Below are 57,671 nucleotides of genomic sequence, written 5' to 3'. Positions count from 1 at the left end.
CCTCGTCGTTATCAGCGACGCGCTCTAACCAACTGAGCTATGGGCCCCTGCGGCGGAGACGAGGCTACCCCAGCGCCTCCGACCGCTTCCAACCGGATCCCCCCTCGCGTCAGTCCCGCTCGGAGAGGGTGACCTCGATGCCGCCGACGAGGTCGGCGGACACGTTGTAGACGAACGCGCCGACCGTGACCGCCACGGCGAACAGCAGGCTGTTGATCGCGCCGATCACCGCCGCGAAGCCGAACACGCGGCCCGCGCTGATCAGCGGGCTCCCGGTCGGGGTGTCACCGGAGACCAGGTCGGCGTAGGTGCCGTTGAGCCGATCCCAGACGCCCATGCCGTCGAGCGCGCCGTAGAGCACCCCGACGGCCACCAGCCAGATGAAGAACAGCACGACGGCGAGCACGAGCCCCAGCTTCAGCGCCGACCACGGGTCGAACCGCTTGAGCTGCAACGTGGCCTGCCGCGGCGGCCGGTTGCGCACCGACCGTACGGACGACCAGCTCCCGCTCTCCGCCGCCGAGCCGCCGTCCGTGCGGGTGGTGTCCTCCTGACGCGACGGCGGCTCGAGGAATGCGGTGGGGCCCTCGTCGAGCAGCCCGCCGCCGCTCGCCGGCGCCTCCGGGGCCACCTGCTGCGTCGGTTGCTCCGCGGTGTCCCGTCCCGGCATCCGGTGCCACGGCGGCGGGGCCGCCGCCTCCGGACCCGGTCCGGGAACCGGCCCCGGAGCCGGTTCGGGCTCGGGCGCGCGCGGTGCGGGTGAGGGACGGGCGGAGGCGGCCTCCGGTGCGGGGGCGGCGTCCGCCGCCGCCGCGCCCGCGGAGCCCATCGAGGGCAGCCGGAGCTGCGCCGTCGGCGCCTCCGACCCGGTGGGGTCGGAGGCGGTCGCCGCCGCCGGATCGACCGCGGCGCTCCCCCCGGCCGGACCGGCACCCCGGTCCGGCGCCGGGTCGGCCGCCTGCGCGGCCGCCGCCGGTTCGGCGTTGCCGTCGGCGCGCGCCGGTGCCGACCCGTTCGTCGCCGGGGCGACGTCCGCTGCCGCGCCCTGCGCGCCTGCGGCCTGCTGTTGCGGGATCGCAGCCTGCTCACCGGTGGCCACGCGCCCGCGGCCGTCCGGCTCGTCGGGTGTGCTCGTCGTGTCGTTCACGAGGTGAATGTCTCCTCGGGGGCCTCGTGGGGTGGGGCGGCTCGCGCGGTCAGCTCGATTCCTGGTCGTCCGCGTCGTCGTCCTCGGCGTTGCGGGCCACCGCGAGGAGCGTGGCGCTGTCGCCGAGGTTCATCAGGCGGACCCCCTTCGTCTGCCGGCCGGCCTTGCGGACCTCGCGGGCCGATGTGCGGATCACCCCGCCGGTCGAGGTGATCGCGTACAGCTCGTCGTCGATCCCGACGATGAGCGCGCCGACCAGAGTGCCACGACGACGGTCGTACTGGAGGGTCAGAACACCCTTTCCGCCACGACCCTGTACCGGATAGTCCTCGATCGGGGTGCGCTTGGCGTACCCACCGGCCGTAGCGACGAGGACGAAAGTGTCGTCCTGCACGACGGCGAGGGACAGCAGCCGGTCGCCGGCGTTGAACCGCATCCCCAGTACGCCCGAGGTGGCGCGCCCCATCGGCCGCAGCGCGGCGTCGCTCGCGGCGAACCGGATCGACTGCCCCTCTGCGGAGACGAGCAGCAGGTCGTCGTCGGCCGAGCAGAGCACGGCACCGACGAGCTCGTCGTCCTCGCGCAGGTTGATGCCGATCAGGCCGCCGGAGCGGTTGGAGTCGAAGTCGGTGAGCCGGGACTTCTTCACCAGACCGGTTCTCGTCGCGAGGACGAGATACGGCGCGGCCTGGTAGTCCTTGATCTGCATGACCTGGGCGATGTGCTCGTCGGGCTGGAAGGCGAGCAGGTTCGCCACGTGCTGGCCGCGGGCGCTGCGGTTGGCCTCCGGGAGCTCGTAGGCCTTGAGCCGGTAGACGCGCCCCTTGTTGGTGAAGAACAGCATCCAGTCGTGCGTGGAGCACACGAAGAAGTGGGCGACGATGTCGTCCTGCTTCAGCTGCGCGCCCTGCACGCCCTTGCCGCCGCGCTTCTGCGCCCGGTACAGGTCGGTCTTGGTGCGCTTGGCGTAGCCGGTCTGGGTGATCGTCACGACGACGTCTTCGACCGCGATGAGGTCCTCGTTGGTGACGTCGCCCTCGTCGGCCACGATCCTCGTGCGGCGCTCGTCACCGTGCTTCTCGACGATCTCGGTGAGCTCCTCGCGCACGATCGCGCGCTGGCGCTCCGGCCGGGCCAGGATGTCCTCGAGGTCGGCGATCGTCCGCTCGATCTCGGCCAGCTCGTCGATGATCTTCTGGCGCTCCAGCGCGGCGAGGCGCCGCAGCTGCATGTCGAGGATGGCCTGCGCCTGGATCTCGTCGACGTCGAGCAGGTCGATCAGGCCCTGGCGGGCGATGTCGACGGTCTCCGACGCGCGGATCAGCGCGATGACCTCGTCGAGCGCGTCGAGCGCCTTGACGTAGCCGCGCAGGATGTGGGCCCGCTCCTCGGCCTTGCGCAACCGGTACCGCGTGCGCCGGACGATGACCTCGATCTGGTGGCGCACGTAGTTGCGGACCATCTGGTCGAGCCGCAGCGTGCGTGGCACGCCGTCGACGATGGTCAGCATGTTGACGCCGAAGCCCTGCTGGAGCTGGGTGTGCTTGTACAGGTTGTTGAGCACGACCTTGGCCACGGCGTCGCGCTTGAGCGTGATCACGATGCGCATGCCGACGCGGTCCGACGACTCGTCGTTGATCTCGGCGATGCCGGTGAGCTTGCCGTCGCGGTGCTGCTGCGCGATCGACTCGATGAGGTTGTCCGGGTTGACCTGGTAGGGCAGCTCGGTGACGACGAGGGTGGTGCGCCCCTTGGCGTCCTCCTCGACCTCCACGACCGCACGCATCCGGACCGAGCCGCGGCCCGTGCGGTAGGCCTGCTCGATGCCGTCGCGGCCGACGATGAGGCCCGCGGTCGGGAAGTCGGGACCCTTGATGCGCTGGATCAGCGCCTCGAGGAGCTCCTCGTCGGTGGCCTCCCAGTTGTCCAACGCCCAGACGACGCCCTCGCCGACCTCGCGCAGGTTGTGCGGCGGGATGTTGGTGGCCATGCCGACGGCGATGCCGACGCTGCCGTTGATCAGCAGGTTCGGCACCCGCGACGGCAGGACGAGTGGCTCCTGCGTCTTGCCGTCGTAGTTGGCGGCGAAGTCGACGGTGTCCTCGTCGATGTCCTGCAGCATCGCCATGGCGAGCGGCGTCAGCCGGCACTCCGTGTACCGCATGGCGGCCGCCGGGTCGTTGCCCCGGGACCCGAAGTTGCCCTGGCCGTCGATCAGCGGGTATCGCATCGCCCACGGCTGGGCCAGCCGCACGAGGGCGTCGTAGATCGCGGAGTCGCCGTGGGGGTGGTAGTTACCCATCACCTCGCCGACGACGCGCGCGCACTTGACGTAGCTGCGGTCGGGGCGGAAGCCGTTCTCCCCCATCGAGTAGAGGACGCGCCGGTGCACCGGCTTGAGCCCGTCCTCGACCAGCGGCAGCGCGCGGCCGACGATCACGCTCATGGCGTACTCGATGTAGGAGCGCTGCATCTCCTGCTGGATGTCGACCGGTTCCATCCGGTCGCCCTCTCCAGGCGGCGGCAGCGTGGGGTCCAGGGTGTCGGTCATGGTCCTTCTCTGCTCGTGCGGTTCTGACGCGGCCGGGGACTACACGTCCAGGAACCGCACGTCCTTGGCGTTGCGCGTGATGAACGACCGGCGCGACTCGACGTCCTCGCCCATGAGGACCGAGAACAGCTCGTCGGCTGTGGCGGCGTCGTCCAGCGTGACCTGCAGCAGGATCCGGTGCGCCGGGTCCATCGTGGTCTCCCACAGCTCCTTGGCGTTCATCTCGCCGAGGCCCTTGTAGCGCTGCACGCCCTCGTCCTTGGGCAGCTTCTTGCCCGCCTGACGGCCGGCCTCGATGAGGCCGTCGCGCTCCCGGTCGGAGTAGGCGAACTCCGGAACCGCGCCGCGGCCGCCCCACTTGATCTTGTAGAGCGGCGGCTGCGCGAGGAACACGTGCCCCGCCTCGACCAGTGGCCGCATGAAGCGGAACAGCAGGGTGAGCAGCAGGGTGCGGATGTGCTGGCCGTCGACGTCGGCGTCGGCCATCAGCACGATCTTGTGGTAGCGCAGCTTCGACAGGTCGAACTCGTCGTGGATGCCGGTGCCCAGCGCCGTGATGATCGACTGGACCTCGGTGTTCTTCAGCACCCGGTCGAGGCGGGCCTTCTCGACGTTGATGATCTTGCCGCGGATCGGCAGGATCGCCTGGAACATCGAGTCGCGGCCGGACTTCGCCGAGCCGCCCGCGGAGTCGCCCTCCACGATGTAGACCTCGGACTTCGACGGGTCGGTGGACCGGCAGTCGGCGAGCTTGCCCGGCAGGCCGCCGATGTCGCCCGCGCTCTTGCGGCGCACCAGCTCGCGCGCCTTGCGCGCCGCCATGCGGGCCTGCGCGGACTGCACCGCCTTGTTGACGATGGTGCGCGCCTCGGTGGGGTTGCGCTCGAACCAGTCGGCGAGCCACTCGTTGCTGACCCGCTGCACGAACGACTTGACCTCGGTGTTGCCGAGCTTGGTCTTGGTCTGCCCCTCGAACTGGGGCTCCTTCACCTTGACCGAGACGATCGCGGCGAGACCCTCGCGGATGTCGTCGCCCGAGAGGGCCGGGTCCTTGTCCTTGAGCAGCTTCTTCTCGCGCGCGTACCGGTTGACGGTGGTGGTGAGCGCCGAGCGGAAGCCCTCCTCGTGCGTGCCGCCCTCATGGGTGTTGATCGTGTTGGCGAACGTGTAGACCGACTCGGTGTAGCCGTTGTTCCACTGCATCGCCACCTCGACCGCGTGCCCGGCGGCCTCCGCGGTGTAGGAGACGAGCTTCTTGTGGATGGGGTCCTTGCTCTTGTTCAGGTGCGCGACGAAGTCCTCGAGCCCGTTCGGGTAGTGGAAGACGTACTCCTTGACCTTCGCCACGTAGCCCTCGGCGTCGGGCTCCTCGGCGTCCACGCTGTCGCCGTTGCGCTCGTCACGCAGGCAGATGGTGAGGCCCTTGTTGAGGAAGGCCATCTCCTGCAGGCGGCGGCGGATCGTCTCGATGTTGAACGTGAGCGTCTCGAAGATGTCGCCGTCGGGCCAGAACGTGACCGTGGAGCCGGTGTGCGTCGTGGGCTCCCCCTTGCGCAGGGGGCCGGGCACCGAGCGGGCGTAGTGCTGGCGCCACACGAAACCGTCGGTGTGGATCTCGACGTCGAGTGCGACCGACAGCGCGTTGACCACCGAGACGCCGACGCCGTGCAGGCCGCCCGACACCGCGTAGGAGTCGCTGTCGAACTTGCCGCCCGCGTGCAGCATGGTGAGCACCATCTCGACGGCGGGCTTCTTCTCCACCGGGTGCATGCCGACCGGGATGCCGCGGCCGTCGTCGACGACCCTGACGCCGCCGTCCTCCTGCAGCGTGACGTCGACGCGCGTGGCGTGGCCCGCCATCGCCTCGTCGACGGCGTTGTCGACCACCTCCCAGATCAGGTGGTGCAGACCCCGCTCACCGGTGGACCCGATGTACATGCCGGGCCGCTTGCGGACCGCCTCCAGTCCCTCGAGAACGGTGATGGACGACGCGCTGTAAGCGTTCTTCTTCTCCGGCACGGGCAGCCTGTCTCCTCGCCACACGACGGCCCATGGCGGGCGCACGAGCGCGCCCCCGCGTCAGAGCCTCTCGACCGGGCGATCGGGGAGCGCCCGGGAACACAGCTCCATCATACCGGGGCGCCCTCGCAGAAACGCGGCTAGGACACCCCCAGGATCGCCGCAGGCAGCCGATCGGGAACCAGGACGGGTCCGCGAGGCCGCCACGGGGGGACGAACGGGCTGCGGCCGCATCACGTCGCCCTGATTCGGCGCAGGGCGCGCGCGCATCAGCCGTACGTGTCCCGGGGCCCGCGGCCACGCACGTGCCGCGGACCGTGCCGCCAGCTGGGCCCGGAGGGGCCGACCACGCGGATCCGGCGCACCACGTCACGCCCGACGGCGCCGGCGAGCCGGCCCAGCAGCTGGCGCTGCAACGTGCGCAGCTGCGTGGCCCACGCCGTCGACTCGGCCTGCAGCACGAGCTCGCCGTCGCGCAGCGACAGCGGGGTGCAGTGGTCGGCGATGTCGGCACCCACGAGCTGGTGCCAGCGGCCCAGGACGGTGGCGTCGGTGAGGCGGGGCGACCACCCGCGGTCGAGCGCGACCCGGGACACCAGGCGGCCGAACGGCTGCGGGTCCCGGTCGTCCGGGCCGGGACCCGACCAGCGCCTGCGCCGGCCGCGCGCCTTCACCGGCTTGCGCCCCTGCATCTCCGCGGTCCGTTTCGCCGCCCGTTCCGCCGACGCCTCGCGGGCCGCCCGCAGCGCCTCGCGGGCGAGATCCGAACCCCGTCCGCGATCAGCGGTCATCCCCGATCCATCCCCAGGGTTGGGGACAGGCGGGCCCGAATCGGGTGCGCCGGACGGCTTTCCGGGCGCGGCGGACGGTCGTTTTTGCTCGTCATCACCAGGACGACCGGAGTTATCCACAGTATCCACACCTTTGTCCCCAGGTGGCCGAGATCACAGCCGGCCTCCTGACGTGGCCTCTTGCGCCAGCCGCTCGACATTCCCCCCACTCACCGCGAACCGGACCCCGGCGAGACCCTCGGGAACGTCCTCCGGAACCGCCGCGGTGATCAACACCTGCTCGGCACGGCGCGCCACCTCGGCGAGCGCGCTGCGCCGGCGCGCGTCCAGCTCGGCGAAGACGTCGTCGAGCACCAGGACCGGTTCGACATCGTCCGCGCACAGCAGCCGGTAGGACGCCAGCCGCAGGGCGAGCGCGATCGCCCAGGACTCCCCGTGGCTCGCGTACCCCTTCGCGGGCCCCTCCCCCAGCTGAAGCTCGAGGTCGTCGCGGTGCGGGCCGACGAGGCACACCCCGCGCTCCACCTCCTGGCGGCGCACCCGCGCGAGCGCCTCCAGCAGGAGGGGCTCCAGCTCTGCGGCCGGTGATGGCAACTCGCCCTCGAGGCTCGAGCGGTAGCCGAGCGCGATCGCGTCGGAGGTCGGGGCGACCTCGGTGAACGCCTCCACCGCGAGCGGCGCGATGCCGGCGACGAGCTCGAGCCGCCCCGCGAGGAGCGCGGCGCCGTGGCGGGCGAGGTGGCCGTCCCAGACGTCGAGGGTGCGCAGGTCGCCGCCGCCGCGTGCGGTCTTGAGCAGGGCCGAGCGCTGCCGCAGCACCCGGTCGTAGTCGGAGCGGACGGCGGCGAAGCGCGGGAAGCGCGTCACCAGCAGGTCGTCGAGGAACCGGCGGCGCTCGCCCGGATCCCCGCGGACGAGCGCGAGGTCCTCCGGTGCGAACAGGACCGTGCGCAGGATCCCCAGCACGTCGCGCGGCTTTGCCGGCGCGCGGTTCACCCGCGCGCGGTTGGCGCGGCCGGCCGCGATCTCGAGCTCGACGGCGAGCTCGCGACCGTGGTGCACCACGACGCCGCGGACGACGGCCCGCTCCGCACCGCGCCGGACCAGCGGCGCATCCGTGGCGACGCGGTGCGAGCCGAGCGTGGCCAGGTACCCGGCCGCCTCCACCAGGTTGGTCTTGCCCACGCCGTTCGGGCCGACGAGGACGGTGACACCGGGCTCCAGGTCGAGCTCGGCGTCCTCCCAGGAGCGGAAGTCGGTGACGGCGAGGCGGCGCAGGTGCACGGACTAATTCTGGGTGGTGCCGGTGCCCGAGGTCGGGCCGGCATGCTCACCGGGCGTGCCGGCCGGGCCGGCGGCGGAGCGCACCGCGTGGCCGCCGAACTGCTGGCGCAGCGCCGCCACGGCCCGCATCGCGGGCGAGCTGTCCTGGCGCGAGGCGAACCGGGCGAACAGCGCGGCCGAGATCACCGGCAGCGGCACGGCGTGCTGGATGGCCTCCTCGATCGTCCAGCGGCCCTCGCCGGAGTCCTCGACGTAGTCGTCGAGCGCCGCGAGCCCCGCATCCTCCTTCAATGCCACGACCAGCAGGTCCAGCAGCCACGACCGCACCACCGTGCCCCGCGACCACGCCTGCAGCACACCCGGCACGTCGGTGATCAGCTCGGCGGCGGACAGCAGCTCGAAGCCCTCCGCGTAGGCCTGCATCAGGCCGTACTCGATGCCGTTGTGGACCATCTTCGAGAAGTGCCCGGCGCCCACCGGACCGGCGTGCACGAAACCCTCCTCGCGCGGCCCCTCCGGTCGCAGTGCGTCGAAGACCGGCATGGCGCGCTCGATGTGCTCGGCGGCGCCGCCCGCCATGAGGCCGTAGCCGTTGGCCTTGCCCCAGACGCCACCCGAGACCCCGACGTCCAGGTAGCCGATCCCCTTCTCGTCGAGCAGCGCGGCGTTCGGACCGTCGTCGGTGTAGCGCGAGTTGCCCCCGTCGATGACGAGGTCGCCCGCCTCGAGCACGTCGGCGAGCTCGCGCACGGTGCTGCGGGTCGGCTCCCCGGACGGGACCATCACCCACACCACGCGCGGCGCGGTGAGCGCCTTCGCGAGGGCGGCCAGCGACTCGACGTCGCTCACGTCGGGGCGCGGGTCGTACCCGACGACCTCGTGGCCCGCGGACCGCAACCGGTCCCGCATGTTGCCGCCCATCCGGCCCAGCCCGATGAGTCCCAGTTGCACGGTTGTCTCTCCTGGAGTCGTGTCGGTCGACGGGGAGCTGGCACTGGGCCCGTGCGCGGCCGCCTAGCCGGGCAGTCGGACGGGCATCAGCAGGTGCAGGTAACCCGGCACCGGTTCCGCAGTCTCCTCCGTGGCGTCGTCCTCCGCAGGCGGGGCCGGCACTGGTCGCACCAACGCGGGACGGTTCGGGGTGGTGAACGTCAGCTGGGCGCGGTCGGTGTGCAACGCGCCGAGGCCGTCGAGCAGGTAGCCGGGGTTGAACGCGATCATCAGCGGTGCGCCGTCGAGCTCGCAGGGCAGCTCCTCCTCGGCGCTGCCGACGTCGTCGCCGCCCGCGGCGAGGCGCAGCCCGTCCGCCGCGAACTCCAGCCGCACCTGGGCGACCCGGTCGGTGACGAGCGCGACGCGCTTGATGGCCTCCACGAGCGGGGCGACCTCGACGACGGCCGCGCTCGTGTGCTCGGCCGGGATCAGCTGGCGGAAGCGCGGGAACTCCGCGTCGAGCAACCGGGTGGTGGCGCGGCGGCCGCCCCCGGTGATGCCGAGCATCCCGTCGCCCGCGGACAGCGCGATCTCGACGGTGCCCGCGCCGGCGAGCGTCTTGGCCACCTCGGCGAGCGTGCGCGCCGGGATCAGCACGGCGCTGGACTGCGCGGTGTCCTCGGGGGTCCAGTCCAGCTCGCGCACCGCGAGCCGGAAGCGGTCGGTGGCCGCGAGCGTGAGGCGCTCACCCTCGATCTCGAGCCGGATGCCGGTGAGCATCGGCAGGGTGTCGTCCCGGCCGGCGGCGACGGCGACCTGCGCGACGGCCGCGGCGAGCTCCCCGGCCGCCACCGTGCCGGCGAGCTGCGGCATCGACGGCAGCTGCGGGTAGTCCTCGACCGGCATCGTCGGCAGGCTGAACCGGCTGTTGCCGCAGTTGATCGTGGCGCGGGCGCCGTCCACGACGAGGTCGACCGGCTTCGACGGGAGCGCGCGCGTGATGTCGGCGAGCAACCGCCCCGACACCAGGACGCGGCCCGGGTCGCCGATCGTGGCGTCGAGCTCGACGCGGGCCGAGGTCTCGTAGTCGAAACCGGAGACCGTGAGCCGGTCGCCGTCCGGACCGCTGGTGGCCTCGATGAGGACACCGCCCAGGACCGGGACCGGCGGCCGGGCCGGGAGGCTGCGGGCCACCCAGGCGGCCGCGTCGGCCAGGACGTCGCGTTCGACCCGGAACTTCATGGCGGGGACCTCTCGCGCTGACGGTGGGGACGGCTGGACCGCCGGCTCCGTGGCCGGCGGTGTCGTGATGGTGCGTGCTCCCGGCCGCCGTGCTGGCTGCGCCGGGACGACCCGGGCCGGGGGCACCACCGTAGAGCCTCGCGACCGCGGGTGTCATCCCGGCCAGGGGGTACCCGATCCGGGAGCCACGGTCGAGAACCATCCACCCCCCTTCTTTCTTCTTTGAGATCTCTAGAGAGAACTCCAGCAGTAGAAACAGGGCCTGTGCGCAGTGTGGATGGATGCTGTCGCGGCAGGTCAGCCGCCGTGTCGGGGTGTGGACCGGCCGGTGGGCGCCGCGGTGGGGGGATCGTCGTCCCCGTGGATGGAGCGCGATCACGCCGACCTGTCCCCGCGTTGAACACCGGTTGTCCACGGATTGCACACGATCCGTCCACCGGCCGCGTGGCGCCCATCCACAGAGTTGTCCCCAGATGTGGGTGAAGAGTGGTCGGGTGGGGACGGAGGGCGACCGGAATCCGGGCTCCGAAGCGCCCTCCGGCAACCCACAGAGCTCTCTACCCGCACACGGGTGACAGCGGGCGGTGACCGGTTGTGGTGACGGCACGACGCCGACCGTGCACGCGGAGCGATCGGCGTGCGGCCGGTAAGCGCGGGCGGGAGTCCGTGGCGCTTCACCCGACGAACGGCACTCTCGTCGGTACCTAGCCGACGAGAGTGCCGTTCGTCATGCGGATCACGAGGGTCAGTGGCGCGCGCGCTGCTTGATCCGCGCCGTCAGCTCCTGGACCTGCTCGAAGGTCTTGCGGCGCTGGGCGATCTCGTTGCGGATCTTCTTGTCCGCGTGCATGACGGTGGTGTGGTCGCGGCCGCCGAAGGTCTGCCCGATGCGCGGCAGCGAGAGGTCGGTGAGCTCGCGGCACAGGTACATGGCGATCTGCCGGGGCTGGGCGTGCGCCTTGGACTTCCCCGGCCCGCACAGCTCGTCCATGGTGACGCCGAAGAACTCGGCCGTGACGGCCATGATCGTCGGCGCTGTGATCTCGGACGCCGCGGAGTCGGGGATGAGGTCGCGCAGCACGATCTCGGCGAGCTGCGTGTCGACCGGCTGCCGGTTCAGCGACGCGAACGCCGTGACGCGGATGAGCGCGCCCTCGAGCTCGCGGATGTTGCGCTCGATGCGCTCGGCGATGAACTCCAGCACGTCGCCGGGGACGGCGAGCCGGTCCTGCGCCGCCTTCTTCCGCAGGATCGCGATGCGGGTCTCCAGCTCGGGCGGCTGGATGTCGGTGATGAGGCCCCACTCGAACCGCGTGCGCATCCGGTCCTCGAGGGTCTCGAGGCGCTTCGGGGGCCGGTCGGAGGAGACGACGATCTGCTTGTTGGCGTTGTGGAGGGTGTTGAAGGTGTGGAAGAACTCCTCCTGGGTGCCTTCCTTGCCCTCCAGGAACTGGATGTCGTCCACCAGCAGCACGTCGACGTCGCGGTAGCGGCGCTGGAACGCCACCTTGCGGTCGTCGCGCAGCGAGTTGATGAAGTCGTTCGTGAACTCCTCGGTGGAGACGTACCGCACGCGCATGCCGGGGAACAGCCGCTGCGCGTAGTGCCCGACGGCGTGCAGCAGGTGGGTCTTGCCCAGCCCGGAGTCGCCCCAGATGAAGAGCGGGTTGTACGCGCGCGCCGGCGCCTCGGCCACCGCGACGGCCGCGGCGTGGCTGAAGCGGTTGGACGCGCCGATGACGAAGGTGTCGAAGAGGTACTTCTCGTTCAGCCTCGTCTGCGAGCGCGGCGTGACCTGCTCGCCGGCCGGTGGCCCGGAGTAGGTGGGCCACACCTCGGGCCCGCGGCCGGAGCCGCCGCCGTTCGTGTGCGGCCCCGCGGTGTCGGTGACGGTCGTGAGCGGCCCCGTGCTCGGCAGCGCCGCGCCGTCCGCGGTGGGGTGGCCGTCGGCGCCCGCCTCGGCCTGCAGGGGCGCGGGCTCCTCGTCGGCGACCGCGCGAGGACCGGGACCCGCACCGGCCCGCGGCGTCGCGCCCGGGGGGTCGGGCACCTCGGTGCCACCGGACGCCGCGGAGGCGTCGACGACGACGGCGAGGTTGACGGTGACACCCAGGTGCCGGCCGAGGGCGTCGCTGATCGGGCGCCGGAGGATCCGCTCGATGGCGTCCTTGGCGAACTCGCTGGGCGCCGCCAGCAGTGCGGTGCCGTCGATCAGACCGAGGGGCCGGGTGAGCCGCAGGAAGGCGCGCTGCTGCGGGGAGAGCGACTGGGCGCCCGTGGCGGCCGACGCGCCCGAGAGGTCGGCGATGACGCGGTTCCAGACCTGACCCAGGTCTCCTGGCTGGTCGGCCACCGGTCTGCGCTCCCCTCCGGTCGTCGTCCTGCACGGACCGGACCCGGACGGGCCGATCATCCCCAGACTTGTCCACACCTGTGCGCAAGACGGTACGCGGACACGCAGCGTCGACGCGCGCGGGCCCGGTGCAGCCGGCTGGTCCGTCGATCCCCCCGGATCGAACTGTGGAGGAGGCACGCTAACAACGACGGGGTCCTGCCACAACCCGGCGTCGCCCCGCAATCGGGCATCGGGATGATCGGCGGCCGCGTCGCGCGCGGACCTGGTTTGACCCCCTCTCGGCGGCTTGCGTACCCTGGAAACCAACCGTGCCCGTGCTTGACGTGGGCCGAGTGCTGCCCCGAGGGCGGCGCGCGGTCGGCGTACGGGCGCCGAAGCACCACCAGCACCACCGTCCGAACCAGCGAATCATGATCAGCGACGGCCTGCCCCGCATCGCCGTCGACCAGGAGAGCCGACCGTGAGCAAGGGCAAGCGCACCTTCCAGCCCAACAACCGCCGCCGGGCCCGTACGCACGGCTTCCGGCTGCGGATGCGCACCCGTGCGGGCCGCGCCATCGTCGCCGCCCGCCGTGGCAAGGGCCGCCAGCGGCTCTCCGCCTGATCCGGCCGTTCCGGTGTTGCCGGCCGGGTCCCGGCTCACGCACCGGGACGAGTTCGCGTCCGTGCTCCGGCGAGGACGCCGCAGCGGCCGGCCTCGGCTCGTCGTCCACCTCGAGTGCCGCGTCGAGCCCACCGCGCCGCGGGCCGGGCTGGTGGTGAGCAAGGCGGTCGGCGGTTCCGTCGTCCGGCACCGGGTCAGCCGCCGGCTGCGCCACCTGCTGGCCCCGCGGCTGAACACCTTGCCCGCCGGGGCGCGACTCGTGGTACGCGCGCTGCCCGCTGCGTCCTCCGCCTCCTCGGCCGAGCTGGCCGAGGACCTGGACGCGGGCCTGGGCAGCGCGCTGCGCAAGGCGTCCGGAGCACGGCGTGGCTGACGTGCGGCGCTCCCCGCTCGCGCGGATCCCGATCGCGCTCCTGCGCGGTTACCAGCGCTGGGTGTCGCCCGCGCTGCCTCCGACCTGCCGCTTCTACCCCACCTGCAGCGCGTACGCCATCGAGTCCCTGCAGGTGCACGGGCTGCTGCGCGGTTCGTGGCTCACCGTCCGGCGGCTGGCGCGCTGCGCGCCGTGGCACCCTGGCGGTATCGACCCGGTGCCGCCGCGCCGTCCGCGCTCGCCCCGGAACCACTTCGAGGAGCAAGCCCCGTGCTGAACTTCATCTACTACCCGGTCTCGTTCATCCTCTGGGTCTGGCACAAGGCGTTCGGCTTCCTCCTCGGGCCGGACAACGGCATCGCCTGGGCGCTGTCGGTGATGTTCCTGGTCTTCACGCTGCGGGCAATCCTGTACAAGCCGTTCGTGCACCAGGTGCGCTCGATGCGCCGGATGCAGGAGTTCCAGCCGGAGATCGCCAAGCTCCGCAAGAAGTACGCGAACGACCGGCAGAAGCAGGCCGAGGAGATGCAGCGGCTCCAGAAGGAGCACGGCGTCAACCCGCTCGGCGGCTGCCTCCCGGTCCTGGTGCAGGTGCCGGTGTTCATCGGCCTGTTCCACGTGCTGCGCGAGTTCGGCCCGCTCACGAAGGACGGGCTGCCGCGCACCGAGAACTACTTCTTCGGGCAGGAGGAGGTCGAGTCGTTCAACCGCTCCGACCTGTTCGGGGCGAAGCTCGGCAACTGGGTGCTGCAGGGCGAGGAGTTCCTCAACGCCGCCGGCACCTCGGTCGCGTCGATGCTGATCGTGATGATCCCGCTGATGATCGCCGCGGGCATCTTCACGCACATCACCGCCCGGCACTCGGTCGCCCGCCAGACGGCGGCGCAGGCCGAGAACCCGCAGACCGCGATCATGAACCGGTTGATGCTGTACGTGTTCCCGATCGGTGTGGTCGTGGGCGCGCCCTTCCTGCCGCTCGCCGTGCTCCTGTACTGGGTCTCCAACAACCTGTGGACGCTCGGCCAGCAGTACGTCGTCTACAAGCGCATCGACGCCGAGGAGAGCGCCAAGCGCGAGCAGGCCGCCGTCACGCGCCAGGCCCGCGCCCCCCGTCCGGGTCAGAAGCCGGTCCGCCCCGAGGCCGTGGATGCCGACGAGAAGCCCGCGAAGCGCCCCGGTGCCAAGCCGGTGACGCGCAAGCAGGGCGCCGCGAAGCAGACCACGGACGGTGAGGCCGCCGCTCCCGGGGCGGACGAGGCGGTGAACGGCAGCGCGAACGGCGCTGCGAACGGCAGCGCGAACGGCAGCGCGACGGACGAGGCGAACGCCGGCAGCGGCGCCACCAGCGGGGTGAGCGGCGGCAAGAGCGCCACCACGCGGAGCGCTCGCAGCGGAGGCGGCACCCGCCCGCCGGCGCGCCGCCCGCGCAAGCGCCGCTGACCCACGAACCACCCGCGGTCGCCGGCACCGGTGGCTGCAGCGTCGCGCCCCGGTAGCCGGTGCGCGACGCACCTGTTCAGAGAGGAGACGCATCGTGCCGAAGACTGCGCAGGACGGGGCCCCCTCCGCCACCACGTCGGGCGAGGACCAGCTGGTGCGGGAGGGCGACATCGCGGGCGACTACCTCGAGCGCCTGCTCGACGTGCTCGACTACGACGGCGACATCGACCTGGACGTCGAGGCGGGGCGCGCGATCGTCAGCATCGACGGCGGCGACGACCTGGAGAAGCTCGTCGGCGACCGCGGTGCGGTGCTCGAGGCGCTGCAGGAGCTCACCCGCCTCGCCGTGCAGCAGGCGTCGGGCAACCGCAGCAGGCTGATGCTCGACATCGCCGGGTGGCGCCAGGCCCGCCGGGACGAGCTCACCGAGCTCGGCACCCGCACCGCGAAGGACGTGCTCGAGTCGGGCGAGTCCGTCCGCCTGCGGCCGATGACGCCGTTCGAGCGCAAGGTCGTGCACGACGCCGTCGCCCGCGTGAAGGGCGTCTCCAGCGAGAGCGAGGGCGAGGAGCCGCGCCGGCAGGTCGTCGTCTTCCGCGGTGCCTGACGCCCCTCCGACCGCCGACGGCTCCGGTCCGGACACCCCGGACACGGGGCAGGACGCGGCGCGCGACGTCGCCGTGTTCGGCGACCGGCTGCCGCTGGCCCGCCGCTTCGCCGAGCACCTCTGCACGTCCGGCGTCGAGCGGGGCCTGATCGGGCCCCGCGAGGCGCCGCGTGTCTGGGAGCGGCACGTGCTGAACTGCGCGGTCGTCGCCCCGCTGCTGCCGGACGGCGCCCGTCTGGTGGATGTGGGTTCGGGCGCGGGGCTTCCCGGGATACCGTTGGCGCTTGCCCGGCCCGATGCGCACGTCGTCCTCGTGGAACCGCTTGCCCGTCGTGTCGACTGGTTGCGTGAGGTGATCGCGGATCTCGGCGTGGCGGTGGACGTGGAGCGCGGCCGGGCCGAAGATGATGTGGTGCGGCGGCGATGGGAGGGGGCCGACGTGGTGACCGCACGTGCCGTTGCGCCCCTCGACCGGCTGGCCGGCTGGTGCCTGCCACTGCTGCGACCGGGTGGGCGGCTGCTCGCCGTCAAGGGCGCGAGCGCGGCGGACGAGGTGGAGCGCGACACGGGTGCCGTCAGGCGGCTCGGCGGTGGGGTCCCCTGGATCGAGCGGTGCGGTGCCGGAATGATCGATCCTCCGAGCACGGTGGTCGTCGTCGAGCGGGAGACCCGTCGGCCGGTCCCGTCGCGGCGCAGGAGAGGGCAGGCGTGACGTTCAAGGTGTCCCAGTACGAGATGTCCCCGGACCAGGCGCCGCATGTTCCACGTGAAACACCGGGCTGGACGCCCATCGCGGAGGAGGCGGAACGGGCCGCGCGGGTCCTGCACCCCGACCGCTACCGGATGCCGCGCCCCACGCACCGGCGCGTGCTGACCGTCGCGAACCAGAAGGGCGGCGTCGGCAAGACCACTACCACCGTCAACCTGGCGGCGGCGCTGGCCATGCACGGAGTCCGCGTCCTGGTGATCGACCTCGACCCGCAGGGCAACGCGAGCACCGCCCTCGGCGTCGACCACCACCTCGGCACCCCGTCGGTCTACGAGTGCCTCCTGGGCGAGATCCGGCTGGCCGAGGCGGCCGCCGTGAGCACGGCCTCGCCGAACCTCCTCTGCATCCCCGCCACGATCGACCTGGCCGGCGCCGAGATCGAGCTCGTCAGCATGGTGGCGCGCGAGAACCGGCTGAAGCAGGCGCTGTCCGAGGAGGCACTGGCGGAGCTGGACGTCGACTACGTCTTCGTCGACTGCCCCCCGTCGCTCGGGCTGCTGACGGTGAACGCGCTGGTCGCGGCCAAGGAAGTGCTCATCCCGATCCAGTGCGAGTACTACGCGCTCGAGGGCCTCGGCCAACTGCTGAGCAACATCGACCTGGTGCGCGCGCACCTCAACACCGCGCTGCACGTCTCGACGATCCTCCTCACGATGTACGACGGCCGCACGAAGCTGGCCGACCAGGTCACCAGCGAGGTCCGCGGGCACTTCGGCCCCACGGTCCTGCGCACGGTGATCCCCCGCAGCGTCAAGGTCTCCGAGGCCCCTGGCTACAGCCAGACGGTGCTCGCCTACGACCCGGGCTCCCGCGGTGCGATGAGTTACGTCGACGCCGCGCGTGAGATCGCCGAGCGCGGCGCCCAGATGGACGTGCCCCAGCGCCAGGACGGGCGGTAGTCATGATGACCGAGCGCGAGACCCCTCCGGCGCGGCTGCCGGCCCCCCAGCGCAAGGGCGGGCTCGGGCGCGGGTTGGCCGCGCTCATCCCCACCGCGCCCGCCCAGCCCGAGAGCGCGGGCGCACCGAGCACCGGCCCGGGCCCGCGCGCCACCTCGGCGCTGCCCAAGCCGGCGATCGCCACCATGCCGGGTGCACCCGTCCCGAGCGAACCGGACGCGGCCGCCGAGCCGTCCGGCCCGGCGTCCGTCGGCGGCGCGGTGTACCGGGAGATCGACCTTGCGGCGGTGCGGCCCAACCCGCACCAGCCGCGCACCCAGTTCGACGAGGAGGCGCTCGCCGAGCTGGAGCACTCCATCCGCGAGTTCGGGCTGCTGCAGCCGATCGTGGTGCGCGAGGTCTCCCCCGGCTCGTACGAGCTGGTCATGGGCGAGCGGCGCTGGCGTGCCGCCCAGCGGGCCGGGCTCGCCCAGCTGCCGGCGATCGTCCGCGACACCGGCAACGACGCGATGCTGCGCGACGCGCTCCTGGAGAACATCCACCGCGTCCAGCTCAACCCGCTCGACGAGGCTGCGGCCTACGAGCAGCTCCTGGCGGAGTTCGGGGTCACGCAGACCGAGCTGGCCGACCGGCTGGGCCGCAGCCGTCCCGTCGTCACGAACACGATCCGCCTGCTGAAGCTCCCGGTCTCGGTACAGCGCCGGGTCGCCGCCGGCGTGCTGTCCGCCGGGCACGCGCGCGCCCTCCTCGGGATCGAGGACGCCGGACAGCAGGAGGAGCTCGCCACCCGGATCGTCGCGGAGGGTCTCTCGGTGCGCGCCACCGAGGAGGCCGTCGTGCTGCTGCGCCGCGACTCCCCCGCCGGCTCCGCGAAGCCGACCCGCCGCAAGCAGATGCAGGCACCTGGGCTGCAGGACCTGGCCGAACGGCTCTCCGACGCCTACGACACCCGCGTCAAGGTCGAGCTCGGCCAGCGCAAGGGACGCATCGTGGTGGAGTTCGGCTCGGTGGAGGACCTCGAGCGCATCGCGCGCCTGATGAACCGCTCGGACGGCTGACCGCGACTGTCACCGCGTCGGCTCCACCCGACTCGCCGTACCCGTTCTCGTCGGGTTGACGGGAAGGGCTGCGGACCCGCTTACGGGGCCACCCGGTCGGCGGGCCGGCCACCGACGGACCGAGCCGGCCCGGGGAGTGCGTGCGAAGTCGCCGCGGACCAGCGGGATGATCGCGGGGACGAGCGGTGGGACGACGCATGACGGGCCTCGCGGCGCCTCGGTGAATCGACCGGTCGGCGCGGGCGGGATGGCGGCACCACGGGACGGTGCCCGAGCTCCCGGCCATGCTCGGTCTTACGGGCTTTCTCCCGTGCGGGCCCGGCGGTACCCGGACGGTGGATCGGTCGGAGGCGGAGCAGGGCCACGACGGGCGCGGGTCAGAGCGCTCGGTCCGTGCGGGTCGGGGGTGGGCTTTCCCTGCCGGCGGCGGGGTGCGGCGCCGCCGCGAGGGGTGTTCGCTCGTCCCCGAGTGGGCCGCTCGCACGGAGCCACGCCCGGGCCGGCTGACCTCGTGCGGATGTTGGGCCGAATGTGCCGTGCGACCGTGCGGTTGGATCGGTCGCCCTCGTGGAAGTCGGGTGCTCTCTCCTCGTGCTCGTCGGCGAGGTGTAGGGCCGGCGACCGGATGGCGCGGGCGGCACCTGTCCTGGTTCGAACCGGGTTCCGGGTGTGGCCTGAGTACCGGTAGCGCGTCCGCGATCGGGCTCGCACCAGGGCGCGGGATCGCGTAGCGCCCCGGGGCGATTAGGGGCCAGGTGCCCGGGGATCGCCCAGAGCGCGGTGCCGGGCGCGCGGAGCGCCATCACGCAGTTGTGCGCCCCGCCGACCGGCGACGTCGCGACCATGTGGAATCGGGCCGGCGGGGAGACCTGGGCGTCGAGCGGGCCGCCGAGCCGGATGCAGCCGCTTGCCCCCTCCCGTCCCTCTGGAAGCGGGTTCGCCGGGCAGGTCGGCGCGTGGCAGTCGGCGCCCTCCTGGCGTGAGTGCTGTTCGCCGTTGGCGCGCTGGCGGGTCCGGGCCTCACATGGTCAGCGCGTTCGATGGCTTCCGAGTGCGGGAGCCCAGCGCGACCATCGACCCGGTGAGCAGCCTGGTGTTCCACGTGAAACACCCGGCGTTGACGGAGATCGAGAACCGGCGGCGGGAGATCGTACGGCGGAATCGCCGCCGGATACTACTGGCGCCCGATCACGCACGCGGATCTGTGATCCCGCCGCGGGCGGCACCAGGAGGCACCGCCGCTCCCCTGGCGGCAAGTGCCGCGCCGCATCCGTCCGTGGCTGGGAGGCGATGAGCCGGCGTCCTCTTCACGCGTGCCCACCCTCGCCGGGAACCGCCACTGCGGCGGCTGCGATCGACTGCTGAGGCGTGCCGCGCCTATCAGGGTGTGCGGGAGTCCACGGGCGCCGGCCCGCGTGCTGGCTCGGCTCACCCTCCCCTGATGAGGCGGACGTCCGGGAGGCTGAGCCCTTCTCCCACGCCGTGCGCGCTGGAGACGTCGCCGAGGCGGCGCCGCCTGGAGGGCTGCTGTCGTGACGTCCGCGCCGGCTCGACCGCGGTTGTGGCGCTCGCCGTGATCGGTGTGCGGCGCGTGGGCAGTGGGTGCACGTGCCGGCGGGTGATCGCCGGCACCGGATGCTCGTCGCCGCAGGACCGATCGTGGACGCAGGGATGTGCGGATCAGCGCGCGGCAGTGGAGGGCAGGCGGACCCGATCGTTGCGTGGTGGTGTGCGGCCGGCGGTGGTGGTGGCCGGCTGGGCCGATCACGGAGGAGGTCGGTGTCCCGGGGTTCGGTGTAAAGCCGCCAGGCGGTCGAGTACACCGACCGGTCGGCGTGAACCGAGTCCGGGTGTGTGCGCGGACATCGGTGGCGAACCGACCGCCGTCACGGGCGCATCGGCGGCGTTCTGGGTGCGTGGGCACTCGGCCGATCCGCGAGCCGGCGGCCGGCCCACGCCCCCCTTTCTGCCGCCACGCATCCCGTCGACGGGTCGCGCGGGCCGAATCCGGGGCGTACCCCGGCACGGGGTGCGTGACCACACTCCGGAGGGGCGATGGCGGCTACCCGTGGGGCGGGCTGCGGTGGGCGGGCCGTGCCCGGCTCGAGGCCGCTGTCCCACCCGCGCCCGGCCGTCACTCGCAGTCGGCCAGCGCCCGGCCCGACCGCCGGTAGTCGGGGGTGGCCCGGTTGGCGCAACTACCGGGTGACGTGGTCGCCCTGACGGCCGTCCCGACCGGACCCCGGCCGGTCCACGACGAGAACGTTCCCGCAGGGTGCCACTCATCCTGCTGTGGTCCCGTTCAAGAACGCTATCGACACGGCCTCGATCAGCGGAGCAGGGACCTGAGCCGCACCTGTGCAGAACACCTGAGCCGCACCTGTGCAGCGCATGTCCCGATTCCGACGATCAAGGGCGCCTGGATGGGCCGCGGACCGGTTCGATGATCATGCGCAAGTGGTGGGACGGGACCACCGCCAGGTGCGCACCCGCCCGGCAGGGGCGTTCTCGTCCGGAACAGGCCTGGGCCATGTCGGGGACGGCCGCCCGGCCGGCCACGGCACTCGGTTGTTGACCCAACCCGGCCCACCTCGCCGACGGGCGGGGACCGGGGAATCGGTCGACTGCGCCGGAGACCCGGGCCAGGGCGGGCGGCAGTGGCGTCGAGCCGGGAACGGCCCGCCCACGGGAGAATCCACGACTACATCGACACCATGGGTCTGCGACCGCCGGCCGGAGACCCATGACGTCGACCGGGTCTGCACGGGCGCGTTCCGCGGAACGCAGGGGGGCGGCCATGATCGGCAGGAGCGGTGCAAGACCGGCAGGTCTGCGGCTCTAGCACCACTCTTGGCGATCACACCGGGCGAGAAGCGCTGAAAGGGGCGGCGAGGACCCTGACGCACCGATCACGCCCGCCAGCCTCCTCAGTGGTGGTCGTCCTCGAAGATGAGGCGGCCGAGGATGAGGTCGGCCGGTGCTGTGGCGGCCTTGGCGGTGGTGGTGGTGCGGATCCGGGCCACCTCGGCGGCGATGCGACTCGGCCGCTCCGGGCGCGCCGCCGCAACGCAGCCGCACGGCTGGGTCGGCAATCGGAATGCGGAGTGAGGGCGGCGACCATCGCGTGGGTGACGTGTCAGCTCTGCGGCTGACCGCGGACCGGCTGAGGCGAGATCGCGGCTGTGCCGTTTCACGTGAAACGGCCTGCGCGGTTACCGCGCGGGCCGCGGCGCGTCGTTCGCTGCCGCCTCCGATGCGCTCCCCAACTCGGGCCTGGGAGGCGCGCGGCGAGCGCTTGCGGGTGGGCGCCGTGCGTGCTCGGACGTCGATGCCGAGTACGCGCCAGGAGCCCTGCTGATCGACAGCTCAATCCGGACCGTCGCGGCTCAGTTCCCGGAGAACCACTCGTGGACCGGCTCAGGAGGGGGCCGGCGCGCCGGTTCCGATCCCGTGCAGGCACCCGGACAGATTCCGGTGTCCATCGCTGCCACGGCGCCAGCCGGGTCTCGAGTCGCCAGCCGGCCCGCCCGTCCTGCGCGAGTCCCTCGGCCTCGTTCCGCACGCGCTGAGCCGTCTCACTGCGCTCTCCCGGCACCGGTGCTCGGCGACTGGAGCGGGCGCCTCGTCACTGCCCTTGTCCGAGCAGGCCGCGAGGACCGGGGCCGCGGTGGGGAAACAGTAGGGACGCCGCGGTGTGCCTCTCCGGCACCTCGACGGCGCTGCGGACCCGCCGCTCACCGTCGACGGCGGCGCGCGTCCGCCCGGCCCAGCTCGCAGCAGCACGGCGGGCAGCGGCGGGGAGCGGGAGCGCCACTGCGCGGACCGCGTCCGCAGCTGCGGAGTGTGCCGCAGCACGGGCATCGCTCCCAGCGGGGACGAGACCCCGCAGCCGGCGACCGGCGCGGGCTCCCCTGAGCGGCAATCGTGCCGGGCGGCAGCTCGCGTGTGCGCCTTGGGCTGCGGCCAGTCTGCGACTGTGGAACTCGACGTGGCCGCGCCTGCCGGTCCGGGGGCCAGACACCCGAGCCGGTGTTTCACGTGGAACACCGGCCTCGCGCACGATCTCGGCCAGGCCCACTGCGGCCTACCCGCGCGTGGCGAGCGGGTGCGCGACGATGGAACCTCCACTGCCCCTCAGCCTAGGAAGCGCGCTCCGGTGCGGAGGTCAGGCAGTGCAGCCGCTCACGGCGACGTGTGCTGGGGCGGCAGGCGTTCGCGCAGCCGCGAGCCTCTCGCGGTGCGGGCCCACTGCCGCCTGCTGCGAATTCTGGAGCGGGCAACCCAGGGGCCTGGGCCGAGTGTGGGTTCCCTGAGCTACATGATGACGAGCCCACGCCGGCGCAGGTCGCCGTCGGGGAGCCCGAGCTCGCCGCCCTGCTGGGGCACTCCAGCACGGTCTCCCGCACCGACGCCGTACTCGCTCGGCCTCGTCCGGATATCGAGAGGGAGGGGCTGTGGCCCTCGGAGCTCGATCGACTTCCTCGGATCAGCGGCCGCGCCGAACCCAGGCGTGGGCGGCGCACGCCTGCGGGTGGTGCCCCCACTCGGCCGTCAGGAGGGAGGCGCGCCGCACCCCAGATCCCGCTCGCCCGTTTCACGTGAAACACCCTCAGCGGAACGATCCACGGGAGATGGCCCGTTCGATGAGGGCGGCGTACAACTCCCCCAGGTTCATGCCTGCGGCTCGGACCGCGGTCGGGAGGAGGGACGTCTCCGTGAGTCCGGGCGAGACGTTCACCTCGAGCACCTGCACACGGCCGTCCCGGTCGACGACGGCGTCGGTGCGGGACACGTCGCGCAGCCCGAGAAGACGGTGGGCGGCGAGCGCGGTCTCCTCGAGCCGGGCGAGCGTCTCGGTGTCCAGCCGCGCCGGGCAGTGGAAGGTCGCCGTACCCGGGGTGTAGCGCGCGGTGTAGTCGTAGACGCCGTCGCGGACCTCGATCTCGACCGGCGGCAGGGCTCGCGGTTCGTCGCTGTCGTCGACGACGGTGACCGCCACCTCCGTGCCTGTCACGAACTGCTCGGCGAGCACGGAGTCGGCGTACGCGAGACAGCTGACCATCGCGGCAGGGAGCTCGCTGCGAGCCGCGACGACCTGAGCGCCGAGCGCGGAGCCGCCCTGGTCGGGCTTGAGCATGAGCGGCAGGCCGAGGCGGTCGACCATGGCGTCGAGCACGGTCTGGGCCCCGAGGGCGCGGAACGTGGTGTGCGGCAGGGCCACCCAGTCCGGGGTGTCGATCCCGGACCGGGCGAGCTCGGCCTTCGCGGTCGGCTTGTCCCACGCCCGCCGGCACGCGGGAGCGGGGGTGCCCACGAACGGGATGCCCAGCAGCTCGAGCACCGCCTGCACGGAGCCGTTCTCGCCCTCTCCCCCGTGCAGCGCGATCGCGACCGCGTCCGGACGGTCCCGGCGCAGCTCGGCGACGAGCGCGCCGTCGACGTCCCACTCGCGGACGTCCACTCCCGCGCCGCGGAGGGCCGCAGCCAGCCTGCGGCCCGACCGCAGGGACACCTCACGTTCGTGGGAGAGCCCACCAGCCAGAACGGCCACCGTTCGTTCGATCACCGCCGCATTCTGCGCTACGGCGATCAGGCAGGCGAGCCGTGGTCAGGGCGTGCTGGGGCTCGGCGTCTGCGGGCCGCCCGCGCCGAGCGCGGGACGTGCAGGCGTGCCGAACGTGCGCATGACGTCGAGCTCGGCCTCGAGCACGCCGGCCAGCCTCCGCACGCCCTCGGTGATCCGCTCGGGCGTCGGGTAGCAGTACGACAGCCGCAGCTGGCGGGTGCCGAACCCGTCGGCGTAGAACCCGGTTCCGGACGCGTACGCCACCCGCGCGGTGACCGCACGCGGCAGCATCGCCTTGGTGTCGACGCCCTCGGGCACCGTGAGCCACACGTAGAAGCCGCCGTCGGGGACGTTCCACGTGCACCCGTCGGGGAGGTGGGTCTCGAGTGCGTCGAGCAGCGCGTCCCGCCGCTCCCGGTAGGCCTCCGTGAACGTCTTGATCTGGCTGCGCCAGTCGTGACCCGCGAGGTAGCGCGACACGAGCATCTGCGTGAAGCTCGGCGGGCACAGGGTGGCGGACTCCGCCGCGAGCACGAGCCGGTCCCGCACCGCCGGTGGCACCAGGGCCCAGCCGACGCGGAGTCCGGACGCGAACGTCTTCGAGAACGATCCGAGGTACACGACGTCGCGGTCGAGCGAGCGCAGCGCCGGGTAGGTGCGACCGCTGAAGCCCAGCAGGCCGTAGGGGTTGTCCTCCACGACCGCCACCCCGTAGGAGGCGCAGATCTCGAGCACCTCGGCGCGCCGCTCCACCGCGAGCGTGACGCCGGCGGGGTTGTGGAAGTTCGGGATCGTGTACAGCAGCTTCGGGGTGATCCCCTGGGCCGCCAGCGACCGCAGCGCGTCGCGCAGGAGCTCGGGGACGAGACCGTGCTCGTCCATCGCGACGTGCACGACGCGCGCCTGGTAGGCGGCGAAGCTGCCGAGCGCACCGACGTACGACGGGCCCTCGGCCAGCACGACGTCGCCCGGGTCGCAGTAGATGCGGGTGACGAGGTCGAGCGCCATCTGCGAGCCGACGGTGACGACGACGTCGTCCGGGTCGGCGCGGATGCCCTCGAGCGCCATGACCTCGCAGATCTGCTCCCGCAGCGCGGGAACACCCTGCGCCGAGCCGTACTGCAGGGCCACCTGCCCGTCGCGCGCGACGAGGTTCCCGACCTCCGCGGCGAGCGACTCCAGCGGGAGGGCCGCGAGGTTGGGCATGCCGCCTGCGAGCGAGACGACCTCGGGCCGGCTCGCCACCGCGAACAACGCGCGGATCTCCGAGGCCGTCATCCCGGCCGTGCGGGCGGCGAACCGCTCCGTGGGCGCCGCCGCTGCCGCCGCCGCTGCCACCCCGGCCGCGGGCACGGCGGCGTCGGACGGTGGTGGTGGCGTGGCCGGCTGCGGCACGGTGGACCTCCCGGATCCTCGATGGCGGGGCCTCAGTGTAACCAGGATGGAGGAATCTCCTGCCGATCGTCGTGGGTGGGCCACCGGTCGCAGCAGGTAGGCTGTCGTGCGGAGCCGGATCGATCTATCGTCGTCGCGTCGGCGCGGTCGAGCGACGGCGTCTCACCCGTGGTCTGCCGCCGGAGGTTGGTCTTGTCCTGGCACGTGGCGGCACTCACCCTGGACAATCTGGACGATCTGCCCAAGCGGTGCCGCCGGTGCGTCTTCTGGGAGCTCTCCGAGCACCTGGGCTCGCAGGCCGCCGACTTCGGTTCCACGGAGCTGGAGAAGGAGGCGTGGGTCTCCGAGGTCCTGCTCGAGTGGGGCTCGTGCGGCCGCGTCGTCTACATGGGCGGGGCGCCGGCGGGCTACGTGATCTACGCGCCGCCGTCCGCGGTGCCGCGCGCCACCGAGATGCCCACCGGCCCGGTGAGCGCCGATGCGGTGCTGCTCACCACCATGCAGGTGCTGCCCGAGTTCTCCGGCGAGGGGCTCGGGCGCATGCTGGCGCAGACGGTCGTGCGCGACCTGACGCGCCGCGGCGTCAAGGCCATCGAGGTGTTCGGCGAGCAGCGTCCCGGCACCGAGCCCGGCTGCCTCATCCCCGCCGACTTCCTCCGCGGCGTCGGGTTCAAGACCATCCGCCCGCACCCGCGCTACCCGCGGCTGCGGATGGAGCTGCGCTCGGCGATGACGTGGAAGGAAGACGTCGAGGCCGCGCTCGAGCAGCTCCTCGGCAGCATCACGATCCCGATGCAGACCAGCGGCGTCCGCTCCGAGCCCCTACCTCGGGTACCGACCCGCGCGGGAGCGACCGTCAGCGGCGCGTTCAGGGCGCTTTGTACGCCACGCTGACGGCCCCGTGGGAGGGCCCGAACCCGATGGGCCCGAGCCGGGTCATGATCGGTTCTCAGATCGCCTGAGCGCCGCCGCGCTCGAGTTCGCGCGCCAGAACGTCGGAAAAGGTGAACGTTCCGGTCGGTTGGTCGTCCTGACCGAGCAGGTACAGCCGCTTGACGGCCACGAGGATGCCTTCGGCCACGATGTCGCGGAACGCCGGGTCGAGCAGCTTGCGCCGGTCGCCAAGGTGGGTGAGGTACCCGATCTCGACGCGCACCGCCGGCATCCGGGTGAGCCGCAGCAGCTCCCAGGTGCGGGCCTGGGAACGGCAGTCCTGCAGGCCGGTGCGGATGAGCAGCTCGCGCTGGATGAAGCCGGCGAGCGCCTCCCCCACCGTGGACGTGGCGCCCGAGCCGTTGCCGAAGTGGAAGGTGGCGAGCCCGTGCGCGTGCATGCTGCGGTTGGCGTCGGTGTGCAGGGACAGCACGACGTCGGCGCCCGCGGAGTTGGCGAGGGCGGCGCGCTCCGGGTCGGTGGGGCAGGTGTCCTCCTGCCGCGACAGCATCGCGTCCATCCCGGTGGCCGCCATGCGGCCGACGAGGCGACGGGCGAGGTCCCACACGATGTCGGCCTCCGCGACGCCCGCGACGACGACACCGCGGTTCGGCCCGCCGTGACCCGGGTCGACGACGATGCGCTTGCCGCGCAACCGCGGGCCGGCCTGGCGCAGGAGCTCCTGCTCGCGCAGCAGGTGCGGACGGCCGCCGGTGACCTTCCGGCCGAGCTGGCGCAGCGAGCGCAGCGTGGCCGGTCCGCACAGCCCGTCCGGGACGAGGCCGTACTCGCGCTGGAACTTCCGCAGCGCGGCTTCGGTCTGCTCGTCGAACACGCCGCCTGCTCGGCCCGGGTCGTACCCGAGCTCGAGGAGCCGCTCCTGCAGAGCGACGACGTCGTCGCCGCTCATCGGTGCGGAGATCATGAGGGCGAGCATCCGGTCCCCGAGCTGCCAGCCCGCCTCGCGCAGCGCGCGGTAGGTCGCCGGCCCGACCAGCCCGTCGGTGATCAGGCCGCGCTGCTGCTGGAAGGCACGGACCGCTTCCTCGACGTCGGTGTCGAAGTGGTCCTCGGGTGTGCCGGCGGGGGTGGCCGTCAGGAGGCCGAACCGTCGCAGCGTGGAACGGATCTCGACGACACCCGGACCGCTGTCACCTCGGCGCAGCAGCTGCATGCACCCCTCGCTCACTGGTCGTGGCTCGCTCTTCCCGGTCCGGCCCGCCCCGCCGGGCCGGGGCCCATTGTGCCCTGCCGCTTGCAGTTGCACGGACAGCGGGCCGTGTCCAGGCGTGTTCGTGTCGTGATAAACCGTGCGCACGGCGATGCCCCGCCCCGGGATCCGGGGCGGGGCATCGCGGCGTGTCGTGCGTGTCAGCCGAGGTAGTCGGCGAGGTCGGAGAGCAGCGCGGCCTTCGGCTTGGCTCCGACGATCTGCTTCACCGGCTTGCCGTCCTTGAACACGATCATCGTGGGGATGGACATCACCTGGTAGTCCCGGGCGGTGGCCGGGTTGGCGTCGATGTCCAGCTTCGCGACGGTCAGCTTCTCCTTGTTCTCGCCCGCGATCTCGTCGAGCACGGGGGCGACCATCTTGCACGGCCCGCACCAGGTGGCCCAGAAGTCGACCACGACTGTCTTGTCGCTGTTGAGGACGGCGCTCTCGAACGAGGCGTCGGTGACCTCGACGGTGTTGGCCATGGGGTTCTCCGTTTCGGTGGAAGTGCCGGTAGGACGTCGGTGGTGGGTGTCAGCCGGTGACGGCGGCGACCTGCTCGGAAACGGCGCCGTAGCCGCCGCCGGCGAGCTCGCTGGGCACCGGGCCCTCGGCGAGCCAGCGCTCGGCGTCGATGGCCGCCGCGCAGCCGGAGCCTGCGGCCGTGACCGCCTGCCGGTAGGTGTGGTCGACGAGGTCACCCGCGGCGAAGACACCCGGGATGGCCGTGCGCGTGCTCGGCGACTCGACGGCCACGTACCCGTTCTCGTCGGTGGCCAGCACGTCCTTCACGAGACCGCTGCGCGGGTCGTGGCCGATGGCGACGAACATGCCGGTGACGTCGAGGGTGGACTCCTCACCGGTCTGCGTGTCGCGCAGGCGCAGCCCGGAGACGCTGCCCTCGCCGAGCACCTCGACGACCTCGGCATTGGTGCGCCAGCGCATCTTCGGGTCGTCCTTCGCGCGCTGCAGCATGATCCGGGAGGCCCGGAACTCGTCGCGACGGTGGACGATGGTGACGGAGCGGGCGAAGCGGGTGAGGAAGGTGGCCTCCTCCATCGCCGAGTCGCCGCCGCCGATCACCGCGATGTCCTGGTCGCGGAAGAAGAACCCGTCACAGGTGGCACAGGCGCTCACACCGCGGCCGAGGAGGGTCTGCTCCCCGGGGACGTTCAGGTAGCGGGCGGCCGCGCCCATCGCCAGGATGACCGCACGGGCGCGGTAGGTGACGCCGTTGGCCAGCACGGTCTTGATCTCACCCTCGAGCGAGACGTCCTCGACGTCCTCGGCGCGCAGCTCCGCACCGAAGCGCTGGGCCTGACCGCGCATCTGCTCCATGAGCTCGGGACCCATGATCCCCTCGACGAAGCCGGGGTAGTTCTCGACCTCGGTGGTGGTCATCAGCGCGCCACCGAACTGCGTGCCCTCGAAGACGAGCGGGCGCAGCTGGGCGCGCGCGGCGTAGACCGCCGCCGTGTAGCCGGCCGGGCCCGACCCGATGATGATCAGTTCGCGCACGTCGTCGCCCCTGCGTGGGTCGGTGCTCACGGAATCGTCCTCCCTCGTCGCTTACAGGCCCTGTAACACGATCCCAGGAACCGGCATTCCGGGGAGGGTGGGGGCTCACCGGGCGGTCGTGAGCGGAGTCACCCGCCGATGCGCTGCGCGCCGAGGAGCGTGCCGCCCTCGGGTCCGCAGTGCGGGTCGACGACGACGACGTCCAGCTGTCCGAGCCGGCCGGTGGCGAGCAGGAGGAGCACGCCAGGGCGGCCACCGAGGACGACGTCGCGCCCGCCCAGCAGTTGCGCGTCGGGGGCCACCCCCGGTGGCGCCGCCTCCCGCAGGCATCCGCTGCGCCGTTGCGGGTCGGCCAGCCCACCGACGTCGAGGTCACCGCGCACGGCGAGCCCCGTGGCCACCAGGTCGACCTCCTCGATCGACGGTGGCGCGGGTGCCCAGAGCACACCCCCGGCGACGGCAGCCGCGAGCACGGCGGCGGCGACGAGCGCGGGGCGCAGCCGGCCCGGCCCGGATCGTCGCGGGCCGGATCGGCGGCGCCCACCGTTCCACCCGGACGGCCGCCGCCGGACCGCAGGACTCCCGGCGCCCGAGGCCGGCCCGGGAGCCGTGGCACGCGGTGGATCCGCGGGCGCCTCGCCGGCGGACGGTGCACCGCCCGGCGGGCGTGCCTGCTGCTCGGCGGCGAGCGCCGCGTCCCAGCGGGCGCTGAGGTGCGCCGGAACCGGTGGATCGGCGAGCGCGGCCAGATCGGCCCGGGTGGCCGCGAGTGCGTTCAGCACGGCGGCGGCGTGCGGATCGCCGGCGGCGTCGGCCCGAACCCGGGCAGCGGTGGTGGGGTCGAGCCGGTCGGCGTCGAGGTCGGCGAGGACGTCGACCAGGGGTTCGGGATCGGATCCGCCGGTCATCGTTCCTCCTCCCGCAGGTGGCCCAGCAGGACGGCCAGCCGGACGCGGCCCCGGGCGCAGCGGCTCTTCACCGTGCCGACTGGGACCTCGAGGATCTCGGCGACCTCGTGCAGTGGCCAACCTTGCACGTCCACCAGCACCACCGCCACCCGCTGCGGCGCCGGGAGCGCCGCCAGGGCCCGTTCGACGGACAGGCGCGTGACCACCTCGGCCCCGACGTCGCCGCGCTGGTGCCGCGGTTCGACCTCGGCCACGGGCACGGTGCCGCGCCTGCGCTCCTGCCGGATCCGGTCGATGCAGGCGTTGACGAGGATGCGGTGCAGCCACGTGCGGACCGACGCATCACCCCGGAAGCTGCCCGCGCTGCGGTAGGCCGACACGAGGGCCTCCTGCACGGCGTCGGCGGCGTCCTCGGGGTGCTGCAGCGTGCGCGCCGCGATGCCCCACATCTTCGCCCGGTAGCGGCTGACCAGCTCGCCGAACGCATGCTCGTCGCCCGCCCGGTGCGCGGCGAGCAGATCCGCGTCGGTCGGGCCCACGAGCGGAGACTAGGTTGGGGGACCCTCCTCCCGTGGGCGTTCGGGAGAACTCGTTCGCTTCAGACGCCCGCGCGCCGGAACTCGATCTCGCCGATCTCGCTGGTGTGCTCCGAGCCGCCGCCCGACAGCTTCGTGATCCAGATCAGCACGTGCTCGACGGGCTGGCTGCCGTCCAGCGAGACGGGGGTGCGCCCGGCGTCGAGCGTGGCCTCGGCGATCCGTTCGGTGTCCTCCAGCGACGCGTCGGCCGTGGGCGCGGAACGGACCTCGACGACGGTGCCGCGGCTCGGAGAGTCGATCTCCAGCTCCGACAGCTGCACCGCCGACGCGAACGAGACCATGATCCCGACGCCCGGCTTGAGGGCCGGGAACTGCTGGAAGTAGCTCGAGGTGTTCCACGCGGTGGCGGGGTTGCCGTCGATCACCCGGGTGACGCGGTCGGCGTTGTCGCGGTCACCGACCTCGTCGTAGACGTCGACGCCTGCGACCGCGACCGTGGGGCCCGCCGGGCTCGCGGCCACCTGCGGCTCCGTGCCGGGCGAGGGCTGCACCGGTGCGCCGTCGACGACGATGGGCGGCCCGCCGTTCTCCACGAACATGTCGCCGAGCTGGACACCGAGGTAGCCCAGGACCATGAGCACCGCGGCGCCGAGCGCGGTGAGCGCGATCGTCATCTTGCGGCGGCGCTGCGGGTCGCTGGGGGTGGTGCTGCGGCTGCGCTCCTGCCACACGTCGCCGGGCGCCGACGGGACGCCGTCGTGCGCCGGCGGGAACAGCGCCATCCGGTCGTCCTCGGCGACGACCTCGGTGAGCAGGCGCTGGACGGCGGCGGCGGTGTGCACGTGACCGGGGGCGCCGTCGGGGCCGAGGGTGCCGCTGGTGAGGGTGTCGAGCTCGACGGGAACGCCGGGGCGGTGCTCCGACGGCGGCAGCAGCGCGCCGCCGGGGGTGCGCTCCGCCGCGGCGAGCCCGGCCCGCGCGGCGTCGGCCGAGGACAGCGGCCAGTGCGTGGTGAGCAGCGTGTAGAGCACGGCGCCGAGGCCGCGGACGTCGTCGGCGGGCGTGACGTTCGAGCGCGGCAGCGCGAAGCAGAGCTGCGCGCGCCCGTCGGGGGTGATGCGCACCCGCTGCGGGTGGTCGCAGCCCAGCACCAGGCCGTGCCGGTGCGCGGCCTCGGCCGCGGCGGCCAGCGGGGCGACGGCGCGGGCGGCGGCGAGCGGCTTGATCAGGCCGTCGGCCACCACCTCGCCGAGGCTGCGGCCGGGCACCCACTCCGTGACGGCGGCGCCGAGCACGTCCTCGGGGACGGTGGAGGCACCCGGGGTGAGGACGTCGAGCAGGCGGGCGCACCCGTTGTGCTCGAAGCTCCCGGAGCGCAACGCCCGCACGACCATCTGCTCGGCACGGGCGACGTCGGTGAGGTCGTCGTCGAGCACCGCGCCCGGCGCGGGCCTGCGCAGCACGGTGACGGCGACGTCGCGGCGCAGGATGGTGTCCTCCGCCCGCCAGAACTCCGCGCACGCGGCCGGATCGGTGCCCACGCGGGTGCGCAGCCGGTACCGGCTGGCCAGCAGGCTTCCCGCGATCGTGCCTGACGGAACGGGTGGGACCGCGGGAGCGGTGGGGACGTCGTGGGCGGGCGTGGTGCGCACGGTGGGAACGTCGGACGCGCTCCCGTCGGCGCGCTGCTGCTCCGGCACCAGCGGGGCCTCCTCGGACGTCTCACCAGGCGTGGCCGCACCGGACGGTGGGCTCGCCAACTCACTCACCGCTCCGCCCTCCCCGGCATTCGCGCGGACCACACCCCGCCCCGGTCAGAGCCTACTGGAGCCCGTCGGGCCACGCCGAGGTTTCCCCCGGTCGACGAGCCGTTCGAGTCGCCGCACGAGGGCCGTGACCTCGGCCACCCGCAGCGCCCACATCCCCAGCAGGGTGACGGGGGTGCCGAGGATCACGGCGACCGCGAGCACGCTCCAGGCCCGCCCGAGCGGGGCCATGCCCGCGAGCGGTCCGGCGAGCAGCGCCACGACCCCGGCGGCGAGCAGCATGCCCGCCGTGGCGGCCAGCAGCGTGCGCCCCGCGGTGCCGAGGACCGCGCCCGTGGCGACCCGTCCCAGCCTGCGGCGCAGCAGCACCTGGCCGAGGACCGCGCCGGCCAGGAACGAGGCGCTGTTGGCGACGGCCAGCCCGAGCACGACGTCCTGCGCGGGCAGCAGCACCGGGCAGGCCAGCATCAGCGGGATCTTCACGGCGACCACCGCGAGCTGGACGAGGGTGGCCGTGCGGTGCGCCGACAGCGCGTAGAAGACGCGGGCCTGCAGCATCGTGACCGCGAAGGGCAGCAGCCCGAACGCGGACACCGCGAGCGCCGCCCCCAGCTGGGTCGCGCCGTCGAGGTTGCCCGACCGCAGCCCGAACAGCGCGACCCCGACCTCCGTGCCGAACACCGTCAGCAGCACCGAGATCGGCACCAGCAGCACCGAGGCGAGCTTGCCTCCCAGCGCGAGGTCGGCGGCGACGTCGTCGGTGCGGCCCTCGGCGGCCGCGCGGCTCATGCGCGGCATCAGCGCGGTGAGCAGCGAGACCCCGAGCACGCCGTAGGGCACCTGCAGCAGCAGCCACGCGTTCGTGTAGATCGCGACCGCGCCCTCGGCCGACGCCGACGCCACCCGCGTGGTGACGATCAGGCCGGCCTGCCCGATCAGCACGTAGAGGACGGCCCACACCCCGAGCCCGGCGGCGCGGCTCAGGCGGGCGTCCCAGCCCCACAGCGGGCGGTAGGAGAAGCCGACCCGGCGCGCGGCGGGCAGCAGCACCAGCGTCTGGACGGCGATGCCGAGCGTCGTGCCGACGCCGAGCACGAGCAGCTGCGCGGACTCGGGAACGACGAGGTAGACGCCCACGACGACGAGCACCACGACGTTGTTGAGCACCGGGGCCCAGCCGAACGCGCCGAAGGAGCCCCTGCTGTTCAGGATCGCCCCGAGCAGGGCGCCGAGGCCGTAGAAGAAGACCTGCGGCAGCAGCATGTAGGCGAGCGTCGTGGCCAGCTCCGGGTCGGCCGTTCCCGTGGTCTGCCCGCCCAGGTAGAGCCGCGTGAGCAGCGGTGCAGCGAGCAGGCCCGCGGCCGTGGCCACCAGCAGCGCCGTGCCGGCGAGCGTCAGCAGCTTGCGCGTGTAGGCCTCGCCGCCGTCGGGGTCCTCGCTCTGCGCGCGCACCAGCAGCGGGATCATCATGCTGCTCAGCGCCCCGCCGATCAGCAGCTCGTAGACGATGTTGGGCAGCGTGTTCGAGACGGTGTAGGAGTCGTTGAGGACCGTGTCGCCGAGCACGGTGAACAACGCCACCTGGCGCAGGAACCCGGTGAGCCTGCTGGCCAGGCTGCCCAGCGCCATCAGGCCGCTCGAGCGGCCGAGGGAGGGCTCCGCGCGCTTCGCCTGCGCCGCCACCACGGGGATCTGCTCGGTGACGGCTTCTGATCGCCTCCGCTCCGCTCCGGCAGGGCTCGCGGGCCCGGGGAGACGCCGTCCTGCTCCTCCGGTGCTCGGTCGCTCGTTCCTCGCTCCCTGCGCGCCTCCCCCGCAGGACGGCGTCGGCCCGCTCGCCGGGTCGTCGGGGGCCGGACCGCTCGCGGGGCCGCTCACGGACTGGGGACGCGCGGAGGGCCCGGCGGACCGTCGCGCCTGCGGTGGACCTGAGGGAGGCGGTCGGTGGCCGCGAGGGGGTCCGGGAACGGGTCGCCGGTGCGGTTCGAGCCCGTGCGGTGCGGGGGCCCGGGCGGCGCCTGCGGCTCCGGGTGCTCCGGAGGGGGTGGGTCCGCCGCCCGGCGCGCCGGCTCGCCACGGATCCGGCGCACCACCCGGCGGCCGGCCAGCACCACGAGCAGGATGCCCGCGCTCGCCGTCAACCACACGGTGATGGTGCCGTAGGCGGTGGAGCGCACCCGCAGGCGGCTGGGTGGTCCGAGCAGCTCGCCGTCCGGGGTGCGGACCGCGGCCTGCACGCTGAACTGGCCCGAGCGGGTCACCTCGGCGCTCACGCGCACCTGCCGCCTGCCCAGCGGGGGCACCTGCTGGGGCTCGATCGGTGCGACCCGCAGCCCCGAGGACGGCAGGATCTCGACCTGGACCTCCACCGTGACGGGGAGGCCGTTGGCCACCGTGATGAGGACGGGGGCGTCCGACGTGCCGAGCGAGTACGGGCCCGGTGGCTCGAGCACGCGCACGGTGCCGCGCAGCTCGTCCACCCGCTGCGCGGGTTCGGCGGCCGCCGCAGCCGCGGCGTCCGGGCGGGTGCGCCACGCCGCGGACGTCGCCCGCACCAGGCTGTGCCGCAGCGGGGTGAAAAGCTCCTCGGGGCTGACCCCCACACCCGAGTCCGGGACGGCGGCCGAGGCGAGGTCGTCGATGTCGGCAGCGGTACCGCGCACGGTCTCCAGCACCGGGGCCGGCAGCTCCCGCTCCCCAATCTGCAGCGGGTACGCCACGGGGAGCGCCTCCGTGCCGGTCGGGGGGCCGGCGGCGAGCACCGCGTCGAGGCTGCGCGGGACGATGCGCCCGACGTCGAGCAGTTGGTCCACCGCGCCGAGCAGGGCCTCGGTGGCGGCCCCGCCGGCGTCCCAGCGGTGCGGCGGGGCGAGCACGAGCGGTCCTCCGCGCGCCGTGGCCTCCACCGGTTGCTGGGTGCGGAAGGTGAGCGCGCCGATGAGGTCCTGGGTGGCGAGCGGACCCGACGTCCCCGTGGGGCTCGTCGACGGCGCCGACGCGCCGCGCAGCGGGCCCAGGTCCTCGCCGGGCGCGTCGGGCGAGCCCGCGGCGCGCGTGAGGAGCGGGTCGGTCAGCACCGTGAACTGGGGCCGCTGGCCGCCCGCGATGGGGTGGACGCCCGAGTCGCGGGGCTCGTTCCCGCTGTCGACGGCATCGGCGGACAGCAGCAGCGACCGCCCGTCCGCGTTCGCGGTGAGGGCGAGCGTCGCGTCGTCGACCGCGCCCTCGACGGGCCAGGTGACGTCGGGGACCACCGCCGTCTGGAGGACGTCCTGCAGCACATGGCGGCCGTCGAGGATCGCCGTGGTCGCGAGCTCGCCCATCCCGGCCCGGGTGAGTGCCACGAGGTCGGCGTCGGCGTAGGGCAGGGCGATCACGCAGCCCCCGCGGGCGACGGAGGCGAGCTGGTCCAGCCACCGGCTCGCCGCCGCCGCACCGGTGCCCGGCACCGGCACCCCGTCCGGGCCGCGGACCTGGTAGCCGCGTGGATCGCGCATCAGTGCGGCGGTCTCGACCAGCTCGGGATCGATGGCGAGGCACGTCGCGGCGCGCACGCGCGACTCCGCCGGCGCGTTGCGGGCGAGGGCGCCGACCATCCCGCCCAGCCGCCCCTCGGGTGCCAACGACGCGGCCAGCTCGTCGTCGGCGAGCAGGGTGGGTTCGCCGGGCACCGTCGTGAGCCGCCGTGGCGCGTCGGTGACCGGCACGATCATCGCGAAGGGGGTGGCCCCGCCCGTGGTGGCCTCCGGCACCTGGTCCGGGGTCGCCGGGTCCGGCGGCAGCGACAGCACCGGCAGCAGCATCCGCACCGCCGCCAGCCGGGCCCGTAGGCCGCCCTGCGGCGCGCCGTTGACGTTCACCAGCAGCTCGTGCACGCCCGTCTCGGCAATCGCGAGGCTCGTCTCCGGCGCACCCCGCAGCGGAACGGTCAGCCGCACCGGCAGCTGGGCCCCGGGCGCGAGCTCGCCGGGCAGCGGCGTGAACTGGGGTGTGACGGCGTCGGTCTGCGCGCTGCCGTCGAGCGCGTCGCGCAGCGCGCCCTCGGTGTCGATCGGGTTGCTGCGCTGCACCCGTACGACGAGGTCGCCCACGGGCACGTCACCGGTGTTCGTGAGCGTGCCGGTGATCGTGAGCTCCCGCGGGCCGGTTGCGGTGACGACGCGCGGCGCCATCTCCGCGAGCTCCAGCCGCAGCGGCCCGGCCGCGGCGGGGGCCGCTTGCCCGGGCGCCGGTGCCGCGGCCGCGAGCGGGCCGGAGGCCAGCAGCCCGGCCACGCTCAGCAGGGTGATCGCGACCAGCCGCAGCGCCGCGACCGGTGTCACGCGGTCTCCTCCAGCAGTTCGGTGGCGCGCCGGATCAGCCGGCGCTCGTCGGCGTAGGCGAGGCGTTTCTCGAGCTCGTCCAGCGGCACCCACGCCACCTCGGAGACCTCGACGTCCTCGTCGGACAGCTCGCCGCCCAGCGCGTGCAGCAGGAAGTGGTGCACGGTCTTGTGGACGCGCCGGTCCTCCGCCACGAACCAGAAGTCGATCGTGCCGAGCGGTGCCACCACGCGGCCGATGATGCCGGTTTCCTCCTCGACCTCGCGCACCGCCGCCTGCTCGGCCGTCTCACCTGCCTCGATGTGCCCCTTCGGCAGCGACCACAGCAGCCTGCCCCGGCGGTCCAGCCGGCCGATGATCGCCGCGGCGCCCGTGGTGTGGTCCACGACCAGGCCGCCCGCCGACGTCTCGTCGACCGTGCGCAGCCGCCTGCGGCGATCGGTGGGGCGACCCGCGCGGCGCCCCCCGGAGCGGCCGCGGGATGTGGACATGTGGCGATCGTAACGACGCGGGCTGTGTCTGATGGCCTCCGCTTCGCTCCGGCGTGCCCGCGGGCCATTCAGGCGCGCTCGCTGGGCACGCGCCGGATCGGCGTCGCCGTGCTCGTCGGGGTCTCCTAGACTGGCTCGCCGTGCCTGCACCCGCCCCGGCTTCCGACGCCGTGTCCGCCGATCTCCTGCGCGCCCAGCAGAATGCGGTCGTGGAGATGGTGTCGATCGGTCCGGTCGCCGAGGAGCTCGCGGCGCGGTTCGCGGCGGCCGGTCACCGCCTCTACCTGGTGGGCGGCAGCGTCCGCGATGCGCTGCTCGATCGTGACATCTCGGACCTGGACTTCACCACCGACGCCCGCCCCGACGCCGTCCTCGCGGTGCTGAAGGGCTGGACGGACGCGATCTGGGACACCGGGATCGCCTTCGGCACGATCGGCGCGCGCCGCCGCGGCACCACGGTCGAGATCACGACCTTCCGCGCCGACGCCTACGACCGCGTGACGCGCAACCCCGTCGTGCGCTTCGGCGACACGATCGAGGCCGACCTGGTCCGCCGCGACTTCACCGTCAACGCCATGGCCGTGGAGCTCACCGGCGAGCAGCGGCGATTCGTCGACCCGCACGGGGGGCTCGCGGCGCTCGCGGCCGGCACGCTCGACACCCCGGCCACGCCGCAGGAGTCGTTCGCCGACGACCCCCTGCGGATGCTGCGGGCCGCGCGGTTTGTCTCCCAGCTGGGTCTCACCCCGGCGCCACGGGTTCTCGTCGCGATGACGGAGATGGCGGGCGAGCTGAGCCGCATCACCCGGGAGCGCGTGCAGACCGAGCTGTCGAAGCTGCTGCTCGGCACCCACCCGCGCCGTGCGATCGAGCTGATGGTCGACACCGGGCTGTGCGAGCACGTGCTGCCCGAGGTGCCCGCGATGCGGCTGGCCATCGACGAGCACATGCAGCACAAGGACGTCTACACGCACTCGCTGGTCGTCATGGAGCAGGCGATCGACCGCGAGACCGACGGGCCGGACCTCGTGCTGCGCCTCGCCGCGCTCCTGCACGACATCGGCAAGCCCGACACGCGGCGCAAGGAGCCGGACGGCCGGGTGAGCTTCCACCACCACGAGGTGGTCGGCGCGAAGATGGTCCGCAGGCGCCTGCGCGAGCTGCGCTACCCCAAGTCGGTGGTCGACGACGTCGCCCAGCTGGTGTTCCTGCACCTGCGCTTCCACGGCTACTCCGGCGGCGAGTGGACCGACTCCGCGGTCCGCCGCTACGTCGCGGATGCGGGTCCGCTGCTCGAGCGGCTGCACAAGCTGGTGCGCTCGGACTGCACCACCCGCAACCGCCGCCGGGCGGCCGCCCTGCAGCGCAGCTACGACTCGCTGGAGGAGCGGATCTCCCGCCTGCGCGAGCAGGAGGCGCTCGACGCCATCCGCCCCGACCTGGACGGCAACGACATCATGGCGCTGCTCGGGCTCCCGCCGGGCCCGCAGGTCGGCAAGGCCTACAAGCACCTGCTGGCCCTGCGCATGGAGCGGGGGCCGCTGTCCCGTGAGGAGGCCGAGGCCGAGCTCCGTGCCTGGGCGGCGGAGAACGGCGTGGACACGGGATCCGCATGACAAACGGCACTTTCGTCGGCTAGCGATCCCCGCCGGAAGTCCGTTGGGTAAGTCGGTGGATCCAGGTTCGCGCTGCGTGCGCCGGGCGGCGGCCCTCGTACCGGCTGTACTCGGGTCGTCGACCGGTGCGCGCAGCGTGGAGCTGGGCCGCCGAATTATTCGGCGGACTTCCGGCGGGGGACACTAAGTCCCGACGAGAGTGCCGTTCGTCCGGGTGGGAGCGCTCACGTACCGGGGGTCGATTCCCGCTTCCGGCGCAGCTGCAGGTCGTGGGCCACCAGTCCCAGCACGTAGAGCAGCGCGGCGCCGGCCAGGAGCAGAGGCGCGCGGCCGTCCGGCGGGCTGAGCAGGGCAGCGGCGGCGACGGCCACGACGTACCCGACGTTGAACACGATGTCGTAGAGGGCGAACACCCGGCCCAGCACCTCGTCGCCGACCTCGCCCTGCACGGCCGCGTCGGTGCAGAGCTTGACGATCTGGCCGGTGAGGCCGAGCACGAACGCCGCCGCGAGCACCGCGGGCAGCGAGAGCAGCACGGCGGTCGTGAGCTGGGTGGCGGTGGCCACCAGCAGCGCCACCCGAACCGTGCGCGGGCGCCCCCACCGGCGCACCATCCACGGCGTGAGCAGCGCGGCGATGCCCAGCCCCGCCGCGGCGAGCACCACCGCCTGGCCGAGACCGGCCATCCCGGTGAGCAGCGGGCCGGCGTCGGCGAAGGCGTAGCGGAACAGCAGCAGGGACAGCAGCGTCGAGATGCCGAACGCGAGGCGGTGCGTCGCGAGCGCCACGAACGACGCCGCCACGGAAGGGGTCGCGATCGTGGCCCGGGCGCCGTCGGCGAAGCCGTGCAGCACGCTGCCGACCGTGCTCGGCCGCCCGTCCGTCCGGTCGGGGCCGAGCCTGCCCCGGGGGAAGCCCGCGGCGAGCGCGGCGGCGACCAGCGACCCGACGATCGCCGTGAGCGTCACGGCACCCGATCCGGCGTCGCCGGTGCCGATCAGCTCGCGCAGGCCGATCGCGCTCGCCCCACCGAGTGCCGCGGTCGCGGCCCCGGCGGTGACCGCGAAGGTGTTGGCCTCCACCAGGTGCCGGCGCGGCACGACGTGCGGCAGCGCCACCGAGAGCCCGGCCAGCACGAAGCGGCTCACCCCGGCCACGGCGAGCGCGGGCAGGTAGAGCGCCGGACCGGTGCCGCCGGCCACGACCACGGCGGCCACGACCACCACCAGCGCCGCGCGCACGAGGTTGGCGCCCAGCAGGACGCGCCTGCGGTCCCAGCGGTCGAGCAGCGCGCCGGCGAACGGCCCGATCACCGAGTAGGGCAGGAGCAGCACGGCGAGCCCGGCCGCGACGGCGAGCGGGTCGGCCTGGCGTTCCGGGTTGAACAGCACCGCGCCGCCGAGCGCGGCCTGGAACATGCCGTCGGCCCACTGCGTGGTGAAGCGCACAGCGAGCAGTCGCCGGTACCCCCGCGTGCGCACCAGCCGGGCGAAACCCAGGCGTTCGGGCCGCACCGCGGCGGCCGCCTCGGGGGCGGCGGGCGGCGGAGGTCCCGAAGTCGGCACGGCCGCAGGCTACGCGCCGCGGCGGGTGCGACGATGTGGCACGTGGTGGACGAGCGCTCCCGTTCTGGTTCCGTTCCCGGTTTCGAGGTGGCGCCCGGCACGTTGCTGGTGGCCGCCCCCGGCCTGCTCGACCCCCACTTCCGGCGCACGGTCATCTACATGATCGAGCACCGGGCGCGCGGGAGCCTCGGCGTGGTGCTCAACCGGCCGAGCGAGGTCACCGTCCGCGACGTGCTCCCGGCGTGGGCGGCCCTGTCCTCCCAGCCGCCCGCGGTGTTCGTCGGCGGGCCGGTGGAGGGCGAGACGGCCCTGTGCCTCGCCGCGGTGCGCACCGGACAGGACCCGGACGCCGTCGACGGACTCGTCACCGTGCGCGGGCCGGTGGCCCTGGTCGACCTCGACGCCGACCCGTCGGCCATCGCGCCCCGGCTGCGTGGCCTGCGCGTGTTCGCCGGCTACTCGGGCTGGGACGCGGGCCAGCTCGAGGGCGAGATCGAGCGCGGCGACTGGATCGTCGTGCCCGCCATCCCCGACGACGTGCTGGCCCAGCACGACACGGGTCTCTGGCAGCACGTGCTGCGCCGGCAGGGGATGCCCCTCGCGCTGCTGGCGACCTACCCCCTGGACGTGCGCACGAACTAGCGGGTGATCCCACTCGTCGGCCCGCTTCGATCACGAGGCGGAGAACGGTGTGAGCCGCACGACGGGCGCTCGCGATCGCGCTCACGTGCTTCTCGGCTGGTGATCGCCAGGAGTGGTGTGAGGGCGTCAGGTCTGTCGCCCTCGTACCACTTCTGCTGATCATGGCCGGTCGCGTTCCGCGGAACGCAACCGCGGTCGCGGTCGCGGTCGCATGGTGTCGACGTGGCGGCGAATTCTCCTGTGGGCGCGCCGTTCCCGGCTCTCGGCCGCTGCCGCCCGCCTCGGCCCCGTCCTCGGCGCAGTCGACCGGTTCCCCCGCCCCCGCCCGTCCGTGAGATGGCCGGGCTGGCTCAACCACCGAATGTCGTGGCCGGCCGGGCGGCCGTCCCCGACCTGGCCCAGGCCTGTTCCGGACGAGCCCGTCCCTGCTGGGTGGGTGCGCACCTGGCTGTGGTCCCGTTGCACCCCGTCCTGGTGATCATCGGACCGGTCCAGGCCAGTCCAGGCGCCCTTGATCGGTGGAAACGGGACATCCGCTGCGTGGGTGCGGCTCCGCTGCGTGGGTGCGGCTCAGGTCCCCCGGTTCGCTGATCAAGGCCGCGTCGGAGGGGTTGGGGAACGGCACCACAGCCATTGAGTGGCACCGGGCAGCGACGTTCTCGTCGTGGACCGGCCGGGGCCCGCGTCGGGGACGGCTGCCCGGGCGACCACGTCACTCGGTAGTTCTGCCGACAGGGCCACCTTCGGCGCCGGGGGCGGGTACGGCAGCGGGGCGAACCGTGCCGGCAAGAGCGCGGTGCGGACGCCTACGCCCGGCCGCCGGAGGCGCTCGGCGCGGGGCGGCAGCCGGCCACGAGGTCGCAGCCCGCGCACGTCCCCGCGCAGGCCGAGGGCGTCGGCGTGGGCGCGGGGACGGTCCGCGCGGCGCGGTCGCCTGCCACGCCCCCGACCCCGGTGAGCACGAAGACGCCGGCGAGGCTCACGGCGAGCAGCGTCCAGCCGAGCACACCGGAGGCGCCCGCCAGCAGGGCGACGCCGGCGGCGAGCGCCACCGCGCCCGCCGCGCCGAGCGGCGCCGAGGCCACCTGGTTCGCGATCGCGAACGCGGCGTCGGAGCGGAGGCTGGCGGAGGTGCGGACGCCTGCCCAGCGGTTGCGGCGCAGCCTGCGGCGCAGGCCGAGCACCGCGACCGTGAGCAGGGCGGCACCCAGCAGGACGAGCAGGGCGCCGAGGACGAGACGGACGGACTGCGGCACGGCGACCAGGCTACTGCGCGCACCCGGGCGCGGGTCGATCGCCAGCGGCGTTACCCTGGAGTCGTGGCCCGCCGACTCCTTCTCGAGGCCGCGCCGCACTGAGCGTGTCGCGTAGAGCACGCCCCGGCGCGGCCGACCCCTTCTGCTTCGGGCAGGGGGGTCTTCTGGTTTTCGGGCCACCACGGACTTCCCAGGAGCGGGACATGAGCACGGACACGACCGCAGCCGCGACGGAACGCGCCGGTGCCACGGGCAGCGACGGCGCGGACGGCGCACCGCCGTTCCGGTACGGCGCGGCGCTGGCCGCGCGGATCGAGAACAGCTGGCAGGACCGGTGGGCGGCCGAGGGCACCTTCCAGGCGCCCAACCCCACCGGGGAGTGGGCCGCGCCGGGCGGGGTCGGACCGGACAAGACCTACCTGCTGGACATGTTCCCCTACCCCTCCGGGTCCGGGTTGCACGTCGGGCACCCGCTGGGCTTCATCGGCACCGACGTACTGGGCCGCTACCTGCGCATGACCGGCCGCACGGTGCTGCACGCGATGGGCTTCGACGCGTTCGGGCTGCCCGCCGAGCAGTACGCCGTGCAGACGGGCACGCACCCGCGCACGACCACTGAGGAGAACATCAAGCGCTACCAGGCGCAGCTGCGCCAGCTGGGGCTGGCCCACGACGAGCGTCGCTCCGTGGCCACCACCGACGTCGAGTTCTACCGCTGGACGCAGTGGATCTTCCTGCAGATCTACAACGCCTGGTACGACGAGGCGCAGCGCAAGGCGCGCCCGATCGCCGAGCTGGAGGCGGAGCTCGCCGGCGGCACCCGCCCCACCCCGGACGGCCGTGCGTGGGCGGAGCTGACGGCGGCCGAGCGCCGCGCCGTCGTCGACGGGCACCGCCTGGCCTACATCTCCGAGGCGCCGGTGAACTGGTGCCCGGGGCTGGGCACCGTGCTGGCCAACGAGGAGGTCACCGCCGACGGGCGCAGCGAGCGGGGCAACTTCCCCGTGTTCCGCCGCAACCTGAAGCAGTGGATGATGCGGATCACGGCCTACGCGGACCGCCTGATCGACGACCTGGACCGGCTCGACTGGTCCGACGCGGTCAAGACGATGCAGCGCAACTGGATCGGCCGCTCCGAGGGCGCGCAGGTGCGGTTCGCCACCACCAGCGCCGACATCGAGGTCTTCACCACCCGCCCGGACACGCTGTTCGGCGCCACCTACATGGTGCTGGCGCCGGAGCACCCGCTCGTGGACGCGATCGTCCCGCAGGCCTGGCCCGAGGGCGTCGACGACCGCTGGACCGGGGGCGTATCCGACCCCGCCACGGCCGTGCGCACCTACCGCGAGGCCGCTGCGCGCAAGTCCGAGCTGGACCGCCAGGAGAACCGGGAGAAGACCGGCGTCTTCACCGGCGCCTACGCCACGAATCCCGTGAACGGGCAGCAGCTGCCGGTCTTCGTCGCCGACTACGTCCTGATGGGCTACGGCACGGGCGCGATCATGGCGGTCCCCGGCCAGGACCAGCGCGACTGGGACTTCGCCGAGGCGTTCGGGCTGCCGATCGTGCGCACGGTGCAGCCGAGCGAGGGCTTCGACGGCGCCGCGTTCACCGGCGACGGCCCGGCGATCAACTCGGCGAACGCCGAGATCAGCCTCAACGGCATGGGCGTCGCCGAGGCGAAGCACGCCATCACCGAGTGGCTGGCGGCACGCGGCGCCGGCGAGGCGGTCGTCCAGTACAAGCTGCGGGACTGGCTGTTCTCGCGGCAGCGCTACTGGGGCGAGCCGTTCCCGATCGTCTGGGACGAGGACGGGCCGATCCCGCTGCCCGACGACCAGCTGCCGGTGGAGCTGCCGGAGATCGGCGACTACTCCCCCAAGACCTACGACCCGGACGCCGCCGACTCCGAGCCGGAGCCGCCGCTGTCGCGCGCGTCCGAGTGGGTGGAGGTGGAGCTGGACCTGGGCGACGGGCCGAAGCGCTACCGGCGCGAGACCAACACGATGCCCCAGTGGGCCGGCTCGTGCTGGTACTACCTGCGCTACCTGGACCCGCGGAACCACCAGCGGTTCGTCGACCCCGAGGTCGAGAAGTACTGGCTGGGCAAGGACCCGTCGCGCCCGAACGACCCCGGCGGTGTCGACCTGTACGTCGGCGGGATGGAGCACGCGGTGCTGCACCTGCTGTACGCGCGGTTCTGGCACAAGGTGCTCTTCGACCTGGGCCAGGTCAGCTCCGAGGAGCCGTTCCGCCGGCTGGTCAACCAGGGCTACATCCAGGCCTTCGCCTACACCGACGCCCGCGGCACCTACGTGCCGGCCGACGAGGTCGTCGAGGACGCCGAGGGCCGTTTCACGTGGAACGGTCAGCCGGTCCGGCGCGAGTACGGGAAGATGGGCAAGTCGCTGCGCAACGTGGTGACCCCCGACGAGATGTGCGCGCGCTACGGCGCCGACACGTTCCGCCTGTACGAGATGTCCACCGGCCCGATGGAGGTCTCGCGGCCCTGGTCGACCCGGGACGTGGTGGGTTCGCAGCGGTTCCTGCAGCGGGTGTGGCGCAACCTGGTCGACGAGCAGACGGGGCAGGTGCGCGTCACCGACGCGGAGCCCGACACCGAGACGCTGCGCCTGCTGCACCGTGTGATCGCGGGCGTGCACGACGACCTCGCCGCGCTGCACTACAACACGGCCGCGGCCAAGCTGATCGAGCTGAACAACCACCTGACCAAGACCTACGCCGCCGTGGGCGTGCCGCGCAGCGTGGCCGAGCCGCTGGTGCTGATGATGGCGCCGCTGACGCCGCACATCGCCGAGGAGCTGTGGTCGCTGCTGGGCCACGAGGGATCGCTGGCGCACGGCCCGTTCCCGGTGGCGGACGAGCAGTACCTCGTGGCCGAGACGGTCGAGTACCCGATCCAGGTCAACGGCAAGGTGCGCTCGCGCATCACCGTGCCCGCGGACGCGTCCGGTGAGCAGGTGCAGGCCGCGGCCCTCGCCGAGGAGAAGGTGGCGGGGATGCTGGACGGGCGGGAGCCGCGCAAGGTGATCGTCGTGCCCGGCCGGCTGGTCAACGTGGTGGTGTGACGCCGAGCGGCGCCGCACCGCGATCCTTCCGAGAAGCACATGGATGTCGTGCGGGCAGTGCTGGCGTACCGCTCGGAACGATCAGGGAGCGATGATCGCGACGAGAGGTACACCACGGTCGATCTGGTGACCATCACGTGCGGTTCGGATCGATCACCGCCGCTACTTCGGCTTCCGGCCCAGCGCCCCGGCGACGATCACCGCGGCCCAGATCCCCAGCGGGATGGCCGGCCAGAACGCGATGAGGTCGCCGTTCACGAGCGACGTGGTGCCCCAGATCGCGAGCATGATCACCGCACCGCCCAGCCAGTCGCGCCACTCGCTCTGCCAGGTGTGCCGGGACTCCTTCTTCGGGACCGCCGGGGGCCCGGCTTCCCGGACCGCCGGTAGGTCGGCGGTGACGGAGTCGAGCTCGCCGTAGGTGCGAGCGGCGTACGCGGAGCGCAGGCGGGAGTCGTACTCGGTGAGGTCGAGGCGGCCCTCGTCCACGGCGACGCGGAGCCGTTCGGCAGTGGCCGACCGCTCGGCATCGGAGACGCGCAGCCGGCTCCGGTCGGCATCGGAGGTCACGTTCGCGATGGTACGAGCGCTGGGGGTGTTGCGGCATCGGTCTGCCGGTGGATCCGGCGCTCCGTCCTTCGAGGTACCTCTGCACGGATCTGCCGGCAACGGGGTGGAAGCCCGGAGCCGCGCGGGCGGTGATCGCGAGTATCGGTTGTCCATGGTTGCCACCACAGCGATAACGACCCGAAACTCGCGATCTTGAGGGTCAGCGTGCGCGCTGCAGGACCCAGCGGCCCGAATCGATCTCGAAATTCCGATCCGGCCCCAGCCAGCGCCCGGTCATCGAGCGACCGGTGGGGTCGAGTACCAGCTGCAGGATGCCGTGGTAGACCGCTCCCCGGTAGTAGCCATCGGGTGCAGTGCGCTCGGTCCGGTTCCCGGTGACGAGCAGGCCGTCGGCGACGAGGTCGAGCTCGAGCGTGCCGTTCGGGGTCGGGTCGCTTCGTCCGACGAGCCGACCGCGCTCGGGGCGCACCACGATGCGGTGCGTCCCGTCGAGTTCCTGCCCGCGTCCGGTGCTCACGTAGGTGTAGCGGCATCCGGCCCGCTGCCGTCACCGGCCGTGTCGGCGGCGTGCTCCCCCCAGCCGGCCACCAGGTCGCTGACGGCGCAGCCGTAGAGCTGGGCCAGCCGGTCCAGGACGAGCAGCGACGGCATGTGGCCGGTCGGGCTCGGCCAGTTCTCCCAGTAGGAGATGTTCTTGAAGGTCTTGGGGTCGTCGGGCCAGCGCCGGTTCCACTCCTGCGCCGTGATGGCCTGCGTCCAGCCGTGGGCGAGCCGCATCGCGACGCGGGCGTTCAGCCCGTAGCGGTCCCGGAGGGTCGTGGCGATCTCGGTACGGGCGCGGCCGTCGGCGCGCAGGGACTCGTCCTGTGCAGGACCACGAGGAACCCCCGCCCGAGTGGCGGCTGCCGGTCGAGTTGGCCGCGATGCCCGAGGTGTGGCGGACGCTGCTGGAGCGGCACGTCAGCGGTCGGGACGGTCGGTGTCGCGGCGGCTGCTCCCAGGTGCGGACGGCGCCGCGGTGGCCGTGCACGCTGTACCGGGCAGCGGCGCACGCCCGGCGGATCGCGGGGCAGCCGTGATCGCGCGGGCCTCAGGGGCCGGCCGGGCGCAGGACGAGCTCGGTGAGCGCGGCGTCGTCCGGCGCGGTGACGGCCAGCAGCACGGCGCCGGCCACCGACTCCGGGCGCAGGTAGGACTCCGGGCGGTAGTCGCCGCCCTCCTGCGCGACGACCTCGCGCTGCATCTGCGTGTCCACCCGGCCCGGGTGCACCGAGGTGACCCGCACGCCGTTGCCGGCCTCCTCTGCCCGCAGCGCGTCGGCGAACGCCCGCAGCGCGAACTTGCTCGCGGCGTAGGACGCCCATCCCGCACGCGCGCTGAGCCCGGCACCGGAGTTGAGCAGGACGACCCGGCCCCCCGCCGCGCGCAGGGCGGGCAGGAGCAGCCGGGTGAGCTCGGCGACGGCGACGACGTTGATCTCGAACTGGCGGCGCCAGGTGCTCGCGGGGGTTTCGGCGACCGTGCCGAGCAATCCGACACCGGCGGAGTGCACGAGGACGTCCAGCCGTTCGATGCCCCCCGCGGCCTCGGCGAGGGCGCGGCCGTCGGTGAGGTCGACCGGCCACGGCCGGGAGCCCGGCAGCTCGACGGCCAGCGCGTGCAGGGCCGCGGAGTCGCGCCCGCCCAGCAGCACGTCGTGGCCAGGGGCGAGCGCCCGGGCGACGGCCGCGCCGATCCCGCGGGAGGCCCCCGTGACGAGGGCGAGGGGTCGCAGCTCGGGCCCGATCACGACCAGGGACTCTAGTGCGTGATCACGCCGCCGGCGCACCCCGCCGCCCGTCGGGGCGGCGACGGGGTGCGTCGGCCGGGAGCGGACGCCCTAGATCCGGCGTGCGGAGTTGTACTTCATCTTGCTCATGTCCGACACCTTCACCGGGCTCTTCCGGTTGCTGGCGTGCACGATCTTGCCGTCGCCGATGTAGATGCCGACGTGGCTGACCGGCTTGTAGAAGAACACCAGGTCGCCGGGGCGCAGCTCGTCGCGCGAGACGGGGGTGCCGACCTTCGACATCGCCCGGCTGGTGCGCGGCAGCGAGACCCCGGCCTTGTCGTAGGCCCACTTGACCAGGCCCGAGCAGTCGAAGGAGCTCGGGCCGGTGGCGCCGTAGCGGTAGGGCGAGCCGAGCTTGCCCATCGCGTTCTGGACCGCGGACGAGCGGGCCGCGGCCGCCGGGGCGACGAAGGCGGGCGAGGCGGGGGCGGGGATCGACTTGGCGACCGGGGTGACGGTCGCGACCTCCGGCGCAGCGGGTGCGGCTGCCGCGGGCAGCACGCCGACGAAGGTGGCCGCCGCGGCGGACACGGCGACGACGGCGGCGCGGGTGGCCAGTGCGGGGAGATGGTGTGGCACGGGTGGTCCTCGGGGTGAGCACCACCGGACAGGAGCCACGGGCCGGGGGAGCCCGCGGCGCCGGCGGGGTGCGCGCGTGCACAGCCGTGCACCTCTCGCTCGTGCACCTCGTGGCCGTGCCGCACCCCGCCCGTCCGGCGGTGACCCTGCGCCCATCGCTCCGGTTGAGCGCTGGTGGCGCGGGGCCGTCCGGCACATTACGAACGCATTTCGATGCGTTGCCATGACGCATCTCTCAATCCGGGCTGTGCAATCCGGTGAGCCTGCTCACCGGTTGTTGCACACGAAAAGACCAGCGGTGCCCCGTTGAGCTGCGTCGGGGCTCGGTGGAGGAGGTCGACCCGGGTGACCTGCGCCACCGGGAGTGTCGATATCAGTTCGTTATTGAGGCAAACGAGTGAACTTGGTTCCGGAACGGCAGCGCAGGCGGTCGCGCGAAAAGGTTTCGGATCTGAAGCAAAAAGTCGGCCCCGGCGGTGGCGCGGGGCCACGGCCGGGGCCGACTGGGTCGGTGCGGTGCGAAGGGGCTAGCCCTCCCGCTCGCCGCGGATGAACTCCTCCACCGCCTGCCGCGCGACGTCGTCGCTGTACTGCTCGGGCGGCGACTTCATGAAGTAGCTCGACGCCGACAGGATCGGGCCGCCGATGCCGCGGTCCTTGGCGATCTTGGCCGCGCGCACGGCGTCGATGATGATGCCCGCCGAGTTGGGCGAGTCCCAGACCTCGAGCTTGTACTCGAGGCTGAGCGGCACGTCGCCGAAGGCGCGTCCCTCGAGCCGCACGTAGGCCCACTTGCGGTCGTCGAGCCAGGCGACGTAGTCCGACGGGCCGATGTGGACGTTGTCCTTGCCCAGGTCGCGGTCGACCTGGGAGGTGACCGACTGGGTCTTGGAGACCTTCTTCGACTCGAGCCGCTCGAGCTCCTTCATGTTCAGGAAGTCCATGTTCCCGCCCACGTTGAGCTGCATCGTGCGGTCGAGCTGCACGCCGCGGTCCTCGAACAGCCGGGCCAGGACGCGGTGGGTGATCGTGGCGCCGACCTGGCTCTTGATGTCGTCGCCGACGATCGGCACGCCCGCCACGCGGAACTTCTCGGCCCACACGGGGTCGGAGGCGATGAACACCGGGAGCGCGTTGACGAACGCGACGCCGGCGTCGAGGGCCGCCTGGGCGTAGAACCGGTCGGCCGCCTCGCTGCCCACCGGCAGGTAGGACACGAGCACGTCGGCGGCCGTGTCGCGCAGGACCTGCGCCACGTCCACCGGCTCCTCGTCGGACTCGCTGATGGTCTCCCGGTAGAAGCGACCGAGGGCGTCGAGCGTGTGGCCGCGCTGCACAGGCACGCCCAGCGGCGGCACGTCGGCGATCTTGATGGTGTTGTTCTCGCTCGCCGAGATCGCCTCGGACAGGTCGCGCCCCACCTTCTTGGCGTCGACGTCGAACGCGGCGACGAACGTGACGTCCCGCACGTGGTAGCCACCGAAGTCGACGTGCATCAGGCCGGGCACGCGGGTGGCCGGGTCGGCGTCCGCGTAGTAGTGCACGCCCTGCACGAGCGACGCCGCGCAGTTACCCACGCCGACGACGGCGACACGGACCTCACTCATGGCGGTTCCTTCTCTCGTCGTGAAGAGTCTTCGTCCTGGGCGGCGCGTTCGGTGGCGATCAGCTCGTTGAGCCACCGCACCTCGCGCTCGCAGGTGTCGAGCCCCAGCTGGTGGAGCTGCTGGGTGTAGTTGTCGATCTGCTCCCGCGCCCGGCCCAGCGCCGTGCGCAGCCCCTCGCGGCGCTCCTCGACCGCACGTCGGCGCCCCTCGAGGATCCGCATCCGCGCCTCGGCGGGGGTGCGGGAGAAGAACGCGAGGTGCACGCCGAAGGCGTCGTCGTCCCACGCCTGGGGGCCGGCCTCGGTGAGCAGCTCGGCGAGGCGCTCCTTGCCCTCGGCGGTGATGCGGTACACCCGCCTGCTGCGCCGCGACCAGCTGCCCGCCTCGGGTGCGGGTTGCTCCGGGTCCTCGACGATGAGGCCGGCGCGGGTGAGGCGGCGCAGCGCCGGGTAGAGCGAGCCGTAGGAGAACAGCCGGAAGCCGCCCAGCCGCAGCCCGAGCTCCTTGCGCAGCTCGTAGCCGTGCACCGGCGCCTCCTGGAGCAGGCCGAGGATCGCCAGCTCCAGCACGACGACCTCCTCCCGTTGCCGACCGATAGCGTAGCCGAGTATATCGACCCGATACATCTCTCCGCTGGTTCGCCGAGCGTTCCCGGACGCCCGGTCGCCGATCGACCCGACGGAGTGCGAGGCGTTCTCCCCGGCGCCAGGGGCGCTCCGCGTACCCTGACCGGGTGCGCACCCAGCGGCAGGTGGTCGACTACGCGTTGCAGCGCCGCGCGCTGCTCGCCGAGGTCCACTCCGGTCGGGTCGGGGTCGCCGAGGTCTGCGACGCGAGCCCGTACCTGCTCCGAGCAGCTCGGTTCCACGGCGAGCCGACGGAGCGGACCTGCCCGGTCTGCCGCAAGGAGCGCCTCACCCAGGTCTCCTGGATCTTCGGCGACGAGCTCAAGCACGCCGCCGGATCGGCCCGCGCACCGGAGGAGCTCGAGCAGCTGGCGAACCTGCACGCCGACTTCTCCGTGTACGTGGTCGAGGTCTGCCGCACCTGCAGCTGGAACCACCTGGTCCTGTCCTACGTGATGGGAACAGGGGACGCTCCCGAGCGCCGCGGTCGCGGATCCGATCGACGCAGGACAGCCGCCGAGTGACCGCACACCATCCCCCGAACCCCCCGGAGCAGCGGTGAGTGATCAGCGCGACCCCCGGTTCGACGCGCCGAGGGGCCGGCCCCACAACCCACAGGGCCGCCCGCCACCGCGTCCCCCACGCGCCGGTGGCCCGATGCCCGGCCCCTATGGCGGCCCGCCTCCCCAGGGCCGTCCGCCGCGCAGGCCCGCGCCGCCGCCGCCCGACTCGCGGGTTCCCCCCCAGCGTTATCGGGCCGACGGTCCGCCGGTCTCGTCCGGTGCCCGCCAGTCCGCCTACCAGGGCGGTGACGTGCCGCTCCTCACGCACGACGAGGACTCGGGCCCCACCGCGGTGGTCGGAGGGCCCGCACCGGGTGGCGCCGCCGTGGCGCAGCACCCCGCACCGCGCTCCGAAACCCGCCGCGGCCGGACGTCCGGCAAGGCGGTCTCCCCGTGGCGGCGCGTGCGACGCATCTTCTACGTCATGCTCGGCGCCGCGCTGATCGGGCCGTTCGCCGCCTTCGTCGTGGGATGGCTGCTCTTCCCGGTGCCCACGGCCGAACAGGCCGCGCTCACCCAGGTCGCCACGTTCACGTTCGCCGACGGCCAGACGCCGATCGCCACGGTCCGCCCGGAGAACGGCAACCGGGTCCTGGTCACGCTCGACAAGGTGCCCGAGCACGTGCGCGAGGCCGTGCTCTCGGCAGAGGACCGTTCCTTCTACTCCAACCCCGGCTTCGACCTCGTCGGCATCGGCCGCGCCGTCTACAACCAGCTCACCGGCGGTTCGGGCGGGGGGTCCACGGTCACCCAGCAGTACGTCAAGGTCTCCACCGGCCAGGACGACTTCTCCTTGTGGCGCAAGTACAAGGAGGTCATCCTCGCGGTCAAGATCACCCGCGAGCAGACCAAGGACGAGATCCTCGAGAACTACCTCAACACGATCTACTGGGGCCGGGGCGCGTCCGGCATCCAGGCGGCGGCGCAGGCGTACTTCGGCAAGAACGTCGAGGACCTGACGATCTCCGAGGGCGCCATGCTCGCCGGCACCATCCAGTCCCCGTCGCGGTGGGACCCGGCGAAGAACCCGGAGCGCTCGCAGGAGCGGTGGGCCTTCGTGCTGGACGGCATGGTCGAGCAACGCTGGATCACCCCGGAGGAACGGGTCCAGCAGACGTTCCCCACCTCCTGGCTGCCCGAGGCACCGGCCGGTGGTGGCGTTCCGGACGACGACCGCTACCACATCTACGACCGCGCGGTCGAGGAGCTGGCCGCCAAGGGGATCACGCAGGAGCAGATCGACACCGAGGGCCTCACGGTCACCACCACCGTGGAGGAGCCGCGCCAGAAGCAGGCGGTCGACGCGGTCAAGGAGAAGATGGAGCGCCAGCCGGACAACCTGCGCAGCGCGCTCGTCTCGATCGACCCGCGCACCGGGGCGATCCTCGCCTACTACGGCGGGCAGAACGGCCTGGGCACCGACTACGCCATGGCGTTGCGCCAGCCCGGTTCGTCGTTCAAGCCGTTCGTGCTGTCGGCCGCGCTGCAGTCGGGCAAGGGCATCGGCCTCGGCACGGAGTACACCGGCACCTCGCCGATGGAGTTCCCGGGCCGCGCGGGCGCGGTGAGCAACGTCGAGGGCGTCGACTGCGAGCGGTGCAACGCCATCGAGGCGATGACCAACTCGATCAACACCTGGTTCTACCAGCTGGGCATCGAGGTCGGCCCGCAGAGCGTCGCCCAGGCGGCCCACCAGGCCGGCATCCCCGACGACCTGCTCCCCGACCCCACGGGCGGCATCGCGCTGGGCGACAAGGAGGTGCACCCCGTCGACATGGCGTCGGCATACGCCACCTTCGCCGCCGAGGGGGTCCACCACGAGCCCTACATCGTGTCGCGGGTCGAGGCCGCCGACGGCCGGGTGCTCTACGAGCGCGAGGACCCCGCGGGCCGGCAGGCCGTCCCGCCCCAGGTGGCGCGCAACGTCGTCGAGGCGATGCTGGACGTCGCGAGCCACACCGACCACGCCCTCTCCGACGGACGGGAGGTGGCGGGGAAGACCGGCACCGTCCAGCTCCAGGGCAAGGACAACAAGGACGCGTGGATGGTCGGCTTCACCCCGTCCATCTCCACGGCGGTCTGGGTCGGGTCCGACCAGAGCGACGCGTTGCGCAACGCGCAGCAGCGGCCGATCTACGGCAGCGGGTTGCCGAGCGACATCTGGCAGGAGTTCATGAACGCCGCCCTGCGCGGTGAGCCGAAGGAGACGTTCGGCCCCTTCGAGCCGATCGGGGAGGCTCCGAGCGCGGCCCCGCCCGTCTCGTCCACGCAGTCACCGGACGACGAGGAAGACGAGGACGAGGAGTCGTCCGACGGCGACAGCGACTCCGACAGCAGCTCCGACAGCGACTCCGACAGCGACCGCGACAGTTCGCGCAGCTCGCGCGACTCGGGTGACTCCTCGGACGAGGACCGGAGCGGATCGTCGAGCGACAGCTCCTCCCCCTTCGGCGGGAGCAGCGACGGCGGCAGCGGTGACGGTGGCGGCAGCAGTAGCAACAGCGACGACCGCCCGACGTCGAACAGCCGCCAGGACCAGTCCCGGACGGTGCCCGCGGGAGCGACCGACACGTCCGACAGCGGACCGGTGGGGTGACCCCGGCCGACCGGCAGCCGGACGTCCCGGCACGGGTCATCCCGACCTGGACGGAACCGCTCGCGGCCGCCGCCAGCCGGATCGTCGGCGGGCCGCTCGGCAGGCACGCACTCGTGGGCCGGAGCCGGTTCTGGACTCCGCTGCGCGTGGTCCTGCTGCTCGCGGTGGCGCTGCTCGCCGCGGGCTGGCTGGGGAAGGCGCCCTGCCTGCAGCAGTACACCACCGACGGCGGCGAGCTCGCGCTGGACTGGCGCAACAGCCGGCAGTACGTGGCGATGTGCTACTCCGACACGGTCCCGCTGTGGGGGATCGAGGGCCTCGACGACGGCGCCGTGCCCTACCGTGACCCGTGGGTCGAGTCGGCGGGCACCGACGACGAGCAGGTGCGGTACATGGAGTACCCGGTGCTCACCGGGTTCTTCCAGTACTTCAACGCCCGGATGGCCGACGCATGGGTGCACGCGGCCGAGGTGGTGCCCGGCCTGCCGTCCGCGCTCCCGGTGGTCGTCTACTTCGACATCAGCGCCTTCTGGCTGGCGCTGGCGTGGCTCGTGGCCGTGTGGGCGGTGCACGCCCTGCGCCCGCACCGCCCGTGGGACGCGGCGCTCGTGGCGGTGTCGCCGCTCGTCGCGGTGCACGCGTTCACCAACTTCGACACGCTCGCCGTCGCCTGCGCGGCGGGCGGGATGCTGGCGCTCGCGCGGCGACGGCCGCTGCTCGCCGGGGCCCTGCTCGGCGCGGGCGGCGCGTTCAAGCTCTACCCGTTGATGCTGCTGCTGCCGGTCGCGCTCGTGGCGCTGCGCCGGCGCGAGGTGCGCACCGCGGTGTTCGCGATCGCGGGGGCGGTCGGTGCCTGGGTGCTGGTCAACGCGCCCGTGGCGCTGCTGTACGGCCGGGGCTGGTGGGAGTTCTTCCGGCTCAACCGGACGCGCCCCGCCGACCCCGACTCGCTCTACTTCGTCGTGCAGCACTTCACGGGCTGGCCCGGGTTCGACGGGCCGCTCGCCGACGGCGAGCAGCCGGCCGTGCTCAACGCCGTGTCGGCGGTGCTCTTCCTGTTGTGCTGCGCCGGGATCACCGTGCTGGCGCTGCGCGCGCCGCGGCCACCGCGGATCGCCTCGCTGGCCTTTCTCGTCGTCGCGACGTTCTTGTTGGTCAACAAGGTGTGGAGCCCGCAGTACTCGCTGTGGCTGGTGCCGCTCGCGGTGCTCGCCCTGCCGCGGTGGCGGCTGCTGCTGGCGTGGATGACGGTCGACGCCCTGGTCTGGGTGCCGCGCATGTACTACTACCTGACGCCGGAGAACAAGGGCCTGCCGCCGGACTGGTTCCTCGGCACGGTCGTGGTCCGCGACGCCGTCGTCGTGCTGCTGTGCGTGCTGGTGGTGCGTTCGGTGCTGCGCCCGGACACCGACCCGGTGCGCGGCGTGACGCGGTGGGGAACCGACCCCGACTGGCCGGCCGCGCCGGTCCGCGACACGGGCACGGACCCGTCCGGGGTGGCAGGCTCGCAGCGTGCCGTCTCCGCGTGACCACGTCAGCGACGCCCTGCGCCGGTTCCGCCGCCGCGCGATCGAGCGCCCCGACCTCAAACCGGCCGCCGTCGGGATCACGCTCGTGGGAGGCGGCTCGGCGTTCCTGCTGACCCGCCGGGCGCCCTCCCTGCGCGGGCACGCGGGGCAGTGGGCGTTGCCGGGCGGGCGCGCCGACCCCGGTGAGTCGCCCGGCGCCGCCGCGCGTCGCGAGCTCGCCGAGGAGCTCGGGCTGGTCCTGGACGCGGACGCCGAGCTGGGCCTGCTCGACGACTACGCCACCCGCTCCGGCTATCTGATCACGCCCGTGGTGCTGTGGGCCGACGGGGAGCCAGGGCTGCGCCCGAACCCCGCCGACGTGGCCGAGCTGCACCGCGTGCCCGTCGAGCTGATCGACGTTGAGCCGCGCTTCCTCACGATCCCGGAGTCGGACGCGCCGGTGATCCAGCTGCCGCTGCTCGGCAGGCTGGTGCACGCGCCCACGGGCGCGGTGCTGCACCAGTTCCGCGAGGTGGTGCTGCACGGCCGGGACACGCGCGTGGCGCACCTGGAGCAGCCGGTGTTCGCCTGGCGGTAGCCGGATCTACGCGACCGTCTCCGCCAGGGGGCTGCGGCGGGGTGGTGGGGTGGCGGCGATCCGGTCCGGGATGCGGAGGAACAGGACGAACAGCACCACCAGCAGGGCGGCGCGACCCCAGACGCCGATCGTGACGGCCTGCGCGGAGAACCCGTCGTAGATGCTGGTGCCGAGGCCCGCGTGCAGGTGGTAGTACCAGCGGAAGATGCCGATGCCCATCGCGACGTCCGCGATCAGGTACGCCCCGATCACCGACCACGGCACCTGCACCAGCACGAAGAACGGCAGCAACCAGAGGGTGTACTGCGGTGAGTGGACCTTGTGCAGGAGCAGGAACCCGCACAGCATCGCCGCGCTCACGCCGACCCACGGGTAGACGCCGTCCCGGCGCCAGCGCCACCACCCCACGGCGACGGCCACCGCGAAGGACAGGAGCACCAGCGTGGGCGAGAGCCAGTCCATGAGGGACTGGAAGCCGACGTCGTCCGGGTCGGACCTCGGGCGGAATCCCCAGAACCAGATCGAGTTGGTCGTGAAGTCGACCTTGCGGAGCTGCTGGAACGTGAACGAGGCGCGCCAGCCCTCGTAGCCGGCCAGCGCGAACGGCAGGTTCACCAGCACGACGGTGAGGGCCGCGGCGACCGGCACGCGCAGCGCGGCGCGCCACTCCAGCCGGCCCGGGTGCGCGGCCACGAGGACGTACAGCGCGAGCGGCAGCACGAAGGCGCCCGGGTACAGCTTGAACGCGAACCCCAGCCCGAGCAGGACCGCTGCGACCGTGCTGCGCTGGGCCAGCGAGCGGTCGCTGCGCAGACCGTGCACGACGAACACGGCCGCGACGGCGCAGGCCACCACCGGCAGGTCCCAGTTGTGGAACGCGTAGAGCACGACGGGAGGGCCGATCGCCCACAGCAGGGCCCGCCACCGCGTCAACCGCCCGAGCAGGTACCCGGTGGCCAGGCCGAACGGTGCCATCAGGAGCGCCGAGCCCAGCAGGAACGCGGCGTCGGTCTCGGCGAACAGCGCGCCGCCCCAGATCAGCAGCCCGGTGAGGACCGGGTACTCGACGCTCCCGCCGCGCAGCTGGCCCTCGGGGCTGATGGACCCGCTCACGTACGGGAACACGTGCTGGTCGATCGAACGCCCGATCCACAGGTGCTGGATGTCGGAGTAGCAGACGTCGCGCTCCATGCGCACGCCGTAGTCGGGCTGGGAGCGTCCGGACTCGTCGAACTCGGGGCCCGTGCATCGGGCCTTGTTGGCGTAGCCGAGCAGCAGCGTGACGCCGGTGAGCAGCACCAGCACCGCGAGCACCGCGCGGCTCACGGCGACGGCCGGGCGGGTTCGGGGCGCCACGTGCTCCCCGGACACGGCGTCCACCGCGGTGCCGGTCACGGCGCCGTCCCGGCGGCGCGCGCCGCCACTTGGGGCGTCACGAGCCGAGCCGCTCGCGCAGGAAGGCGATGTCGGCGGCCTGCCCCTCGGCCGGTGTCTCGACGACCACCGGGGCGCCCGCGGCGGCGCACACGGCGACCAGCGCGTCGGGCTCGATCGTGCCGTCGTCCACGTTGGCGTGCCGGTCGCGTGCGGAACCGAACTCGTCGCGGGAGTTGTTCAGGTGCACCAGGTCGATCCGCCCGGTGATCGCCTTCGCGCGGTCGACGACGTCGACGAGGTCCTCCCCGGCCGCGAAGGCGTGGCAGGTGTCGAGGCAGAAGCCGACCCCGAACTCCCCGACGGCGTCCCACAGGCGGGCGAGCGCGTCGAAGTGGCGGGCCATCGCGTTGTCGCCGCCCGCCGTGTTCTCGATGAGGACCGGTACGGCGAAGCCGCCCTCGCCGGCCTGGCGCTCGACGAACTTCCGCCAGTTCTCGACGCCCTTCGCGGCGTCCTCGCCCTGGGTGACGTGCCCGCCGTGCACGACGAGCCCGATCGCCCCGACGGTGGCGGCGGCCTCCGCGTGCTGGACCACCAGCTTGCGCGACGGGATGCGGATCCGGTTGTTCAGCGACGCCACGTTCACGACGTAGGGCGAGTGCACGACCACCGTGAGCCCGCCTGCGCGCAGCTGCTCGGCCTGGGGGTGCGCCGGGGGCTTCTTCCACCCCTGCGGGTCGGCCAGGAACATCTGCACGATGTCGGCGCCGCGTTCCGCTGCGGAGTCGATCGGATCGGCCTCGCGCACGTGTGCCCCGATGAGCATGTGGCCAGCGTAGTGACAACCCCCGACACCCCGGCGTCTGGCGTCGTGGTCGGACCCCGCGGCGCCGGCCGGTGCGTGCACGATCGTGAACGGTGGGT

The 57,671-nt window shown here is 73.1% G+C and carries 46 protein-coding genes, 1 tRNA gene and 1 pseudogene (1 of these 48 only partly in view); 17 read left to right on the top strand and 31 right to left on the bottom strand.

Annotated features, from left to right (window positions below):
• From FB558_RS14585 to dnaA, 9 genes are all read right to left on the bottom strand, one after another.
• A tRNA-Ile gene (locus FB558_RS14585) sits at positions 1–47 on the bottom strand (it extends 27 nt beyond the left edge of the window).
• A 62-nt stretch (positions 48–109) separates the two neighbouring features.
• The gene (locus FB558_RS45680) at positions 110–1,147 is read right to left on the bottom strand and encodes a DUF3566 domain-containing protein (protein WP_425468004.1); all 1,038 of its coding nucleotides are present in this window, start codon (positions 1,145–1,147) and stop codon (positions 110–112) included.
• 49 nt (positions 1,148–1,196) lie between these two features.
• On the bottom strand, positions 1,197–3,698 hold the full coding sequence (gene gyrA / locus FB558_RS14575) for a DNA gyrase subunit A (protein WP_142052990.1): 2,502 nt from the start codon (positions 3,696–3,698) through the stop codon (positions 1,197–1,199).
• 39 nt (positions 3,699–3,737) lie between these two features.
• Positions 3,738–5,717, bottom strand: a complete 1,980-nt coding sequence (gene gyrB, locus FB558_RS14570; RefSeq protein WP_142052988.1) for a DNA topoisomerase (ATP-hydrolyzing) subunit B — start codon at positions 5,715–5,717, stop codon at positions 3,738–3,740.
• A gap of 269 nt (positions 5,718–5,986) precedes the next feature.
• Positions 5,987–6,508: a DciA family protein gene (locus FB558_RS14565; RefSeq protein ID WP_142052986.1), complete on the bottom strand. Its 522-nt coding sequence runs from the start codon at positions 6,506–6,508 to the stop codon at positions 5,987–5,989.
• Positions 6,509–6,661: 153 nt separating this feature from the next.
• On the bottom strand, positions 6,662–7,792 hold the full coding sequence (gene recF, locus FB558_RS14560) for a DNA replication/repair protein RecF (protein ID WP_142052984.1): 1,131 nt from the start codon (positions 7,790–7,792) through the stop codon (positions 6,662–6,664).
• Between the two features lie 3 nt (positions 7,793–7,795).
• Positions 7,796–8,743 (bottom strand): phosphogluconate dehydrogenase (NAD(+)-dependent, decarboxylating), encoded by a 948-nt coding sequence (gene gnd, locus FB558_RS14555; RefSeq protein ID WP_142052982.1) that lies wholly within the window; start codon positions 8,741–8,743, stop codon positions 7,796–7,798.
• A 63-nt stretch (positions 8,744–8,806) separates the two neighbouring features.
• The gene (gene dnaN / locus FB558_RS14550; protein WP_142052980.1) at positions 8,807–9,967 is read right to left on the bottom strand and encodes a DNA polymerase III subunit beta; all 1,161 of its coding nucleotides are present in this window, start codon (positions 9,965–9,967) and stop codon (positions 8,807–8,809) included.
• Positions 9,968–10,712: 745 nt separating this feature from the next.
• A complete protein-coding gene (gene dnaA, locus FB558_RS14545) occupies positions 10,713–12,320 on the bottom strand; it encodes a chromosomal replication initiator protein DnaA (protein ID WP_142052978.1) in 1,608 nt (535 codons plus the stop codon).
• A 463-nt stretch (positions 12,321–12,783) separates the two neighbouring features.
• Between dnaA and rpmH the strand changes: the two genes are divergently transcribed.
• The 8 genes from rpmH to FB558_RS14505 all read left to right on the top strand — a co-directional run bounded on the left by rpmH (position 12,784) and on the right by FB558_RS14505 (position 18,073).
• Positions 12,784–12,927: a 50S ribosomal protein L34 gene (rpmH, locus tag FB558_RS14540; protein WP_075952533.1), complete on the top strand. Its 144-nt coding sequence runs from the start codon at positions 12,784–12,786 to the stop codon at positions 12,925–12,927.
• Between the two features lie 13 nt (positions 12,928–12,940).
• Positions 12,941–13,300 (top strand): ribonuclease P protein component, encoded by a 360-nt coding sequence (gene rnpA, locus FB558_RS14535; RefSeq protein WP_142052976.1) that lies wholly within the window; start codon positions 12,941–12,943, stop codon positions 13,298–13,300.
• A complete protein-coding gene (gene yidD / locus FB558_RS14530; RefSeq protein WP_142052974.1) occupies positions 13,293–13,577 on the top strand; it encodes a membrane protein insertion efficiency factor YidD in 285 nt (94 codons plus the stop codon). Before rnpA ends, yidD begins: the two co-directional genes overlap by 8 nt.
• Complete coding sequence (gene yidC, locus FB558_RS14525; protein WP_142052972.1) at positions 13,571–14,740, top strand: membrane protein insertase YidC; 1,170 nt, start codon at positions 13,571–13,573, stop codon at positions 14,738–14,740. Before yidD ends, yidC begins: the two co-directional genes overlap by 7 nt.
• 94 nt (positions 14,741–14,834) lie before the next feature.
• Positions 14,835–15,347 (top strand): Jag family protein, encoded by a 513-nt coding sequence (locus tag FB558_RS14520; RefSeq protein WP_142052970.1) that lies wholly within the window; start codon positions 14,835–14,837, stop codon positions 15,345–15,347.
• A 73-nt stretch (positions 15,348–15,420) separates the two neighbouring features.
• Positions 15,421–16,059: a 16S rRNA (guanine(527)-N(7))-methyltransferase RsmG gene (rsmG, locus tag FB558_RS14515; RefSeq protein WP_246106433.1), complete on the top strand. Its 639-nt coding sequence runs from the start codon at positions 15,421–15,423 to the stop codon at positions 16,057–16,059.
• A 23-nt stretch (positions 16,060–16,082) separates the two neighbouring features.
• On the top strand, positions 16,083–17,015 hold the full coding sequence (locus tag FB558_RS14510) for a ParA family protein (RefSeq protein WP_142054224.1): 933 nt from the start codon (positions 16,083–16,085) through the stop codon (positions 17,013–17,015).
• Between the two features lie 2 nt (positions 17,016–17,017).
• Complete coding sequence (locus tag FB558_RS14505) at positions 17,018–18,073, top strand: ParB/RepB/Spo0J family partition protein (RefSeq protein ID WP_246106432.1); 1,056 nt, start codon at positions 17,018–17,020, stop codon at positions 18,071–18,073.
• A gap of 4,609 nt (positions 18,074–22,682) precedes the next feature.
• On the opposite strand, the gene FB558_RS14500 is transcribed toward FB558_RS14505, so the two are convergent.
• Positions 22,683–23,639 carry a D-alanine--D-alanine ligase family protein gene (locus FB558_RS14500; protein WP_142052967.1) on the bottom strand — a complete coding sequence of 319 codons (957 nt, stop codon included), beginning with the start codon at positions 23,637–23,639 and terminating at the stop codon, positions 22,683–22,685.
• A 42-nt stretch (positions 23,640–23,681) separates the two neighbouring features.
• On the bottom strand, positions 23,682–24,992 hold the full coding sequence (locus FB558_RS14495) for an aminotransferase-like domain-containing protein (RefSeq protein WP_246106533.1): 1,311 nt from the start codon (positions 24,990–24,992) through the stop codon (positions 23,682–23,684).
• A gap of 234 nt (positions 24,993–25,226) precedes the next feature.
• On the opposite strand from FB558_RS14495, the gene FB558_RS14490 reads away from it, so the two are divergent.
• Positions 25,227–25,928 carry a GNAT family N-acetyltransferase gene (locus FB558_RS14490; protein WP_246106431.1) on the top strand — a complete coding sequence of 234 codons (702 nt, stop codon included), beginning with the start codon at positions 25,227–25,229 and terminating at the stop codon, positions 25,926–25,928.
• A gap of 55 nt (positions 25,929–25,983) precedes the next feature.
• Here FB558_RS14490 and FB558_RS14485 read toward each other — a convergent pair whose 3' ends face one another.
• The 9 genes and pseudogenes from FB558_RS14485 to FB558_RS14445 form a co-directional block, all read right to left on the bottom strand.
• Positions 25,984–27,141: an N-acetylmuramoyl-L-alanine amidase gene (locus FB558_RS14485; protein WP_142052965.1), complete on the bottom strand. Its 1,158-nt coding sequence runs from the start codon at positions 27,139–27,141 to the stop codon at positions 25,984–25,986.
• A gap of 197 nt (positions 27,142–27,338) precedes the next feature.
• A complete protein-coding gene (gene trxA / locus FB558_RS45900) occupies positions 27,339–27,881 on the bottom strand; it encodes a thioredoxin (protein WP_484290645.1) in 543 nt (180 codons plus the stop codon).
• Positions 27,808–28,698: pseudogene (gene trxB, locus FB558_RS14475) on the bottom strand (thioredoxin-disulfide reductase); the annotation flags it as partial. The gene trxA and the pseudogene trxB, both read right to left, overlap by 74 nt.
• Positions 28,699–28,826: 128 nt before the next feature.
• Positions 28,827–29,606, bottom strand: a complete 780-nt coding sequence (locus tag FB558_RS14470; protein WP_142052959.1) for a hypothetical protein — start codon at positions 29,604–29,606, stop codon at positions 28,827–28,829.
• Complete coding sequence (gene sigM / locus FB558_RS14465) at positions 29,603–30,145, bottom strand: RNA polymerase sigma factor SigM (protein WP_142052958.1); 543 nt, start codon at positions 30,143–30,145, stop codon at positions 29,603–29,605. The genes FB558_RS14470 and sigM overlap by 4 nt, the downstream gene beginning before the upstream one ends.
• A gap of 59 nt (positions 30,146–30,204) precedes the next feature.
• On the bottom strand, positions 30,205–31,914 hold the full coding sequence (locus FB558_RS14460) for a protein kinase family protein (RefSeq protein WP_142052936.1): 1,710 nt from the start codon (positions 31,912–31,914) through the stop codon (positions 30,205–30,207).
• A 45-nt stretch (positions 31,915–31,959) separates the two neighbouring features.
• The gene (gene murJ, locus FB558_RS14455; protein WP_246106430.1) at positions 31,960–33,597 is read right to left on the bottom strand and encodes a murein biosynthesis integral membrane protein MurJ; all 1,638 of its coding nucleotides are present in this window, start codon (positions 33,595–33,597) and stop codon (positions 31,960–31,962) included.
• Between the two features lie 188 nt (positions 33,598–33,785).
• Positions 33,786–36,233, bottom strand: a complete 2,448-nt coding sequence (locus tag FB558_RS14450; protein WP_142052933.1) for a DUF6049 family protein — start codon at positions 36,231–36,233, stop codon at positions 33,786–33,788.
• The gene (locus FB558_RS14445) at positions 36,230–36,724 is read right to left on the bottom strand and encodes an NUDIX hydrolase (RefSeq protein ID WP_142052929.1); all 495 of its coding nucleotides are present in this window, start codon (positions 36,722–36,724) and stop codon (positions 36,230–36,232) included. The genes FB558_RS14450 and FB558_RS14445 overlap by 4 nt, the downstream gene beginning before the upstream one ends.
• Before the next feature lie 140 nt (positions 36,725–36,864).
• Here FB558_RS14445 and FB558_RS14440 point away from each other — a divergent pair, with 140 nt between their 5' ends.
• Positions 36,865–38,340 carry a CCA tRNA nucleotidyltransferase gene (locus FB558_RS14440; protein ID WP_246106429.1) on the top strand — a complete coding sequence of 492 codons (1,476 nt, stop codon included), beginning with the start codon at positions 36,865–36,867 and terminating at the stop codon, positions 38,338–38,340.
• A 224-nt stretch (positions 38,341–38,564) separates the two neighbouring features.
• Here the strand turns inward: FB558_RS14440 and FB558_RS14435 are convergent, their stop codons facing one another.
• On the bottom strand, positions 38,565–39,905 hold the full coding sequence (locus tag FB558_RS14435) for an MFS transporter (RefSeq protein ID WP_246106428.1): 1,341 nt from the start codon (positions 39,903–39,905) through the stop codon (positions 38,565–38,567).
• 33 nt (positions 39,906–39,938) lie between these two features.
• On the opposite strand from FB558_RS14435, the gene FB558_RS14430 reads away from it, so the two are divergent.
• Positions 39,939–40,547 (top strand): YqgE/AlgH family protein, encoded by a 609-nt coding sequence (locus FB558_RS14430; RefSeq protein WP_142052926.1) that lies wholly within the window; start codon positions 39,939–39,941, stop codon positions 40,545–40,547.
• A gap of 806 nt (positions 40,548–41,353) precedes the next feature.
• Here FB558_RS14430 and FB558_RS14425 read toward each other — a convergent pair.
• Positions 41,354–41,803, bottom strand: a complete 450-nt coding sequence (locus FB558_RS14425; protein WP_170231303.1) for an SdpI family protein — start codon at positions 41,801–41,803, stop codon at positions 41,354–41,356.
• A gap of 203 nt (positions 41,804–42,006) precedes the next feature.
• Between FB558_RS14425 and leuS the strand changes: the two genes are divergently transcribed.
• A complete protein-coding gene (gene leuS / locus FB558_RS14420) occupies positions 42,007–44,892 on the top strand; it encodes a leucine--tRNA ligase (RefSeq protein WP_142052923.1) in 2,886 nt (961 codons plus the stop codon).
• A 162-nt stretch (positions 44,893–45,054) separates the two neighbouring features.
• Here the strand turns inward: leuS and FB558_RS14415 are convergent, their stop codons facing one another.
• The 3 genes from FB558_RS14415 to FB558_RS14405 form a co-directional block, all read right to left on the bottom strand.
• Positions 45,055–45,462 carry a DUF1707 SHOCT-like domain-containing protein gene (locus FB558_RS14415; RefSeq protein WP_246106427.1) on the bottom strand — a complete coding sequence of 136 codons (408 nt, stop codon included), beginning with the start codon at positions 45,460–45,462 and terminating at the stop codon, positions 45,055–45,057.
• Between the two features lie 199 nt (positions 45,463–45,661).
• Complete coding sequence (locus FB558_RS14410; protein WP_142052920.1) at positions 45,662–45,979, bottom strand: DNA-binding protein; 318 nt, start codon at positions 45,977–45,979, stop codon at positions 45,662–45,664.
• Entirely contained in the window at positions 45,976–46,239 is a 264-nt protein-coding gene (locus tag FB558_RS14405) for a hypothetical protein (protein WP_142052916.1), read from the bottom strand. The genes FB558_RS14410 and FB558_RS14405 overlap by 4 nt, the downstream gene beginning before the upstream one ends.
• A gap of 89 nt (positions 46,240–46,328) precedes the next feature.
• Here FB558_RS14405 and FB558_RS14400 point away from each other — a divergent pair, with 89 nt between their 5' ends.
• Positions 46,329–46,541 carry a hypothetical protein gene (locus tag FB558_RS14400; protein WP_142052913.1) on the top strand — a complete coding sequence of 71 codons (213 nt, stop codon included), beginning with the start codon at positions 46,329–46,331 and terminating at the stop codon, positions 46,539–46,541.
• 11 nt (positions 46,542–46,552) lie between these two features.
• Here FB558_RS14400 and FB558_RS14395 read toward each other — a convergent pair whose 3' ends face one another.
• From FB558_RS14395 to FB558_RS14380, 4 genes are all read right to left on the bottom strand, one after another.
• A complete protein-coding gene (locus FB558_RS14395) occupies positions 46,553–47,251 on the bottom strand; it encodes an SDR family oxidoreductase (protein ID WP_246106426.1) in 699 nt (232 codons plus the stop codon).
• Between the two features lie 90 nt (positions 47,252–47,341).
• Complete coding sequence (locus FB558_RS45675) at positions 47,342–47,872, bottom strand: C40 family peptidase (RefSeq protein WP_425468002.1); 531 nt, start codon at positions 47,870–47,872, stop codon at positions 47,342–47,344.
• Between the two features lie 527 nt (positions 47,873–48,399).
• Complete coding sequence (locus FB558_RS14385; RefSeq protein ID WP_142052907.1) at positions 48,400–49,479, bottom strand: inositol-3-phosphate synthase; 1,080 nt, start codon at positions 49,477–49,479, stop codon at positions 48,400–48,402.
• Positions 49,476–50,048 carry a PadR family transcriptional regulator gene (locus FB558_RS14380; protein WP_142052904.1) on the bottom strand — a complete coding sequence of 191 codons (573 nt, stop codon included), beginning with the start codon at positions 50,046–50,048 and terminating at the stop codon, positions 49,476–49,478. Before FB558_RS14380 ends, FB558_RS14385 begins: the two co-directional genes overlap by 4 nt.
• Positions 50,049–50,212: 164 nt before the next feature.
• Here FB558_RS14380 and FB558_RS14375 point away from each other — a divergent pair, with 164 nt between their 5' ends.
• The 4 genes from FB558_RS14375 (at position 50,213) to FB558_RS14360 (ending at position 55,370) form a co-directional block, all read left to right on the top strand.
• Positions 50,213–50,629: a DUF5318 domain-containing protein gene (locus tag FB558_RS14375; protein ID WP_142052902.1), complete on the top strand. Its 417-nt coding sequence runs from the start codon at positions 50,213–50,215 to the stop codon at positions 50,627–50,629.
• Between the two features lie 289 nt (positions 50,630–50,918).
• Positions 50,919–53,264 carry a transglycosylase domain-containing protein gene (locus FB558_RS14370; protein WP_246106425.1) on the top strand — a complete coding sequence of 782 codons (2,346 nt, stop codon included), beginning with the start codon at positions 50,919–50,921 and terminating at the stop codon, positions 53,262–53,264.
• The gene (locus FB558_RS14365; RefSeq protein ID WP_142052896.1) at positions 53,261–54,793 is read left to right on the top strand and encodes a glycosyltransferase family 87 protein; all 1,533 of its coding nucleotides are present in this window, start codon (positions 53,261–53,263) and stop codon (positions 54,791–54,793) included. The genes FB558_RS14370 and FB558_RS14365 overlap by 4 nt, the downstream gene beginning before the upstream one ends.
• Positions 54,777–55,370: an NUDIX hydrolase gene (locus tag FB558_RS14360; RefSeq protein ID WP_142052893.1), complete on the top strand. Its 594-nt coding sequence runs from the start codon at positions 54,777–54,779 to the stop codon at positions 55,368–55,370. The genes FB558_RS14365 and FB558_RS14360 overlap by 17 nt, the downstream gene beginning before the upstream one ends.
• Positions 55,371–55,376: 6 nt before the next feature.
• Here FB558_RS14360 and FB558_RS14355 read toward each other — a convergent pair whose 3' ends face one another.
• Both FB558_RS14355 and FB558_RS14350 read right to left on the bottom strand, forming a co-directional pair.
• On the bottom strand, positions 55,377–56,741 hold the full coding sequence (locus FB558_RS14355; RefSeq protein WP_425468022.1) for a glycosyltransferase family 87 protein: 1,365 nt from the start codon (positions 56,739–56,741) through the stop codon (positions 55,377–55,379).
• Between the two features lie 61 nt (positions 56,742–56,802).
• Complete coding sequence (locus FB558_RS14350; protein WP_142052890.1) at positions 56,803–57,573, bottom strand: deoxyribonuclease IV; 771 nt, start codon at positions 57,571–57,573, stop codon at positions 56,803–56,805.
• Positions 57,574–57,671: the final 98 nt, after the last annotated feature.

This window comes from Pseudonocardia kunmingensis (assembly GCF_006716445.1).
Classification (GTDB): Bacteria; Actinomycetota; Actinomycetes; order Mycobacteriales; family Pseudonocardiaceae; genus Pseudonocardia; species Pseudonocardia kunmingensis.
Note: the sequence above shows the minus strand (reverse complement) of the source record. Positions and strands in the feature narration are given on the sequence as shown.

Bases quoted from the DNA above. Each gene is read 5' to 3' on its own strand.
- gyrA (WP_142052990.1), bottom strand. From the start codon at position 3,698: ATGACCGACACCCTGGACCCCACGCTGCCGCCGCCTGGAGAGGGCGAC.
- FB558_RS14565 (WP_142052986.1), bottom strand. From the start codon at position 6,508: ATGACCGCTGATCGCGGACGGGGTTCGGATCTCGCCCGCGAGGCGCTG.
- dnaN (WP_142052980.1), bottom strand. From the start codon at position 9,967: ATGAAGTTCCGGGTCGAACGCGACGTCCTGGCCGACGCGGCCGCCTGG.
- FB558_RS14510 (WP_142054224.1), top strand. From the start codon at position 16,083: ATGTCCCCGGACCAGGCGCCGCATGTTCCACGTGAAACACCGGGCTGG.
- FB558_RS14505 (WP_246106432.1), top strand. From the start codon at position 17,018: ATGATGACCGAGCGCGAGACCCCTCCGGCGCGGCTGCCGGCCCCCCAG.
- FB558_RS14485 (WP_142052965.1), bottom strand. From the start codon at position 27,141: ATGCAGCTGCTGCGCCGAGGTGACAGCGGTCCGGGTGTCGTCGAGATC.
- FB558_RS14470 (WP_142052959.1), bottom strand. From the start codon at position 29,606: ATGACCGGCGGATCCGATCCCGAACCCCTGGTCGACGTCCTCGCCGAC.
- FB558_RS14445 (WP_142052929.1), bottom strand. From the start codon at position 36,724: ATGTCCACATCCCGCGGCCGCTCCGGGGGGCGCCGCGCGGGTCGCCCC.
- FB558_RS14430 (WP_142052926.1), top strand. From the start codon at position 39,939: ATGTGGCACGTGGTGGACGAGCGCTCCCGTTCTGGTTCCGTTCCCGGT.
- leuS (WP_142052923.1), top strand. From the start codon at position 42,007: ATGAGCACGGACACGACCGCAGCCGCGACGGAACGCGCCGGTGCCACG.
- FB558_RS14405 (WP_142052916.1), bottom strand. From the start codon at position 46,239: ATGCGGCTCGCCCACGGCTGGACGCAGGCCATCACGGCGCAGGAGTGG.
- FB558_RS14385 (WP_142052907.1), bottom strand. From the start codon at position 49,479: ATGAGTGAGGTCCGTGTCGCCGTCGTCGGCGTGGGTAACTGCGCGGCG.
- FB558_RS14350 (WP_142052890.1), bottom strand. From the start codon at position 57,573: ATGCTCATCGGGGCACACGTGCGCGAGGCCGATCCGATCGACTCCGCA.